Annotated in this window: 57 protein-coding genes, 1 tRNA gene and 2 pseudogenes (2 of these 60 only partly in view); 29 read left to right on the top strand and 31 right to left on the bottom strand. The window is 49.6% G+C overall.

The annotated features are described in order from the left end of the window. Positions 1-517, bottom strand: the 5' portion of a protein-coding gene (locus tag CLR69_RS14005; protein WP_129713496.1) for a carbohydrate porin. 1,019 nt of this gene lie to the left of the window's left edge; only the first 517 of its 1,536 coding nucleotides appear in the window; the start codon lies at positions 515-517; its stop codon lies off the left edge, out of view. 187 nt (positions 518-704) lie between these two features. Beyond that, positions 705-1,640 (bottom strand): aminoimidazole riboside kinase, encoded by a 936-nt coding sequence (locus CLR69_RS14000; RefSeq protein WP_129713495.1) that lies wholly within the window; start codon positions 1,638-1,640, stop codon positions 705-707. A gap of 470 nt (positions 1,641-2,110) precedes the next feature. Between CLR69_RS14000 and CLR69_RS13995 the strand changes: the two genes are divergently transcribed. Then, a complete protein-coding gene (locus CLR69_RS13995; RefSeq protein ID WP_129713566.1) occupies positions 2,111-2,662 on the top strand; it encodes a bactofilin family protein in 552 nt (183 codons plus the stop codon). Between the two features lie 77 nt (positions 2,663-2,739). Here the strand turns inward: CLR69_RS13995 and CLR69_RS13990 are convergent, their stop codons facing one another. Then, a complete protein-coding gene (locus CLR69_RS13990; protein ID WP_129713494.1) occupies positions 2,740-3,111 on the bottom strand; it encodes a helix-turn-helix domain-containing protein in 372 nt (123 codons plus the stop codon). A gap of 73 nt (positions 3,112-3,184) precedes the next feature. Further along, positions 3,185-3,445 (bottom strand): type II toxin-antitoxin system RelE family toxin, encoded by a 261-nt coding sequence (locus CLR69_RS13985; protein ID WP_129713493.1) that lies wholly within the window; start codon positions 3,443-3,445, stop codon positions 3,185-3,187. 299 nt (positions 3,446-3,744) lie between these two features. Here CLR69_RS13985 and CLR69_RS13980 point away from each other — a divergent pair, with 299 nt between their 5' ends. Next, the gene (locus CLR69_RS13980) at positions 3,745-4,203 is read left to right on the top strand and encodes a hypothetical protein (protein ID WP_129702593.1); all 459 of its coding nucleotides are present in this window, start codon (positions 3,745-3,747) and stop codon (positions 4,201-4,203) included. Here the strand turns inward: CLR69_RS13980 and CLR69_RS23435 are convergent. Further along, a complete protein-coding gene (locus CLR69_RS23435; RefSeq protein ID WP_165346017.1) occupies positions 4,200-4,487 on the bottom strand; it encodes a hypothetical protein in 288 nt (95 codons plus the stop codon). The genes CLR69_RS13980 and CLR69_RS23435 overlap by 4 nt on opposite strands. 301 nt (positions 4,488-4,788) lie before the next feature. On the opposite strand from CLR69_RS23435, the gene CLR69_RS13970 reads away from it, so the two are divergent. Genes CLR69_RS13970 through CLR69_RS13960 form a run of 3 tightly spaced genes read left to right on the top strand, consistent with a single transcriptional unit; the run spans position 4,789 to position 6,421 of the window. Then, positions 4,789-5,244, top strand: coding sequence for a winged helix-turn-helix transcriptional regulator (locus CLR69_RS13970; RefSeq protein WP_129713492.1), 456 nt, complete (start codon positions 4,789-4,791; stop codon positions 5,242-5,244). Then, complete coding sequence (locus CLR69_RS13965) at positions 5,244-5,738, top strand: YhbP family protein (protein ID WP_129713491.1); 495 nt, start codon at positions 5,244-5,246, stop codon at positions 5,736-5,738. Before CLR69_RS13970 ends, CLR69_RS13965 begins: the two co-directional genes overlap by 1 nt. A gap of 29 nt (positions 5,739-5,767) precedes the next feature. After that, positions 5,768-6,421, top strand: coding sequence for a Rossmann-fold NAD(P)-binding domain-containing protein (locus tag CLR69_RS13960; protein WP_129702596.1), 654 nt, complete (start codon positions 5,768-5,770; stop codon positions 6,419-6,421). Between the two features lie 11 nt (positions 6,422-6,432). Here the strand turns inward: CLR69_RS13960 and nrdG are convergent, their stop codons facing one another. The 9 genes from nrdG to pyrB all read right to left on the bottom strand — a co-directional run bounded on the left by nrdG (position 6,433) and on the right by pyrB (position 15,583). Continuing rightward, a complete protein-coding gene (gene nrdG, locus CLR69_RS13955; RefSeq protein WP_129702597.1) occupies positions 6,433-6,897 on the bottom strand; it encodes an anaerobic ribonucleoside-triphosphate reductase-activating protein in 465 nt (154 codons plus the stop codon). A gap of 81 nt (positions 6,898-6,978) precedes the next feature. Continuing rightward, entirely contained in the window at positions 6,979-9,117 is a 2,139-nt protein-coding gene (gene nrdD, locus CLR69_RS13950; protein WP_129702598.1) for an anaerobic ribonucleoside-triphosphate reductase, read from the bottom strand. Positions 9,118-9,519: 402 nt separating this feature from the next. Further along, positions 9,520-10,257, bottom strand: a complete 738-nt coding sequence (locus CLR69_RS13945) for a proteasome-type protease (RefSeq protein WP_129702599.1) — start codon at positions 10,255-10,257, stop codon at positions 9,520-9,522. A 23-nt stretch (positions 10,258-10,280) separates the two neighbouring features. Then, the gene (locus tag CLR69_RS13940; protein WP_129713490.1) at positions 10,281-11,102 is read right to left on the bottom strand and encodes a transglutaminase family protein; all 822 of its coding nucleotides are present in this window, start codon (positions 11,100-11,102) and stop codon (positions 10,281-10,283) included. Beyond that, positions 11,099-12,028, bottom strand: coding sequence for an alpha-E domain-containing protein (locus CLR69_RS13935; protein WP_129702601.1), 930 nt, complete (start codon positions 12,026-12,028; stop codon positions 11,099-11,101). The genes CLR69_RS13940 and CLR69_RS13935 overlap by 4 nt, the downstream gene beginning before the upstream one ends. Next, positions 12,022-13,461: a circularly permuted type 2 ATP-grasp protein gene (locus CLR69_RS13930; RefSeq protein WP_129702602.1), complete on the bottom strand. Its 1,440-nt coding sequence runs from the start codon at positions 13,459-13,461 to the stop codon at positions 12,022-12,024. Before CLR69_RS13930 ends, CLR69_RS13935 begins: the two co-directional genes overlap by 7 nt. 221 nt (positions 13,462-13,682) lie before the next feature. Further along, on the bottom strand, positions 13,683-14,069 hold the full coding sequence (ridA, locus tag CLR69_RS13925) for a 2-iminobutanoate/2-iminopropanoate deaminase (RefSeq protein WP_012773081.1): 387 nt from the start codon (positions 14,067-14,069) through the stop codon (positions 13,683-13,685). Positions 14,070-14,167: 98 nt separating this feature from the next. Then, positions 14,168-14,632, bottom strand: coding sequence for an aspartate carbamoyltransferase regulatory subunit (gene pyrI / locus CLR69_RS13920; protein WP_129702603.1), 465 nt, complete (start codon positions 14,630-14,632; stop codon positions 14,168-14,170). A 15-nt stretch (positions 14,633-14,647) separates the two neighbouring features. After that, positions 14,648-15,583 carry an aspartate carbamoyltransferase gene (gene pyrB, locus CLR69_RS13915; protein WP_129702604.1) on the bottom strand — a complete coding sequence of 312 codons (936 nt, stop codon included), beginning with the start codon at positions 15,581-15,583 and terminating at the stop codon, positions 14,648-14,650. Positions 15,584-16,031: 448 nt separating this feature from the next. Between pyrB and CLR69_RS13910 the strand changes: the two genes are divergently transcribed. Beyond that, complete coding sequence (locus CLR69_RS13910; protein ID WP_129713489.1) at positions 16,032-16,499, top strand: NanQ anomerase/TabA/YiaL family protein; 468 nt, start codon at positions 16,032-16,034, stop codon at positions 16,497-16,499. A 186-nt stretch (positions 16,500-16,685) separates the two neighbouring features. Here the strand turns inward: CLR69_RS13910 and CLR69_RS13905 are convergent, their stop codons facing one another. Next, complete coding sequence (locus tag CLR69_RS13905) at positions 16,686-18,149, bottom strand: MFS transporter (protein ID WP_129713488.1); 1,464 nt, start codon at positions 18,147-18,149, stop codon at positions 16,686-16,688. Between the two features lie 117 nt (positions 18,150-18,266). On the opposite strand from CLR69_RS13905, the gene CLR69_RS13900 reads away from it, so the two are divergent. Continuing rightward, complete coding sequence (locus CLR69_RS13900; RefSeq protein WP_129713487.1) at positions 18,267-19,337, top strand: helix-turn-helix domain-containing protein; 1,071 nt, start codon at positions 18,267-18,269, stop codon at positions 19,335-19,337. A 25-nt stretch (positions 19,338-19,362) separates the two neighbouring features. Here the strand turns inward: CLR69_RS13900 and argF are convergent, their stop codons facing one another. Further along, on the bottom strand, positions 19,363-20,370 hold the full coding sequence (argF, locus tag CLR69_RS13895) for an ornithine carbamoyltransferase (protein WP_129713486.1): 1,008 nt from the start codon (positions 20,368-20,370) through the stop codon (positions 19,363-19,365). 161 nt (positions 20,371-20,531) lie between these two features. On the opposite strand from argF, the gene rraB reads away from it, so the two are divergent. After that, positions 20,532-20,957 (top strand): ribonuclease E inhibitor RraB, encoded by a 426-nt coding sequence (gene rraB / locus CLR69_RS13890; protein WP_129702609.1) that lies wholly within the window; start codon positions 20,532-20,534, stop codon positions 20,955-20,957. Between the two features lie 190 nt (positions 20,958-21,147). Here rraB and CLR69_RS13885 read toward each other — a convergent pair whose 3' ends face one another. Next, entirely contained in the window at positions 21,148-21,651 is a 504-nt protein-coding gene (locus CLR69_RS13885; RefSeq protein WP_129713485.1) for a GNAT family N-acetyltransferase, read from the bottom strand. Positions 21,652-21,946: 295 nt separating this feature from the next. Here CLR69_RS13885 and CLR69_RS13880 point away from each other — a divergent pair, with 295 nt between their 5' ends. From CLR69_RS13880 to CLR69_RS13865, 4 genes are all read left to right on the top strand, one after another. Continuing rightward, positions 21,947-23,128: a YjgN family protein gene (locus CLR69_RS13880; RefSeq protein ID WP_129713484.1), complete on the top strand. Its 1,182-nt coding sequence runs from the start codon at positions 21,947-21,949 to the stop codon at positions 23,126-23,128. 16 nt (positions 23,129-23,144) lie between these two features. Further along, positions 23,145-24,182, top strand: coding sequence for a M48 family metallopeptidase (locus CLR69_RS13875; RefSeq protein ID WP_129713483.1), 1,038 nt, complete (start codon positions 23,145-23,147; stop codon positions 24,180-24,182). Between the two features lie 353 nt (positions 24,183-24,535). Further along, a complete protein-coding gene (locus CLR69_RS13870; RefSeq protein WP_129713482.1) occupies positions 24,536-25,609 on the top strand; it encodes an alpha/beta fold hydrolase in 1,074 nt (357 codons plus the stop codon). Positions 25,610-25,883: 274 nt separating this feature from the next. Continuing rightward, the gene (locus CLR69_RS13865; protein WP_129702614.1) at positions 25,884-27,503 is read left to right on the top strand and encodes a methyl-accepting chemotaxis protein; all 1,620 of its coding nucleotides are present in this window, start codon (positions 25,884-25,886) and stop codon (positions 27,501-27,503) included. A gap of 77 nt (positions 27,504-27,580) precedes the next feature. Here CLR69_RS13865 and CLR69_RS13860 read toward each other — a convergent pair whose 3' ends face one another. The 4 genes from CLR69_RS13860 to pepA form a co-directional block, all read right to left on the bottom strand. Next, positions 27,581-28,141, bottom strand: a complete 561-nt coding sequence (locus tag CLR69_RS13860; protein WP_129713481.1) for an RNA 2'-phosphotransferase — start codon at positions 28,139-28,141, stop codon at positions 27,581-27,583. Between the two features lie 105 nt (positions 28,142-28,246). Further along, positions 28,247-31,102: a valine--tRNA ligase gene (locus tag CLR69_RS13855; RefSeq protein ID WP_129713480.1), complete on the bottom strand. Its 2,856-nt coding sequence runs from the start codon at positions 31,100-31,102 to the stop codon at positions 28,247-28,249. A gap of 12 nt (positions 31,103-31,114) precedes the next feature. Beyond that, positions 31,115-31,564, bottom strand: coding sequence for a DNA polymerase III subunit chi (locus tag CLR69_RS13850; protein WP_005973664.1), 450 nt, complete (start codon positions 31,562-31,564; stop codon positions 31,115-31,117). A gap of 127 nt (positions 31,565-31,691) precedes the next feature. Further along, positions 31,692-33,203: a leucyl aminopeptidase gene (gene pepA / locus CLR69_RS13845; protein ID WP_005973662.1), complete on the bottom strand. Its 1,512-nt coding sequence runs from the start codon at positions 33,201-33,203 to the stop codon at positions 31,692-31,694. A gap of 282 nt (positions 33,204-33,485) precedes the next feature. Between pepA and lptF the strand changes: the two genes are divergently transcribed. The 5 genes from lptF (at position 33,486) to CLR69_RS13820 (ending at position 38,768) form a co-directional block, all read left to right on the top strand. Then, positions 33,486-34,601 carry an LPS export ABC transporter permease LptF gene (gene lptF, locus CLR69_RS13840; protein WP_129713479.1) on the top strand — a complete coding sequence of 372 codons (1,116 nt, stop codon included), beginning with the start codon at positions 33,486-33,488 and terminating at the stop codon, positions 34,599-34,601. After that, positions 34,601-35,677 (top strand): LPS export ABC transporter permease LptG, encoded by a 1,077-nt coding sequence (gene lptG / locus CLR69_RS13835; protein WP_129702619.1) that lies wholly within the window; start codon positions 34,601-34,603, stop codon positions 35,675-35,677. The genes lptF and lptG overlap by 1 nt, the downstream gene beginning before the upstream one ends. Positions 35,678-35,893: 216 nt before the next feature. After that, positions 35,894-35,978: transfer RNA gene (locus CLR69_RS13830), tRNA-Leu, on the top strand. Positions 35,979-36,198: 220 nt separating this feature from the next. Further along, positions 36,199-37,452: a tyrosine-type recombinase/integrase gene (locus CLR69_RS13825; RefSeq protein WP_129713478.1), complete on the top strand. Its 1,254-nt coding sequence runs from the start codon at positions 36,199-36,201 to the stop codon at positions 37,450-37,452. 83 nt (positions 37,453-37,535) lie between these two features. After that, positions 37,536-38,768 carry a hypothetical protein gene (locus CLR69_RS13820; RefSeq protein ID WP_129713477.1) on the top strand — a complete coding sequence of 411 codons (1,233 nt, stop codon included), beginning with the start codon at positions 37,536-37,538 and terminating at the stop codon, positions 38,766-38,768. A gap of 208 nt (positions 38,769-38,976) precedes the next feature. Here the strand turns inward: CLR69_RS13820 and CLR69_RS13810 are convergent, their stop codons facing one another. The 8 genes and pseudogenes from CLR69_RS13810 to CLR69_RS13780 all read right to left on the bottom strand — a co-directional run bounded on the left by CLR69_RS13810 (position 38,977) and on the right by CLR69_RS13780 (position 44,298). Further along, on the bottom strand, positions 38,977-39,261 hold the full coding sequence (locus CLR69_RS13810) for a helix-turn-helix domain-containing protein (protein ID WP_005971242.1): 285 nt from the start codon (positions 39,259-39,261) through the stop codon (positions 38,977-38,979). Further along, entirely contained in the window at positions 39,251-39,571 is a 321-nt protein-coding gene (locus CLR69_RS13805) for a type II toxin-antitoxin system RelE/ParE family toxin (protein WP_005971241.1), read from the bottom strand. The genes CLR69_RS13810 and CLR69_RS13805 overlap by 11 nt, the downstream gene beginning before the upstream one ends. A 285-nt stretch (positions 39,572-39,856) precedes the next feature. Continuing rightward, a complete protein-coding gene (locus CLR69_RS23200) occupies positions 39,857-40,945 on the bottom strand; it encodes a helicase RepA family protein (protein WP_242451642.1) in 1,089 nt (362 codons plus the stop codon). Between the two features lie 63 nt (positions 40,946-41,008). Further along, positions 41,009-41,893: pseudogene (locus CLR69_RS23195) on the bottom strand (primase-helicase zinc-binding domain-containing protein); the annotation flags it as partial. Further along, positions 41,886-42,422 (bottom strand): ash family protein, encoded by a 537-nt coding sequence (locus CLR69_RS13795; RefSeq protein WP_129713475.1) that lies wholly within the window; start codon positions 42,420-42,422, stop codon positions 41,886-41,888. The gene CLR69_RS13795 and the pseudogene CLR69_RS23195, both read right to left, overlap by 8 nt. Beyond that, positions 42,419-42,619, bottom strand: a complete 201-nt coding sequence (locus CLR69_RS13790) for a helix-turn-helix transcriptional regulator (protein WP_129713474.1) — start codon at positions 42,617-42,619, stop codon at positions 42,419-42,421. The genes CLR69_RS13795 and CLR69_RS13790 overlap by 4 nt, the downstream gene beginning before the upstream one ends. A gap of 2 nt (positions 42,620-42,621) precedes the next feature. After that, positions 42,622-43,500 carry an integrase domain-containing protein gene (locus tag CLR69_RS13785; protein ID WP_129713473.1) on the bottom strand — a complete coding sequence of 293 codons (879 nt, stop codon included), beginning with the start codon at positions 43,498-43,500 and terminating at the stop codon, positions 42,622-42,624. 546 nt (positions 43,501-44,046) lie between these two features. Continuing rightward, positions 44,047-44,298 carry a hypothetical protein gene (locus CLR69_RS13780; protein ID WP_129713472.1) on the bottom strand — a complete coding sequence of 84 codons (252 nt, stop codon included), beginning with the start codon at positions 44,296-44,298 and terminating at the stop codon, positions 44,047-44,049. Between the two features lie 215 nt (positions 44,299-44,513). Here CLR69_RS13780 and CLR69_RS13775 point away from each other — a divergent pair, with 215 nt between their 5' ends. The 12 genes and pseudogenes from CLR69_RS13775 (at position 44,514) to CLR69_RS13720 (ending at position 54,978) form a co-directional block, all read left to right on the top strand. Next, positions 44,514-44,873, top strand: coding sequence for a type II toxin-antitoxin system RelE/ParE family toxin (locus CLR69_RS13775; RefSeq protein WP_039547931.1), 360 nt, complete (start codon positions 44,514-44,516; stop codon positions 44,871-44,873). Next, on the top strand, positions 44,857-45,180 hold the full coding sequence (locus CLR69_RS13770) for a helix-turn-helix domain-containing protein (protein WP_039510456.1): 324 nt from the start codon (positions 44,857-44,859) through the stop codon (positions 45,178-45,180). The genes CLR69_RS13775 and CLR69_RS13770 overlap by 17 nt, the downstream gene beginning before the upstream one ends. A 368-nt stretch (positions 45,181-45,548) precedes the next feature. Next, complete coding sequence (locus CLR69_RS13765) at positions 45,549-48,734, top strand: HD domain-containing protein (RefSeq protein WP_129713471.1); 3,186 nt, start codon at positions 45,549-45,551, stop codon at positions 48,732-48,734. A 1-nt stretch (position 48,735) separates the two neighbouring features. Beyond that, positions 48,736-49,239, top strand: a complete 504-nt coding sequence (locus CLR69_RS13760; RefSeq protein ID WP_129713470.1) for an SLATT domain-containing protein — start codon at positions 48,736-48,738, stop codon at positions 49,237-49,239. Positions 49,240-49,847: 608 nt separating this feature from the next. Then, positions 49,848-49,943, top strand: a pseudogene (locus CLR69_RS13755) (DUF4942 domain-containing protein); the annotation flags it as partial. A gap of 109 nt (positions 49,944-50,052) precedes the next feature. Further along, on the top strand, positions 50,053-50,301 hold the full coding sequence (locus CLR69_RS13750; RefSeq protein ID WP_129713469.1) for a CopG family ribbon-helix-helix protein: 249 nt from the start codon (positions 50,053-50,055) through the stop codon (positions 50,299-50,301). A gap of 3 nt (positions 50,302-50,304) precedes the next feature. Then, on the top strand, positions 50,305-50,580 hold the full coding sequence (locus CLR69_RS13745) for a type II toxin-antitoxin system RelE/ParE family toxin (protein WP_129713468.1): 276 nt from the start codon (positions 50,305-50,307) through the stop codon (positions 50,578-50,580). Between the two features lie 47 nt (positions 50,581-50,627). Further along, on the top strand, positions 50,628-51,140 hold the full coding sequence (locus CLR69_RS13740) for a P-loop nucleotide/nucleoside kinase family protein (RefSeq protein WP_129713467.1): 513 nt from the start codon (positions 50,628-50,630) through the stop codon (positions 51,138-51,140). 339 nt (positions 51,141-51,479) lie between these two features. Then, entirely contained in the window at positions 51,480-51,857 is a 378-nt protein-coding gene (locus tag CLR69_RS13735) for a phospholipase D-like domain-containing protein (protein WP_242451608.1), read from the top strand. 142 nt (positions 51,858-51,999) lie between these two features. After that, positions 52,000-52,428: a GNAT family N-acetyltransferase gene (locus CLR69_RS13730; protein ID WP_129713465.1), complete on the top strand. Its 429-nt coding sequence runs from the start codon at positions 52,000-52,002 to the stop codon at positions 52,426-52,428. Between the two features lie 90 nt (positions 52,429-52,518). After that, positions 52,519-53,640 carry a ribosomal protein uL16 3-hydroxylase gene (locus tag CLR69_RS13725; protein WP_129713464.1) on the top strand — a complete coding sequence of 374 codons (1,122 nt, stop codon included), beginning with the start codon at positions 52,519-52,521 and terminating at the stop codon, positions 53,638-53,640. A gap of 177 nt (positions 53,641-53,817) precedes the next feature. Continuing rightward, on the top strand, positions 53,818-54,978 hold the full coding sequence (locus tag CLR69_RS13720) for a lipase family protein (RefSeq protein WP_129713463.1): 1,161 nt from the start codon (positions 53,818-53,820) through the stop codon (positions 54,976-54,978). Positions 54,979-55,055: 77 nt separating this feature from the next. Here the strand turns inward: CLR69_RS13720 and CLR69_RS13715 are convergent, their stop codons facing one another. Continuing rightward, on the bottom strand, positions 55,056-56,249 hold the full coding sequence (locus CLR69_RS13715; RefSeq protein ID WP_129713462.1) for an ABC transporter permease: 1,194 nt from the start codon (positions 56,247-56,249) through the stop codon (positions 55,056-55,058). Beyond that, positions 56,243-56,878, bottom strand: the 3' portion of a protein-coding gene (locus tag CLR69_RS13710; RefSeq protein WP_129713461.1) for an ABC transporter permease. The gene runs 483 nt beyond the window's last position; 636 of the gene's 1,119 nt are visible here — the last part of the coding sequence; the start codon falls outside the window, past its right edge; its stop codon occupies positions 56,243-56,245. Before CLR69_RS13710 ends, CLR69_RS13715 begins: the two co-directional genes overlap by 7 nt.

The following is a 56,878-nucleotide window of genomic DNA, read 5'->3' as shown; positions in this document are numbered from 1 at the left end:
CGTTATAGCTGCGCTGACCGTCCGCCATCATCACCTTGAAGCGGGTGGTTGCGCCGTTATCCAGCTTCTGTTTGTGTTCCAGTTTGATCTCGACGTAGGTGTCGTCTTCATTACCTAGGCGGCCAATATGTCCACCCGTCTGGCCGGCAGGGGACATGCCCGGCCCGATATCGGTTTTGGAACTGGTAGCGGAATCATTGATCGACAGGCCGGAACGCGCGTAGCCGTGGAATTCAAATCCATCTGCGAAGGATTTCTGCTTGGCCAGTGCTGTCGTACGCTGCTCCACCTGCTGGGTCTTTTGTTCGGTTTGGGTGGTGCGAGTTGCGAGCTGCTGGGTTTGCTTTTCAGCGGCATTAGCTCTGGCCTCGGCGGCTTGAGCACGGGCTTCAGCCTGTTGCAAACGCTGTTCTAGTGCATTCAGGCGGTCTTCAATACTGTCGGTGTTGGCAGCGGAAACGTAAAACGGGGAGGAAAGTAATAATCCTATCGTCACAGCAAGGTGGCTTGGTTTCATTTTTTCGTTCTCGTCGTGAAGGAGATTTATTGTTTTTGGATTTTTCATGTTTAGCTAAAATGCTAAACCGGTTTTTCATGAGGAAAATAAAAGCCAGCAGAAGGGTTAGCAAGAAATTTCACTCGCCCGATTCTGTAACTGTGATCCTGACTACAAAACCGGGCGGTAACTGCATGAAACGAAGGGGCTAGGGTTTGGCTGCGGGGAGGGTGTGCAATTGCTGCGCGTAGGGGAGTGCCGTCATCGCGCCTTTTGCCGTGGTCGCCAGTGCGCCGCACTGCTGCGCCTGCTCGATAATCGGGTCCCAGCTTAGTGGCTGTGACAGATCGTCATATTCCGCCAGGCCGTGTAGCAAACCGGCAACGAAGGCGTCCCCTGCACCGGTGGTATCGACAGGCGTCACCGACGGCGCACTAAAGTGTCGTAGCTGATGGCGATCGTGCAGCCAGACGCCTTCGCTGCCCAGCGTCACCAGCAATAGCCGAGTGGGGTAGCGCTGCATGAACTGTTGGATCCCTTCTTCAACGTCCAGTGTTGGGCAAAGAAAGGTCAGTTCTTCGCGCGATAGTTTCACCACATCGGCCAGCATCAGCGCTTGTGTCAGGCAGTCGCGCAGTTCCTGCTCGCTTTGCCAGAGGTCGTCACGGATATTGGGGTCGAAGCAAACTCGCCCCAGTGCGGCTTTAATCTGCCGCATTGCCTCAAAGGCAGTACTGCGCGACGGTTCCTGTGACAGCGCGATGGAGCAGAGGTGCAGCCACTCTCTCCGGTTGAATGTTGGCAGGTCGTCAGGCTGTAAAAACAGGTCAGCGCTTGGGCGCACCATAAACGTGAAGGTGCGCTCTCCTGTTTCATCAAGGCTCACGACGACGGTTGACGTGCGATGGTGCCTGTCGTGCGCCATGTAATGGGTATCGACATTTTCCCGTTCCAGCACCGTTTTTAGAAAATGGCCAAAAACATCGTCACCGACGCGACCGACAAAGGCGCTGTCTCCTCCCAGTCTGGCAATGCCAACCGCGACATTGGCTGGCGCACCGCCGGGGCATTTCAGATAGCGTTCTGTATCTTCCGGGATGAGGTCGACAACCGCGTCGCCCATGACCCAAATTCTGTTTGCCATAAAGTTACTCTTATCAACGATAGTCAGACTGTTTGCTAAAATAGAAGAATCGGTTTTGCTAAGCAACACTCTTCACCGCAGAGATGAACCCACATCAAGAAAACGCACATTTCCACGCTGTGTTGGCGAAAATTTATGCGATAGTCATCACGTGCTACGGTCATCAGACTAAATAAAAGGACTTACCATCCGATAGTTATGAGGCATGACCAGAATTAATCTGGCATCAAGCTGCAAAAAAGGACGAATGGAGAAGGATATGCGTTACCCCACCTCTTGCTGGGTTTATCCCGGTGCGTAATTACAACCTGCTTTGGGGAATATGGGCGATATGGGCTTTGTTGGTTGTCGTCTGGCTTGTTGATATTTATAGCGAATTTCCCCTTCGATATTACGGTCAGGGAGTGGCTGCCATGCTGGCTGCAAGTGCCGTGATTGCATTTTTCTATACTGTTAAAAGGAATAACATGATGTTTTCATTTGATAAAAATAAAAAAGACGTAAAAGAGCCGCAAGAGCGCAGTGAAATAAACACCTCTCCCGCCATCAGCCCATCGAACGAGTTGATTAATTCAGTGACCCCTGTTCGTGTAAAAAAGGACACTTTCATTTCTCAGGGGGCGCGTATGACGGGGTCTCTGTCGGTTGATGGCAACATCACCGTGGAAGGTCAGGTAGAAGGTGATGTGCAGTGTGATAACACGATTAAAGTGGAACACACTGGTCAGGTAAACGGCGAAATGAAATCGCAGCAGATTGTCATCAATGGTCGTGTTGAAGGACGCGTAGTCGCCAGCGTCGTGGCGATTCTGGCGCAAGGAAAAGTGTTCGGTGATATTTTCACTGATGAACTCTCCATCGAAAAAGGTGGCATCTTCACTGGCCAATCCCATCCGTTGACCCCACCGACGCAGAGCCAGGAAAAACTGACCTACGTGGAAAAGAAAAAAGAGAAGGCCAGTAAAGCCACCACAGAGCAAGAGAACGTCGTCGCATTGGCGAGTAATGCGCCGACGGTGTAAGACTCGTTCTTAATCATCTGAATGACAATTTATTGTTCCCCGCGCTAGCGGGGATAAAAAACTGAGGATTGAGGTGACTAAAGGATTAGCTGTTCTGGTTCGCAGTTGTACAGCTTAGCCAGCTTTTCTCGTGTGCGTTTTTGTGGCCTTGAGTCTGGAGATTCAAGCTGAGAGACGGCTGCTTGCGTCATGCCAAGCGCGCTTGCAACCTCTTGCTGAGAGAAACCTCTGAAAATTCGCCATGCTGCCTGTAAGCTGATTTCTTGATCAATGTGAATGCTAACCACTTCATGAGGGATAGAGACGTCGTCATCTTTGCTCTGAGCGTAGGGAATACTCTCATAAAGGGCTGGATCGTCAGCGTTTTCAATAAGTTTCTGATATAACTCATACGGAACAACAGCATATTCAGGTTTACCGCTTTTATCCCGAATCACTTGTATGCTCATAGTGTATTGCTCCAACATTTTCTTTCGATAGGTGAAAATCAGTTGTGGTGTAAAGAAGGATGCGCTTTCCTTCTCAGTATGTCGTCGTTGTCCTTCGCTTGACTTCAAGTATCTCGCACACTTGTGGTACCTCGTTGATTAGCTCAAAGATAATGCGGTAATCTCCAACCCGTAGCCGATATTGCTTACCAGACGATTCGAGTTTTTTCAGATCCAGATTCACATCTGGAAATGTACTCAGCTCGCCCACTTTTTCTTTGATTCGTTTTCGATACCTGGTGTCAATGGTGCCGAGTTGTTTTAATGCCCGTTTTGACCAACTAACCTTAATCATGAATCCCTCAAGCGACAGTCTTCCTTGATATAAGTTAATTATAAGACAATTTAAATATTATTCTCTTTTTTCTTATTTTTTGTTTATGGCTCTGCTGCGTCTTCAGAGATAAACCTCCAGAGCTGAGCACCTGGCCGTCTTTGCCTGCGAGTTCCCCGCACAGGATCAAATCCCCCTTCTGGCTGGCGGGATGCTAGATTGCGTGTCAGTATTAAAGAACGCCATTTTTGCACTCACCGTAATGGTGTCGTGCTATGCCAATAATTTTTGTCTTCCATACGTTACCGTAAGGAGGTGATATGAAAGTTGAAGCCGCAGAGACGTCCGTCTTTGCCAGCCAGCAGGTGATGGCTAAGCGTTCTACAGAGCATGCCGAGAAAACGGCGCTGTCTGAACAGCTTCAGTCTTATCAGGCGGGCAGCGGGGCTGTGCCTGTTGGTCAGACGACGCGGTATGATTTCACCCGTATTAGCCCTGCTGAATTATATGAAACGGTCGGTAGTCTGGTGAGCAGCGGACAACTGGGGCGGGAAGAAGGCTCTGCGTTGCTGGGTTTCATTTCGTCGCCGCGAGCTGAAGGTGGGAGCATTCCGCCTTCCAACGTATTCCAGCCGATTAATGTTTTCGACACTATTCAGCAGGGTGTTGCGGGTGCATCATCCCGTAGCGAAGTGCAGAATACCGAAAGTCTGCAACGTGCAGCAGAAGCGCTAAACCGCTTTCAGGGGCAGGTATCTAGTATTAGCGTTTACGTCTAGCGTATTGGTACGCTATGGCCTGATGACGTCATCCTTCCTCTTTCTCCTGTCCCCGCATTTTGCGGGGACAGTTGTTCCATATCTCGCTTATCCACATCGGTCAGCCATATCCGTTCGGTCATGGTTTCTTCGTTATTAAGAATGGCTGCCAGCCTGCCATATCGGCGATGAAACCGGACAGTACGCGAGCCAATAAAATCCCAATCGTCACGCTGCCAACGGCGGCGATACGGATATGAAAATCTATCGATAATGCCTTCAGCCATGCTGTGCGTAATAAACATTGGCGATGCTGAGAGTGCTGGCACAGTCCAACAGCAAAACACTAACGCACGCGGTAATGCTCTGTGCTGGTGGTGCAGTGCTGTACAGCGTGCTGTAAAGATTATATTCAGTGACGGATGACGTGGTATGAATAGGACTATTTTTCATAGTATTGGCTTTCATTACTCAGTTTGGTTTCAAAGTAAAATCAGTTAAGGTGTGGACAATCTGGTTTTACTCTGCAACCAAAAATACACGGTCAGTTTTTCAGCTTGTGGATAAGGCAGGTAGGATGAACAGGAAAAAGGGGAGGGAATATTCATGGTGAAGCGCAAAAGTCTGAAAGAGGATGTGTGTCCCGTCGCCCGTGCATTGGATGTGGTTGGCGATCGCTGGACATTAATGATTATCCGCGATGCATTCGACAATCGCCGTCGTTTCAGCGATTTTCAGCGCAGTTTGGGTGTTGCCAAAAATATTCTTACCGACCGTTTGCGCACTCTGGTTGACGAGGGCATTTTTTCCATTCGGCCCGTTTCCGAAAGCTCGGCCTATCAGGAATATGTTCTGACGCCAAAAGGTGAGCAGCTATTCCCACTCGTTGTGGCGCTACGCCAGTGGGGCGAGCAGCAGCTGTTCGCGGAAGGGGAACCTCACTCCCTGCTATTGGATAAGCACACCAGCAAGCCTCTGCAAGCCATGCTGCCACATTCTGCGCAGGGCCAACGCTTGGTCGGGCAAGATACGTTCGTTCAGAAAGTAGATGAGGTGCAGTGATGCAGAAAGAATTGAGAGAAACAGGCAGCGATCTTGAGGCAATCTCCCGCTATCTAAAGAAGTTGCACGTACTGACATTATGCGTAGGTGAAAATTCGGAATTATGGTGTGCGAGTTGCTTCTATACTTATGACGATCAACAAATAGCCTTCTATCTAATGACGGAGTTGCAGACGCGGCACGGTGAAATCATGGCAAGGTTGCCACAGGTAGCCGGTACGGTCAGCGGCCAACCGAAGAGCGTGATGTTGATTAAAGGCGTGCAGTTTCGGGCGCAGGCGGTGCAGTTAGAGGGGGATGCGGCGCAAGAGGCCAGAACGCGTTACAACACGCGTTTTCCTATCGCGCGGGCATCGCAAGCACCGATCTGGCGGCTCGATCTGACAGAAGTCAAAATGACGGACAACGCGCTGGGCTTTGGTAAGAAACGCTACTGGCAGCGCGAAGAACAGACGGGCCAGAAAGAACAACATAAGCATGAAAAGATGGGATAGTAAAAGGCGCAGAGCAAGGGGGGAAGCCGATGAGCCGGGTACTGTTACTAGGTGCAACAGGGTTAGTGGGACACGAATTGTTAGAACTGCTGAAAGCCAATAATCGGGTAGAGACGATCTATGCGCCGACCCGTAAACCGTTGGCGCATTCGGACAAAGTGGTCAATCCACACGATCCCGATCTGTCTGCTGCGCTTGCGCAATTGACCGATCCTGTTGATATTGCATTTTGTTGTCTGGGTTCGACGCTTAAGACGGCAGGCAGCAAGCAGGCTTTCCGCTATGTGGATTACACGCTGGTCGTGGAAGGATCAAAAGTGGCGTTAGCGCTGGGCGCGACGCATCTTCTGGTCGTCAGTTCACTGAGCGCGAATGCCACATCGCCTTTCTTCTACTCGCGAGTGAAGGGAGAAACGGAAAAATCGCTGCGTCAGCAAGGCTGGCAGCATCTGACATTGGCACAGCCGTCGATGCTGCTGGGGGAACGAGAAGACAGTCGCACATTGGAGAGCTTGGCCGCGCCGTTGTTCCGCCTGTTCCCTGCGAAGTGGCGGGCGATTGAGGGGAAAACCGTGGCGCAGGCGTTGTTGAATCAGGCGTTCTCGCCGGAGCCAAAAGCGCGGGTTACGGTACTGGAATCCGATCAATTACGTTCGCTAGGGAAGTGGCAACCGCTTCAGTAGCCTCTTATCGATCAACGCAGGCGGTGGACAACCTGATTGCTGCTGCCGCGCCAAATCAGTGCAGGATCTTTCAGATCTTGCACAAATTTTCCATCGACTAACACGTTGATGAGATCGACCACCCGCTGTTGTTCCGGCGTCAGTTCCGCCAACACGTAACCTGTCCAGACCCAAATATCTTTGCCGGGGCATTCCGCACGTATGCGTTCGACCAGCCGCAGGATGTCAGGCACATTCTGTGGGTGAAGCGGATCGCCACCAGATAGCGAAATTCCCTGTCGAGGGATGAGCGTATCCTGAAGATCGGTGATGATCCGATCTTCTTGTTGCTGTGTAAACGGTTGACCGGAGTTCAGTCGCCAGGTGCTTTTGTTGTAGCACCCGACACACTCATGCACGCAGCCTGCGACAAACAGCGTGCAGCGGGTGCCGGGGCCGTTGACGACATCGACCGGATAATACTGATGGTAATTCATACGGTAGAGCCCATGTTGTGAAGCGGGCGTGTGCTAACGGTGCCGCGAAAGGTGGGCCGCTTTGCTGCGGCCCAGAAGGGATCACCCCAGTTGACCGTTACCCAGATGCTTAATCCGGCGTTTAACCTCTTCTTGCTTACCCGCATTGAACGGACGTGCATCCGGGCTACCTAGGTAGCCGCACACGCGGCGCGTGACGGAAACGCGTGCCGAATCGTGGTTACCACATTTCGGGCAGGTGAAGCCTTTACTGGTGCACTCGAATTCACCAGTAAAACCACACTCATAGCATTCGTCGATTGGCGTGTTGGTGCCGTAGTAAGGCACACGGCTGTAGCTATAATCCCATACGTCTTCCAGCGCTTTGAGGTTGTGTTGCAGGTTCGGGTATTCGCCGTAGCAAATGAACCCACCGTTAGCCAGCGGCGGATAGGGCAGTTCGAAGTCGATTTTCTGGTAAGGGTTCACCTTCTTCTCCACATCAAGGTGGAAGCTGTTGGTGTAATAGCCTTTGTCCGTCACGCCCTGTACGACGCCAAATTCAGCGGTATCCAGACGGCAGAAACGGTCACACAGGTTTTCGCTCGGCGTGCTGTAAAGGCTGAACCCGTAACCCGTTTCGTCTTTCCACTGTTCGGTAGCGGCTTTCAGACGGGCAATGATAGCCACGGCTTTGGCACGTAGCGTTTCGTCATCAAACACGTGTGTTTGGCTACCGAAGAGAGCATTGATAGTTTCATGCAGGCCGATATAGCCCAGCGAAATTGAGGCGCGTCCGTTCTTGAAGATGTCCGCGATGCTGTCGTCCGCATTTAAGCGCACGCCACAGGCACCTTCCATATACAAGATTGGCGCGACGCGGGCTTTCACGTTTTCCAGCCGCGCGATACGGGTTATCAGCGCTTTCTTCGACAAGGTCAGGCGTTGATCGAGCAGCGTCCAGAAGCGGTCTTCATTGCCCTCGGCTTCCAGCGCAATACGCGGCAGGTTCAGACTGATGACGCCCAGATTATTGCGACCATCGTGAATCTGTTGGCCGTCTTCTTCATAAACACCGAGGAAGCTGCGGCAGCCCATAGGGGTTTTGAATGAACCGGTAACGTTGACGACCTGGTCGTAGTTCAGAATATCGGGATACATGCGTTTGCTGGCGCACTCCAGTGCAAGCTGCTTGATATCGTAATTCGCATCGCCTGCTTTATGGTTCAGACCGTCGCGGATAGCGAAGACCAGTTTCGGGAATACCGCCGTTTTATGGTTTTTACCCAGCCCGGCAATGCGGTTGCGCAGGATGGATTCCTGAATCAGACGGGATTCCCAACTGGTGCCAAGCCCGAAGCCAAAGGTGACGAACGGCGTCTGACCGTTGGCGGTGTGTAGCGTGTTGACTTCATATTCCAATGACTGAAAGGCGTCGTAGCACTCTTTTTCGGTGCGCGTCAGGGCATAGTTTTCCGCATCTGGAATCTGCCACTCCTCCGCCACGGCCTTATGCTTGGCGTGGCTGGCGGTGACAAATGGGGCTAGAATTTCATCAATACGGTTAATCGTGGTGCCGCCATAAATGTGGCTGGCGACCTGCGCGATAATCTGCGCGGTGACGGCGGTAGCGGTTGAGATCGACTTTGGTGGCTCAATTTCCGCATTGCCCATTTTGAAGCCGTTAGTCAGCATGCCGTTCAGGTCGATGAGCATGCAGTTGAACATTGGGAAAAAGGGTGAGTAATCGAGGTCGTGATAGTGAATCTCACCACGCTCGTGTGCCAGCACCACATCGCGAGGCAGGATGTACTGTTTGGCGTAATGTTTGGCGACAATACCAGCCAGCAGGTCACGCTGGGTGGGAATCACTTTACTGTCTTTGTTGGCGTTCTCGTTTAGCAACGCCATGTTACTCTGCTCGACCAGACCGCGAATTTCCTGATTCAGCCGACCGTGGCGTTCACGCGCGATGTCTCGGTCATGTCGGTACTCGATGTAGGTACGCGCCAGCTGCTTATAATTGCCGGACATCAGCAGATTTTCGACCGCGTCCTGAATATCGCGGATATCTACGCGCGATTTATCCTGCATTTGTTGAGCGACCGCACAGGCCACAGTTGCGCAGTAGTCTGCATCATTGACACCGGCTGCATGCGCCGCGCGTTCGACCGCCTCTTTGATACGAATCTCATCAAAAGGCACCTGGCAACCGTCCCGTTTAATCACTACTGGTTTCACGTTTTCTTCCTCTAGAAAGGTTATCCACAGGCAAAAGCCCTAACCGACAAGGGTTACAGAGGGCTGTGGATGATACTGTGGATAAACACTATATGTAGGTCGTGTTTATAGGATAGGCACTATATATTGAAATTGCGTAGGAGTGTTTGCGCTTTTATCGCTGCAAAATTGATGTAGAGCAAAGAAATTCTTACCTAGTAGATAAATCGAACTTGAACAAAATTCAATCAGATTGGGGGTGAGGTCCATGAAGGCTTACGGTGCGTGGTCTGGCGGCTTATCGGGAGTTTTTTTATGGGCTGCGAGAGTTAATGTACAGAAATATCTGAAATGCCAGATGGCGTTTTTCGGCATTCGTAGTAAAGCGTGAGGGTGACTACAGAATGCCGATGAGGAGATGAGTTACGCTTGGCTATCAGGGAAGGGGGGAAGCTGGCGGAAGATATTCACTAGCCCCTCCGACCAGGCTTTACGGATCGTGGTGAAATAGGCGTTGTTTTCGGTAACGCGCTGCTGCTCACCGCTGTCAAAACTACCGGTGCGATAAATCATCACGTCCAGCGGCAGACCAACCGACAGGTTGCTGCGCAGAGTGGAGTCGATAGAAATCAGCGCACAGCACATGGCTTGCTCCAACGGAGTATCCATCGTCAACACACGATCGATGATCGGCTTACCGTACTTACTCTCGCCAATCTGGAAATAGGGAGTGTCCGGCGTGGCTTCAATGAAGTTGCCTTCAGGATAAATATGGAACAGCCGATGTGTTTCACCGCCAATCTGGCCGCCTAGCAGCAGGTTGCAGCCGAAATTGGTATTACTGCCGCTCTGCTGCGCGCTGCTATCGCGGTGAATCACTTCCCGCACGGTTTCCCCGAGTAGCATCGCAGCGTCATACATGGAGTTAACCTGCATGAGATTTGGCGTATGCTGTGCGTCAATGCGGGCGCTGAGTAGGCTAATGATGCTTTGTGTTGTCGCCAGGTTGCCCGCGCATTGGATCACTAACACACGTTCATCGTCATGCTGAAAAACATAGAGTTTTTTGAACGTTGCAATATGATCGACGCCCGCGTTAGTGCGGGAATCGGAAGCAAAAACCAGGCCGTCAGACAGACACATGGCGACACAGTACGTCATAAAGCACCTTTTCGTTAAAAATTTTACTGTTGCTGCTGCACCTGCTGTTGCCGTTCAAACAAGCGGACTTCAGCTTCTGAAAACATCTCTTCACATCCGCCTCCCAGCCGCGTACCGCGTACTGGGCAGGCATCCATATAATCCATTCCCACGGCTAGCCACAGATGCTGATGGAGCTGCCGGGTGCTGTTGGTAATATCGAATCCCTGCCAGTATCCGTTTAGCCACACTTCCGCCCAGGCGTGCATGGCGACATGGTGGGTGTCCTGACTGTATACGTAGCCGCTGACATAGCGTGCTGGAATATTCAGGCTGCGGCAGCAGGCCAGGAAAACATGGGTATGATCCTGACAAACGCCTTTCTGCATGGCAAACGCCGCTGCTGCGGTATCCTGCACCTGCGTCGCGCCGGGAGTATACGGCATTTTCAGCCGTAATTCCGCCATCAGCGTATTCAGGCTTTCTTCCGCTGCATCCGAGCGATAATAACGTTGTGCAAATGCTCGAATTTCGCCATCGGCTTCTGTCAGCGGCGTCGTGCGTAAAAAAACCAGTGGCGACAGACCATCCTGCGTTTCGAACGCTTCTCTTTCGCCGTCGTCGCCGATATCAACCACGCCTTGCGCATGAATCGTGATGTCGTGATGCGGATGGTCGAGTGTCAGCACATGCAACACATTACCATACGCATCGGTGGTTTGAACCGCTGAGGCGGGCAGCGTCAGTTTCCATTCCTGAATTCTCTGATGTGCGGAGTTTTGCGGCGTCAGGCGCAGGTACTGGGTGCTAAATTTTACTTCTTCATCATAACGGTAGTGAGTGAGGTGGTTGATGGTGAGTTTCATAGCGCCTCCAGATAGGTATGACGAATGCTGTCTGCCAGTTCGTTGATTTTAATTATGAAAGTATTGAGATAGGTGGGTAGATCTTGCTCCAGAATGTCGTCCAGCGTGCTGAAGCGTAGCTCGACGTGTAGCAGGTGGGCGAGCCGATGCGGGACTTTGGCACGTTGGCTGCCGATGGCCTCTAGCTGAAGGACCAGATCGCCGACGCAGGCGTGCAGCGAACGCGGTACGTCCTCGCGTAAAACCAGCAGCTCGGTGACGGTTTCCGGGCTAATTGGTTGGCGATAGATGCTGTGGTAGGCCTCGCGCGCGCTGACGGCACGCAGCAGGGTATCCAGACGATAGTATTCGCGAACGGGGTCAGGGTCGCTATTGAGCTGTTGGTGTTTAACATTCAGTAACTGTGCGGTCGCATAGGCGCGTTCAATCAACGTGCCCACACGGATGAAGCACTGAGCATCATTGCGCAGCAGCGTGCCAAACATCGCGCCGCGAAACAGGTGGGAACGCTCTTTCACCCAGTCAAAGAACGCATCAATCCCGATGTTATCTACACCCTGATGTCGCAGATTCCGAATGTCGATGCGGGTGGCGTTAATACACTCCCAGACCTCGGAGGAAAGACTGCCGCGCACGGCGTGTGCATTATTCCAGGCCATTTCGATACAGTTGTAGATGCTGCTTGGGTTCTGGCTGTCCAGCGCAAAGAAATTCAGCAGATTGTTCATAGAAAAGTGGGGGTAGCGCTGCTGAAATAGCTCGTGAGTAGCAGTCAGATTCAGGGGCAGAGCCAGATCGCGCTGCTGCTGGCTGTGGCGCGGCATCATCGAGAGTTTGTAGGTGACATCCAGCACGCGGGCGAGGCTCTCGGCCCGTTCCAGATAGCGAGCCATCCAATACAGTTCACTGGCAGTACGACTTAGCATGATTCGTCCTCCTCCATGACCCAGGTGTCTTTGGTACCGCCGCCCTGTGAAGAGTTGACGACCAGAGAACCTTCCGTGAGTGCGACGCGCGTCAGGCCGCCGGGAACCAGTCGGATTTCCTCACCGGACAAGGCGAAAGGGCGCAGATCGATATGTCGGGGAGCCAAACCATCGTCGATAAACGTTGGGCAGGTGGACAGCGCTAACGTTTCCTGACCGATATAGTTGTGCGGATGGGCAAGTAAACGCTGGCGGAACGTTTCGATCTCCTGACGCGTTGCCCGCGGACCGACCAGCATACCGTAGCCGCCTGCTCCGTGAACTTCCTTCACCACCATGCTATCCAGATGATCGAGCACATAGCGCAGGTCCTTGGGGTTACGACACTGCCAGGTTGGAATGTTGTGAAGGATTGGTTCTTCAGACAGGTAGAAACGGATCATTTCCGGCACATAGGGATAGATGGATTTATCGTCGGCGACACCGGTACCGACAGCATTCGCCAGTACGACGCCGCCAGCACGATACACGGACAACAAACCAGGCACGCCGAGCATGGAATCCGCGCGAAATGCTAGCGGATCGAGGAAGGCGTCGTCCACGCGACGATAAATCACATCGACCTGACACGGACCTTCTGTGGTGCGCATATAGACTGCGCCTTCTTTCACGAACAAGTCTGCGCTTTCTACCAGTTCAACGCCCATTTGCTGCGCCAGAAAGCTGTGTTCAAAGTAGGCGCTGTTGAAACGGCCCGGCGTCATCACGACCACGGTAGGGTCGTCAACCTGCGTGCTTTCACGCAGGGTCTGTAGCAGATAGCTGGGATAACGTTCAACGGGCGCGATATGCTGGCTGGCAAATAAATCCGGGTAGAGCCGCATCATCATTTTGCGGTTTTCCAGCATGTAGGAAACGCCGGATGGGGTACGCAGGTTGTCTTCCAGCACGTAATAATGGCCGTCGCTGTTGCGCACCATATCGATCCCAGTGATGTGGGCGTAAATATTGTTATGCAGATTCACCCCTTGCATACAGGGTTGATACTGCTCATTCGCCAACACCTGCTCACTGGGGATAATACCGGCCTTGAGTATGTGCTGCTGATGGTAAATATCGTAGAGAAAGGCGTTCAGCGCCTGTACCCGCTGACGGATACCACGATCGAGCAATTGCCATTCGTGGGCAGGAATAATGCGCGGTACGCTGTCGAAGGGAATTAAGCGCTCGGTACCGCCTTCCTCGCCATAAACGTTAAACGTAATACCCACGCGGTGAAACAGCAGTTCTGCCTGTTCCTTCTTCTGTTTAATGGCCTGCTGGTCGGTTTGTTGGAGCCATTGCCAATAGGAATTGTAGTGTTGACGTTGTTGGCCTTGCGACGAGAGCATCTCGTCGTAATAAGGCGCAGATGGAAGTTTCATTTTTATCATTGTCATCCCCAGGCATCACGCTTAATAGCGATAATAGGACAATGCATAAAATGCGCCATTTTCGAAAAAGTGTGGTGCAGTCAGGATAGTGCCCGGTTTTTTCCTCTAATTGGTGCGTAGCAAGGCCGGTTTGCACTGAGGAGGGAAAATAAAGGCGCTGAAAATCAGCAAGACGCAGCCACAATGGTGCGTCTTGAGAAGGGGATGATCAATGATGGTGCTTAGCGACGAACGGCGATCGCTTCGATTTCGATCTTCACATCTTTCGGCAGGCGTGCGACTTCAACACAAGAGCGAGCTGGGAACGGTGCGTCGTGTTCGTTGAAGAACGCTTCATACGCGGTATTCACGAGAGTGAAGTCGTGCAGGTCTTTCACGAATACGGTCGTTTTCACGATATCGGAAACTTTCAGGCCAGCGGCTTCGACAATCGCCTGAACATTTTCCAGTGACTGGCGCGTCTGGGCGGTGATGTTGTCAGCGACCAGACCGCTTTTCGGGTTCACCGGAATCTGGCCGGACGTGATGATCATGCTGCCAAGGTCGACGCCCTGAACATAAGGGCCGATGGCGGCAGGGGCGTGCTCAGTGCTGATAGTGCGTGACATGGTATCTCCTTGATGGGGGCGTAAAAGGAACGCGGACGCAGCCATTATTCAAAAAAGCCCCGCGACAGGCAATGTCGATTACGGGGCAAGGCAGAAAACTAGCGATCTTGCAGTACAGCCTGACGCTCGAACTCTTTCTCACAGTACTTACACTTCAGGTGAACGTCTCCCTCGCGCTGCTTAACGCTGAATGATGACGAAACCGGCTCGCTGCGGCTGATACAGTTACTATTCGGGCAGGTGAGCACGCCAGTAATGTGGTCAGGCAGCGTTGGTACCAGCTTGCGTACCACGTCATAGTCATCAATCTGATTCACGGTAGCTTGAGGGGCGTAAATCGCCAACTGATTCGCTTGCTGTTCTGTTAGGAACACGTTTTCGATCTTGATCAGATCTTTGCGCCCAAGGTGGTTGGATGGCAAGTTCAGGCCGATGGTGATGCGCTGGTCTGTTGCAGTCAGTTTAAACAGCGTCAGCAGCTTAAAACCTACCTGTGCGGGGATGTGGTCGATCACCGTGCCACGTTTGATCGCTTCAACCTGTAATTTATTATCGTGTGTCATGATGGTTTCTTCCTCTTACAGAACCAGTTCGCGATTCAGGACCAGCGCCAGCAGCGCCTGACGGGCGTATATGCCGTTACCCGCCTGTTGGAAATAATAGGCGTAGGGCGTGGCATCCACATCAATGGTGATCTCATCTACGCGCGGCAGTGGGTGAAGCACTTTCAAATTCGGGCGAGCGTTGTCCAGGTCGGCAGCACGTAGGACAAATTGGGATTTGATGTTGATGTATTCGGACGGATCCAGACGCTCTTTCTGAACGCGCGTCATGTACAGAATATCCAGCTCGCCGACGACTTCATCGATGCTGTTGTGCAGGCTGTAAGCAATATTTTTCTCTTTCAGCATGCTCAGAATGTAGTCCGGCATGGCCAGCGCGTCTGGAGCGATGAAGTAGAAACGGTTTCCTTCGAACTTCGCCAGCGCCTGCGTGAGTGAATGTACGGTGCGGCCATATTTCAAATCACCGACCATCGCGATATTGATGTTGTTCAGCCGGCCCTGCGTTTCCTGAATGGTGAACAGATCGAGCAGCGTTTGCGTCGGGTGCTGGTTTGCACCGTCGCCGGCGTTCAGTACCGGGATACCGCCGGAAAACTCGGTCGCAAGGCGGGACGCGCCTTCTTGCGGATGACGCATCACGATGGCATCAACATATTGGCTGATAACGGAGATGGTGTCGGCAAGCGTTTCGCCCTTTTTCCCCAGCGAGGTGTTGTTGCTGTCGGCGAAACCGACGACGGAAGCGCCGAGACGATGCATCGCGGTTTCAAAGGATAAACGCGTCCGTGTGGAGGCCTCGAAGAAGCAGCTGGCAATCACTTTGTGTTTTAACAGCTCAGGCTGGGGTTTGGCTTTCAGGCTGGCAGCTACGCTCAGCGCCAGTTCCAAATCTTCCCGACTGAGATCGTTAATCGAAATAATATGTTTTTGATAGAGCGGATTGACCATGTTGTCTTTCTCCTAACGAGTAAACAGGAAATGTTGTATCTGGCGGCCCGGACGGTGGGCAAAAAAAAGCCCCTCATTGAGGGGCTTTCTTAATTGATCGATTGAGCAACGGAAAGGAAAACGCTAGCTGGCTGCCGGATGGCAGTTGTGGTTGAGAACCAACATAAGCAGCGGATTTTTTGGTGTAACGGTACATGACCCCTCCCGGCAAACTGTCGGGAATTATACGCGCCGACTAGGCTATTTCAAGCAGAAAACGTGGTTTTTTACGCATCGCAATCGGTTGCGGAGCGAATGCTATGTGCATGATGACTGTAGACGGGGGAAGACCAGTTGAGAAGAGTGATGATCAGTTCACTGTTTCAGATTAACACGCTGGCGGGTGTCACATTTGGAGAGTATAAGGATTGTAAAACAGGGTTTCATTTTTTCTATCAACGAGGTTTTTATGATTACTGGCAATGTCCACCACCTTAATCTGGTTCCTTATCTGCCCGCCAAACTGCGTGAAGCGATTGAATACGTGAAGCAAAACATCACGGCAGATACGCCGTTGGGTAAGCATGATATCGATGGCAATAACGTATTCGTGCTGATCTCCAACGACAGCACGGACCTGCTGGAAAAACGTCGTGCCGAATATCACGCCAAATATCTGGATATTCAAATTGTGTTGTCTGGTGTAGAAGGGATGACGTTCAGCAACCTGCCTGCGGGCAAGCCAGATACTGATTGGCTGGCGGATAAAGATATTGCCTTCCTGCCTGCGGGTGAACAGGAAAAGCTGTTTGTGATGCAGGAAGGTGATTTTGTCGTCTTCTTCCCAGGAGAAGTGCACAAACCGCTGTGTACCGTTGGCGAACCGGCACACGTGCGCAAAGCTGTGGTGAAAATCGACGCGTCGCTGGTGGGATAAACCGCCGGGAAGAGGATAAGGCCAGTAGGGCTGAACCGATCTGATTGCATGGCAACGGATGGTTTACCGCTACGGTATGTACTTCTAAAAACTGCGTCTTTTGATTCATCAGGGCGCAGTTTTTATTTTATCTTTACAATGATTTCTTGTGCCAAACGGGATGTGGCATTGGCTAGCGTTGCCACATTATTCTTCGCGCTTCACCCTGACGGCGAATTTGAAATTGAACAAGAAGTGGCTCATTAGCGCCAGCACCCAAACACCTCCCGCACCGTATAACAGAATACTGCCGAATCCTTCTGTCAGCGCTCTCGATACCACCTCAGTGGCAAGTGCCGAGACTTCTCCACCTCCGGCAATGCGCTCTGCGAGTGCATCGATACCCTCCGACATGACACCCTTCAAGCTCGCCGCCACGCCCGCGACCAGTAAATTTCCCATCAATGCGATGTTTATCGACAGCGTAATCAACCGCGCGCTGATATCAATACCAGATGCCATTCCTGCCCGATCGCCCGAGACTGAGCCTGTCGTTGTGTTGGTCACTGGCGTGTTGATTAGCCCAAGTGCAGTACCTGCCAACAGCGCCCCCGGAAGTAGACTCAGATGGTTTGCGGCGGCGAATTTCATCAGCATAAAACCGGCACCAATGGTAAATAGCCCTATCGGAATGACGCGTGCAGCGCCAAAACGAACCACCAGTTTCTCGCCGAGAGGCGGCATTAGCAGAGTCGGTAAGGTATAAGCCAGCAACGCGAGTCCGGTGGCCAGGCTGCTGTATCCTAGCCCGATCTGATAATAGACGGGGAGGTAAATCATCAGCGGCCAGAAGCTGAAATTCATGCCAATCGAGCCCATGAGTGCCCCGGAAAAGGAGCGAATACGAAATACAGAAAAATCAAACATGGGATACGGATGGCGTTTCTCCACCCAGATAAATAACGCTGTGCTAAGTACTGTGAGCAGCAGGATAAGACGTGCGACAAGGCTGTCCCACCCCAGACTGCCACCCTGTGTGATGAGGTAAGTTGCGCCCATAACCGCGCTCGATAGCGTAACAATGCCGCCGAGGTCGAGTTTTTTAACCGCACTATCACGGGATTCCACCACATTTTTCCATGCCAGAATCAGCGTCAGCAAGGCGATAAAACCGTGTACCAGAAACACCCACTGCCAGCTTAGCCAGGCAACCAACACACCGCCGATCATCGGCCCGAACCCCAGCCCAAATCCAAACGTAATACCCCATGCCGCAAAAGCACGGCTGCGTGATGCTCCTTGTGGAAATTGGAACGAGAGAATGGCAATCAGACAGGTCAGCATAGCTCCACCGCTCAATCCCTGAAGGAAGCGCCCGACGATCAGCCACTGCGGGCTTTCCGCTAGCCCACACATGACCGAGGTTAACCCGAACGCGATGATGCTGATGATAAAGACACGTTTACGGCCGTAGCGATCCGCCAGTGTGCCAGTCGCCATCAGCACCGTCGTACAGGCTAGCGTGTAGGCATTCATGATCCACTGTAATTCCCTGAAACTGGCGTGCATCTCTTTTTCCAGCATGGGTAAAATGACCGGTACGCTGGAAATCTCCAGCCCTGACATGAGTGCAGCCAGACAGACCGCCATCAGTGCCAACATGTTCTTCATACTCAATTCCTGCAAAACGTTAAGAGATGGCTAGCATGGAAGATTGATGTCGTGGTGGAAATGCACTCTGATGCCATGTATCGTCAAGATCGTGCCAAAATCAGCGGTAATTCTGTTATGAACATAGCCCCCCTATCTTTACCTCCTGACCGTTCCTCTGCTCCGATAAACCGACGGTTGGTACTGTTGGCATATGAATGCCTGTGTACATTTGAATTTGGAACTGCGGTCGAAGCATTCGGACGTACCGATGAGGTATTGGGTGAACCGCTGTATGACCTGTGTGTGGCGTCAGTGGAAGACGGCCCTTTTGGTGCGCAAGGCGGTGTGCGGCTCGTGGTTGATGGCGGCCTGGAATTACTCGAGGGGGCGGGAACTATCGTCATTCCTGGCTGGCGTAGCGTTCACGACACGGCATCAGAACGGCTCATTACCGTGCTGCAAAAGGCGCACCGCAACGGTTCGCGTATTGTGTCGATTTGTGCAGGGAGTTTTGTTCTCGGCGCAGCGGGTTTATTGGATGGTAAACGTGCTACTGCTCATTGGAACAGCACTGACATTCTGGCGCAGAGATTTCCTAACGTGCAGGTCGAGCACGGCATGATCTACGTTGATGAAGGTAGCGTGATTACGTCTGCGGGGGGCGCCGCGGGTGTTGATCTGTGTCTGCATTTGATCCGGCGTGATTACGGAATTGATGTCGCCAATCGTACTGCTCGCCGGATGGTCACGCCGCCACTGCGTGAAGGCAATCAAGCGCAGCTTATCCAACAACCTGTCCCGTTACGTCAGGCGAAAACGCTCGCTCCGCTGCTCGACGATTTGCGCAGTCATCTAAAAATGCCGTTGGTGATTGAGCAACTTGCTGCGCAGGTTGGCATGAGTCGCCGCACGTTCTTGCGCCGTTTTCACGATGCTACGGGTACAACGCCGGGCGAATGGATGCTGAGTGTGCGGCTGGAAAAGGCCTGTGCGCTGCTGGAAAACGAAAGGCTGAGTATCGATCGTGTGGCAGAACAAGCGGGTTTTGGCTCGCCTGAAACGCTGCGACATCATTTTCGACAACGGCTTAACACGACGCCGACGCGCTGGCGCAAAGCGTTTAGAGAGCGAATGAGCATACCTGGAGAGCGGGACATAAGGGAAAGACAAAATAACTCCCCGGACATGCACCGAGGAGTTGAGTAAAAGCACGAAGGGTCGGCCGTGCGTATTAATCCTGTACCAGCGTGGCGACCATCACCGCTTTGATGGTGTGCATACGGTTTTCCGCCTGATCGAACACGATGCTATGCGCGGATTCAAAGACCTCGTCCGTGACTTCCATTCCGCCATGCAGGCCATACTGTTCCGCCATTTGCTGACCCATCGTTGTCTGGTCATCATGGAACGCAGGCAGGCAGTGCAGAAACTTCACCTGTGGGTTGCCCGTTGCGGCGATCATCGCCATATTCACCTGATACGGTTTCAGCAGCGCGATACGCTCCTGCCAGGTTTCTTTCGGTTCTCCCATGGAAACCCAGACGTCGGTATAGATGAAATCTGCGTCCGCAACACCTGAGGCGATGTCTTCCGTCAGCGTAATGCTGCCACCCGTTTGCTTTGCCGCTGCCTGACACTCAGCTACCAGCCCGGCGTCCGGCCAGCAGGCTTTTGGCGCAACAAGACGTAAATCCAGCCCGGTCAGCGCTGCCGCTTCCAGCATGGTATTACCCATGTTGTTACGCGCATCGCCGACGTAGACGAGCGTCATCTCTGACAGTGTTTTACCCGGTAAATGCTCCTGCATCGTCAGCAAATCTGCCAGCAGCTGCGTGGGGTGGAATTCGTTTGTCAGCCCGTTCCAAACCGGAACGCCTGCATATTGCGCCAGCGTTTCAACAATTTGCTGACCGTAGCCGCGATATTGAATGCCGTCGTACATTCTTCCCAGTACGCGTGCGGTATCTTTGATGGATTCTTTATGACCGATTTGGCTACCGCTTGGGCCGAGATAGGTCACTTGCGCGCCCTGATCGTATGCAGCAACTTCGAAAGAGCAGCGAGTACGAGTCGAATCTTTTTCGAAGATGAGTGCGATGTTTTTACCTTGCAGGCGGCGGGCTTCTGTTCCGTTTTTTTTATCGGCTTTGAGTTTCGTTGACAGGGCTAAAAGATTGGCAATTTCTGCGGGTGTAAAATCCATTAACCTTAAAAAGTGACGCTTATAGAACGGTTGCATGATGTACTTCTCCATGTGGCTCAACATCATCGGTTGAATTAAAATTCACTTTATCCGTGTAATTATTCAAATTCAAGTGGTGATATCAAACTTTATGGTGGAGCAAGCAGCAGGGCTGTGGGACAATAAGTAATATTACGTCGATTAATGAGGACTGAGGCATGGCAAACCGCGAATTACTGGAAGAGCAACGGGAAGAGACACGCCTGATCATTGAAGAACTGCTGGATGATGGCAGCGATCCTGACGCGCTCTATACCATTGAACACCATTTCTCTGCTGAGAAGTTTGAAGTGTTGGAAAAACTCGCTGTAGAAGCCTTCAAGCTGGGCTATGAAGTGACGGATGCAGAAGAACTGGAAGTGGAAGATGGTGTGTTGCTGATGTGTTGCGATGCTATCAGTGAAGTTGCGCTGAAAGCTGAACTGATCGACACACAGGTAGAACAACTGCTGGCACTGGCAGAACGCCACGGTGTGAATTATGACGGTTGGGGTACCTACTTCGAAGACCCAGATGGTGAAGGCGAAGAAGAAGGGGATGATGAAGATTTTTATGATGAAGATGATGACGGCAAACGTCATTAATCCCCGTCATACTTCAAGTTGCATGTACATTGGCGATACTCGGCTCACTTCTGAGCCTCGCCCTGGCAGGGTTGTCACTGCGTCGCCACCTGCCTGCAACTCGAATTATTTAGGCGATAGCGTGTGAATTCCCCAAAGAACACGCTTCACTGAATGCCGCAGGATATTCCTGCGGCTTTTTTATTTGCTGTTACAGCGTTTTCAGCATCGTTACTTCACAATCGGTGTGGCCCGTGTTGCCCATTGAGTGGGGAATAGGATCGAAGCCCAGAGATTCATACAGCCGAATCGCGCTGGTCAGGTGGCCGGTTGTTTCCAGATAGCAGCGGCGAAAGCCGTGCTCGCGTGCAAAATCAAGCGCCCGTATCGCTAACTGACGTGCCAGCCCTTTGCCCCGCACGATGGGTAGGAAATACATTTTCTGTAATTCACACACATCTTCTTCCCCCGCGACCAGTGGGGCAATGCCGCCACCGCCAACCACGCGGCCTTCATATTCAACAATCCAATAAGCGCTTTTCGGCTGGTTATACAGGGCAAACAGCGTATCCAGATTAGGATCGGAAACGGTGTAGCCTTTGTCGGCTGTCAAACCAAATTCGGCAGAAACCTGACGGATGACCTGAGCGATAGCGGCATCGTCCTGCGCGGTGATTGGGCGTACCTGAAGATTGGCGGAGGTCGCGGTTGTCATAATACGTACTCTTGTTCTTACGGTTTACGAGGGTAATGATCCTGGCCGATTGTAATACCATTTCAGACCACATTGATGCAACGTCTATACCTGTCAGAATCAACGTTACTTAGGTGTTGGCTTCCTCGGAGACTTTTCTATTCCTTGTAATTTACAAGTATATGAACTTGTTTAATTACTGTTAACTTTTATTGTTGTCATTAACAGGACATGTTTAAATAAGCCGCTTTTTGTATGCCAATAACGTGTCAGATAATGCGTTTATAAGGCTTATTTCTTTTAGGATGAAAGGTTTATGACAATCAATACTTCAGAAAATAGCACGCAGCATCGCGTGCAGTTTCATGGTAAGGCTGGGGAATATTTTGCAATTTGGCTGGTGAATGCGTTATTAACGGTCATCACACTGGGTATTTATTCTGCCTGGGCTACCGTGCGCCGCCGCCGTTATTTCTACGGTAACACGGAAATTAATGGCGACCGGTTTGATTACCACGCGCAGCCCATTCAGATCCTTAAAGGACGTTTGCTGGTTATCGCCGGTATTATTCTGTTTTATATCTTAATGGCGATGTCACCAACGCTGGGAACGATTCTTGCGTTGGCATTTGCGGCACTTATTCCGGTTATTGTGATCCGCAGCTGGCGCTATGACGCTATTATGTCCAGCTATCGCGGTATCCGTTTTAACTACCATTGTCAGACGGGCCGTGCATATTGGGTATTACTGTTTTGCCCCATCCTGTTGCTGCTGGCTTTTTATATTGCTCTGGTTGTTGTGGTAATGATTGGTATGCAGAGCAATAGCCCAATTCTGATTGGATTCATTGCGCTAGCCATTGCTATTCCGGGGTTTGCTGCGGTGAATGGCATCATGAAGATGATGCAGTTGGATTTCTATGTGAATAATATGTTCTTCGGCAAAACTGCGTTTAAAGCGGAATTGACGAAAGCGGCATTTATTAAATTCGCCTTGGTTAGCCTGCTGATTTTTGTTCCTTTCCTGATCGCATCGCTGTCGTTCATGAGCTCGTTCTTTTTCACGCTGTTTCAAACCATTATGATGGGTGGCGGCAATGAAGATCTCATACTGATGATGCTGCTGAGCAATGCCTTTAATTTTATTATGATGATTATTGTGGCGCTGTTGGGCGTGCTGGTTTCCAGCAGCTATCTGGTCGTCGCGCAGCGTAATTATCTGTTTAGCCAGACTTCACTGAATGGCGATGTGAAATTGCACTCTTCCATGCAAACGCTGTCTTACATGGGGCTGCTGATAACCAATAGCCTGATCACTATTTTCTCTTTGGGTTGGGCTGCGCCGGTGGCAGAGATTCGTCATGCACGCTATCTCGCGAATGCAACCGCGGTTGAAGGCGATCTGGCACTGCTGCACGTTCAGGCACACCAAGACGCGGCAAACAGCGCACTGGCCGAAGAAGCTGTGCAGGCGCTCGATTTAGGTGTTGGCCTGTAAGTTATAAGGCAGGAATATGAATATTGAGGGGCATTATCAATACCCCGGATTGGCGGCCCGTGTGGCCGCTTCTCTTCATTTAGCGGATAACGGTTCGATGATGGTGTTGAACACCGGGTCATCGAACACGACCTTTGCATTGGAGCAGGTTACTGTTTCCGATGCGCTGGGCTCCATTCCTCTGACATTGACGTTTCCTGATGGTGGCCGCTTTGTGCCTGCCGATGATCCCGCCTTTCGCGCGTGGTATTCCGCACGACGCCGACCGGGATTTGTCCATCGTTTGGAACGCCATAAGCGTGGCGTTATTCTCACGCTATTTGCCACCGTATTAATCGTTATCAACTACGTTTATGTGGTACTGCCCTGGGCGAGTTCCACACTGGCGCTACGCATTCCTACCGCTATCGAACAGCAGTTGGGACAACATACGCTGACGCTGTTACGACACAGTGATTTTAAGCCTTCCGAATTGCCGATTGAACGTCAACAGGCGATGCAAACGCTGTTTCAACAGGTTATGCCCGCTGACATGCGGGAAGACAAAACGCCGCTGCGTCTGGAGATGATGGCTGCACCTATTGGGCCGAATGCTTTCATGCTGGCGGATGGCACACTGATTATCAGTGACGATTTGGTGAAGCTGGCGAAAAATGACAACGAGCTGGCCGCGGTGATGCTGCATGAAATGGGTCACCACGCCTATCGCCACCCAATGCGTATGGTAGTGCGTTCATCGCTGGTATCGCTGACGTTCATGTGGATGACGGGAGATGTCAGTGGAATCGGAGATACTGTGTTGCAGTCTGCCGCCTTTATCAACGAAATGCAGTTTTCCCGTGATATGGAGAGGGAAGCCGACGCATGGGCAATAGCAGAAATGCAGCAGCAGGGGCGTTCACTTCAGTCAATGCAGACGATGTATCAGGCCTTGATCGCTAAAGACCGTAGTCAGGATGAAATTGATTCGCTGGATTTACCGGACTGGTTGAGTACGCACCCAGATATGGATGAGCGTCTCAAAACGATTGAAAGAGAGATGAATAAGCAATAATCCTCAATTCTTGATTCTCAACGTCGACTTAATTCCCTGTCCTGTGTCGATCGTGTGCGGTATCACCGCGCACGATACCCTTTCTGTTAGATATTTTGAGCGAAAAAAACGCGTTTTGCTGTTTTTATGCACGCCTATCTCTAATTAAGGATATGAGCAATGTGGTGAGGCTCTTGGGTAGGAATTTGTTAAATAGCATACTATTAAAAACTTCTTGTAGAATCTCTCGCGATAAATAAAAAATTCAGAGAATAATCTCTTTTTATTATTAGTCCGCTTATGTTCATTGGGATTTTTCCTAATAGACATTAAAATCGCGGCTTCACGACTTCATGATTGCCGAAGAGTTATTTATGATTAACCGAATTCTATCAGGGGTGGTGGGCGCATTTCTGTTAATGCTGTCACCATTAACGCATGCGCAGGCCAATTTCCCTGAGCCCAAAGAAGGCGACTGGATTGCGCCAGAATTTACCTTCAACAGTGGCGAGAAATTAAAAGATCTGCGAATTCACTATTACACGATCGGTGATAAAACCAAGCCAGCTGTCTTATTGCTACATGGAACAAACCAGCCGATTAAAGCGCTGTTAGCAAATGGTTTTGGCGGAGAACTCTTCGGGCCGGGGCAGGCACTGGATAGCAGCAAATATTTTATCATCATGCCGGAGAGCATTGGTTCTGGGAAATCGTCCAAACCGTCAGACGGCTTACGGATGAAATTCCCACAGTACGATTATAACGATATGGTGCAGGCACAATATCGCTTGGTTAAAGAAGGGCTGGGCATTAACCACCTGAATCTGGTCATGGGATATTCCATGGGCGGCATGCAAACCTGGCTCTGGGGTGAAAAATACCCGGACATGATGGATGCACTGGTGCCAATGGCGTCGCTGCCGAATGAACTGTCTGGACGTAACTGGATGATGCGCCGCATCTTGATTGAATCAATCAAGAACGATCCGGTGTGGAATAACGGTGATTATACGCAGCAGCCGCCAACGCTAAAAACAGCCAACATTATGTTTAGCATTGCTACTACTGGCGGTACGTTAGCGTATCAGAGTAAAGCACCGACGCGTGCTCAGGCGGACAAACTGGTAGAAGATCGTCTCGCGGCTCCTTCAACCAGCGATGCCAATGATTTTATTTATCTCTGGGGCTCGTCTGCAAATTATAACGCGGCGCCGGATCTGAATAAAATTAAGGCTCCCGTTTTGGTGATCAACTCTGCGGATGATGAACGAAATCCTGTTGAAACCGGCATTCTGGATACTGAACTTAAGAAAATTAAGCAGGCGACATTGTTTCTTATTCCCGCCAGTAAAGATACCAGCGGGCATGGCACGATGATGTCGGCGAAGTTTTATAAAGATGAGCTGCAACGTTTCTTAGACAAAAACCAGCATCAGAATAAAAAATAAAATTTAATGACCGACAGAAAGTCAATTTTCTGTCGGTCATTATCTTCTATATACGTTTTTTATTTTATTACGATTCATGCCTCAAATAATTCGAGTGGCGTAGCCAACGCACATGCAGCTTGAAGTATTACGGGTATATAACGGATTTATTTCAGGCTGTAGAAATGAACACGTCTGAAAGTTGAAATATAACGACCATTACGTAAATAACTGAACGGCTCCGCTGTAGAACTGGCGATCGTACTTTCTTATTTTCAGACCACAGGGATAATTTATGTTTCGTAAGATAAAGATCCGTACTGCACTCAGCATGATGGTGTTCTCGTTAGCGGCGTTACTGCTGTTTGTCGGCGTTTTGGGGCTAATTGCCGTTCAGTCAGGGAATAAATCATTTGCTCGCGTCGATATGGAAGTACTGCCAGGGCTGGTGGCGCTGAATGACAGCTCCGAACTGCTGTTGCGTGGTCGGTTAGATTTACGTCTGTACGAATCATTAATGGGGAAAGGGGATGTCGAGGCCGCTAAAGTCGCACTGGGACGTGCCAGAGGCAAGGTCGATGGTGCCAGCGAGAAATGGCAGGAATACCTGAAATATCCACAGTCTGAAGAGGAAAAAGTGATTTCTTCCGACATGGCCGAGAAGCGTAATACGCTGATGCAAGAGTTTATCGATCCGGCATTTGCAGCGCTTAACGCTGGGAATTTGGATGAATACCGCCAGCGTGCAGGAAAATCGACAGTGCTGTATGCCGCGTTTGATAAATCTTCTAAAGCGCTGGTTGCCTTCAAGCTGAAGAGCATTGATGAAGCCTACGCGGATTCGAATGGGCGTGTGGAACTCATGGAAACCATCCTGTACGCCGCGATTGCCTGTGCGTTGTTGCTGGCTGCCCTGGCTTGGTCTGTGATGACTAACCTTATCGTAAAACCCTTGAATCAGGCTATTTCCGTCTTTGATCGCATCGCGGAAGGTGACCTACGCGCGCAGATTGATAGCAGTGGGAAAAATGAAATTGCTCAGTTGTTCGCTGCGGTTCAGCGCATGCGTGATGGGCTGGAAAATATGGTGCGTGTGGTGCGTAACGGAACTGATGCGATCAGCATCGGTGTCGAGGAAATCGCATCCGGCAATATCGATCTCTCCAGCCGTACCGAACAGCAAGCGGCCTCGTTGGATGAAACCGCTTCAAGCATGGAACAGATCATGTCGACGGTGAAAAATAACGAAGACAACACACGTAAGGCTAATCAGTTGGCGCAGAAGGCTTCTGACTCAGCATCTCGCGGCGGGAATGTTGTCTCCGAAGTGGTTGATACCATGCGTTCTATTAAGATGAGTTCTGCCAAGATCTCCGACATTGTTGGAGTGATCGACGGCATTGCCTTCCAGACGAACCTGCTGGCGCTGAATGCTGCGGTGGAATCTGCGCGTGCGGGCCAATACGGTAAAGGCTTTGCGGTCGTTGCCTCCGAAGTACGGATGCTGGCTGCGCGCAGTGCGACGGCAGCAAAAGAGATCGGCACCATGATTGATGATTCTCTCGGCCGTATTGAAAAGGGTGCGGGGCTGGTTGAAGTCGCTGGTAACACCATGGACGAAGTGCTGATGGATGTGAAAAAAGTGGTCGATATCATGGATGAGATCACGCTGGCTTCCAGCGAACAGAGTCGCGGTATTTCGCAGATTAATATCGCCATCAATCAGATGGATGGTGTGACTCAGCAGAATGCGTCACTGGTATCAGAAGTGGCGACTTCAGCGAATGCGCTTCAGGAACAGGTTATCAACCTGCAACAGTCCGTTTCCCGTTTCCAGATCGCAAGAGAAAATATGGAAATGGGCAACGTGCTGCCCGGTTTGCGTCAGAATATTGCACTGGCCGATTCCCGCTAATCATTAATTGATCTCCAGCGCCTGTTTTCGCCGAGGCTATTTGGGCAGCGAAGACAGGCGACTCATGCACGCATTCATCAATGAATACATGACGTAAAATCGATAAACGGCACGGGAACCGCTAGCGTTAGCCAGACGCCGTTATCCGCCTGATAAAAAATAATCCCCTGTTGATGCATGTCCCGCGCTTTTATTTTTAATACCACGGGCTTGCCATGCCGTTGCCCAACGCTTATCGCTGTTGCTGGATCGGCAGATAAGTGCACGTACTGACGTGAACCGGAAAGCAAACCCTGCTGGTTTATCGAGTCGACAAAACGAGTTGCTGTGCCGTGGTAAAGAAATGCGGGCGGAACTTTAGGCTCGTAACACATATCGACCTGCGATGACGAGTGCCCCTGCGCAGCGCGGATCGACAAACCATCCGGCGAAATAGAAAAACGCTTTTTATCACTGTTATCAACGACAGACTGAATCACTTCTCTGGTAAGAAGGCGTCCCTCTTTTGCCGCGCCGCTGATCAGTTCAGCCATACTTGCCCAGCCGTCGCTGCTCAGCGTTAATCCAATGGCTTCGGGCTTGTGACGTAAGACGTAGCTAAGAAACTTGCTGACCTCAGCATGATTCGTGTTGTCCACTGTGTTACTCCCTCCATGTATTGTGTGAAGCGAATAAAATAAAAAGCCCCGTTTTGCAACGAGGCTTTTGTACTGATCATACTCTTGCTAGAGAATCGGTTAGCGTTACAGCGCCGCGATGACTGCTTGCTGCTCCAGCAGTTTGGTTTTCGCTACAGCGTAGCCGTCCATCTTCTCACGCTCTTTGGCAACGACCGCTTCCGGTGCTCGTGCCACAAAGCCTTCGTTAGACAGCTTGCTCGCGATGCGCTCAATCTCTGCTTCGAGTTTTGCCACTTCTTTCGCCAGACGATCCAGCTCTGCTGCTTTGTCGATCAGGCCTGCCATTGGGATCAACAGCTCGGCGCCATCGATAAGCTTAGTGACGGAAACCGGGCCTTTATCACCCGCTGGCAGCAGCGTAATGCTTTCCAGACGCGCCAGCGTTTGAATAAAGCTACGGTTCTCTTCCACACGACGCTGTGATTCAGCAGTGGCATCACGCAGCAAGACGTCCAGCGGTTTGCCCGGTGCGATGTTCATTTCCGCACGGATGTTACGCACAGCGATGATGGCCTGCTTGATCCACTCCAGATCGTTCAGTGCCAGCGTATCTTCCTGCGCGGCATCGAATTCAGGGAATGGCTGCAACATGATCGTGTCGGCGCTAATGCCTTTCAGCGCTTTAACGCGTAGCCAGATGGTTTCGGTAATGAACGGAATAATCGGATGTGCCAGACGCAGCAACGCTTCTAGTACGGTAACCAGCGTGTGGCGCGTACCGCGTAGCTCCGCTTCTGAACCACCGTTCATCACGGGTTTCGTCAGCTCCAGATACCAGTCGCAGAACTGGTTCCAGGTGAACTCGTACAGAATGTTGGCCGCAATATCAAAGCGATAACCGTCCAGTGCATCGCGGTAGGCTTTCACCGTACGGTTGAATTCCGCCAGAATCCAACGGTCAGCCAGCGACAGCACTTTTTCACCTGCACCAAAACCGCAATCCTGATCTTCGGTGTTCATCAGCACAAAGCGGCTAGCGTTCCACAGCTTGTTACAGAAGTTGCGGTAACCCTCCAGACGCTTCATATCCCAGTTGATGTCGCGACCCGTTGAGGCTAGCGCCGCCAGCGTGAAGCGTAGGGCATCTGTACCGTGGGGCTCGATGCCGTTCGGGAATTGCTTCTCGGTGCGCTTGCGGATTTTTTCTGCCAGTTGCGGCTGCATCATGTTGCCGGTACGTTTCTCCAGCAATGCCTCCAGCGAGATGCCGTCTACCATATCCAGCGGGTCGATCACGTTCCCTTTGGATTTGGACATCTTCTGACCTTCTTCATCACGGATCAGGCCAGTCATGTAGACGGTGTGGAATGGCACCTGCGGTTTGCCGTCTTCATCTTTGATGAAGTGCATGGTTAGCATGATCATGCGGGCAATCCAGAAGAAGATGATGTCGAAGCCGCTCACCATCACACTGCTTGGGTGGAACGCTTTCAGATCGGGTGTTTGTTCTGGCCAACCTAACGTAGAGAACGTCCACAGGCCGGATGAGAACCAGGTGTCCAGCACGTCCTCGTCCTGATTCAGAACGACATCATCAGCGAGGTTGTTTTCACTGCGTACTTCCGCTTCGGTACGACCGACGTAGACGTTGCCATTGGCATCGTACCAGGCTGGGATGCGGTGACCCCACCATAGCTGACGGGAGATACACCAGTCCTGGATGTCACGCATCCAACTGAAGTACATGTTTTCATACTGTTTTGGCACGAACTGGATGCGGCCATCTTCCACAGCTTCCACCGCAGGTTTAGCCAGCACGGCAGCACGCACGTACCACTGATCGGTCAGCATAGGTTCAATGACGACGCCACCACGGTCGCCGTAAGGAACGGTCAGATCGTGCGCTTTGATCTCTTCCAGCAGGCCGAGTTCATCGAATGCGGCGACGAGCGCTTTACGCGCGGCAAAACGCTCCAGACCCTGGAAGGCTTCTGGGATTTCGCTGCTGTAAGCTGTGCTGGCTTCGCCATTGGTATCAAAAATTTCAGCACTCTGGCGGATATCACCATCGAACGTCAGAATGTTTACCATCGTTAACTGGTGGCGTTTACCGACTTCGTAGTCGTTGAAGTCGTGGGCTGGCGTGATCTTCACGCAGCCGGTGCCTTTTTCCATGTCGGCATGTTCGTCACCAACGATTGGAATACGACGGCCAATCAGCGGCAGGATCACGTCCTTGCCGATCAGATCTTTATAACGCGGATCTTCCGGGTTAACGGCAACGCCAGTATCACCCAGCATGGTTTCCGGGCGGGTAGTGGCAACGACTAGATAGTCTTTCCCTTCGGCGGTTTTGACGCCATCAGCCAGCGGATAACGCAGGTGCCACATGGACCCTTTTACTTCACGGTTTTCTACTTCCAGATCTGAAATTGCGGTGCGCAGTTTCGGATCCCAGTTCACCAGACGTTTGCCGCGGTAAATCAGGTCTTCTTTATACAAACGGACGAAAACTTCTTTCACCGCGTTGGACAGGCCTTCATCCATGGTGAAGCGCTCGCGCTCCCAGTCAACGGAGTTGCCCAGACGACGCATCTGATTGGTGATGTTGCCACCGGATTCGCCTTTCCACTGCCAGATTTTGTCGATAAACGCCTCGCGGCCATAATCGTGGCGAGTTTTACCTTCTTCTGCGGCGATCTTACGCTCAACCACCATCTGCGTGGCGATACCGGCGTGGTCGGTGCCCGCCTGCCACAGGGTATTTTTGCCCTGCATACGCTGATAGCGGATCAACGTATCCATAATGGTTTGCTGGAAAGCATGACCCATATGCAAGCTGCCAGTAACGTTGGGCGGCGGGATCATGATGCTGAAGCTTTCTTTACTCGTGTCGCCGTGCGGCTTGAAGTAGCCTTGCTTTTCCCAGTGTTCGTAGAGCGGCTGCTCGATATCTTGCGGGTTATATTTCGTTTCCATTGTGCTCAAAATTCAGTGAGTTGGCGGCGTAGCCGTGGTCAATTGGAAGCCGACGCTGCGATAGGTTTTATAGCGGTCGCGCGCCAACTGTTTCAGGGATTCTTCGTAAGGGACAAAGTCTATCACTTCATGGAAAGCGGTGGCAAAATCTGCGAACTGCGGCAATAGGCTGATTAGCAGGTCGCGTGGTGCATTACCACGCCGCTGTGGCCATGCCAGTTCGACTGGCGCGCCGTGACGCGGCCCTTCGCCTGCCAGATTATGCGGGACGAACGCATTGGGATCGCGCTGCCATAATGCTTCGTCCAGCCTAATGGCCTGCTGCTCGTCTTCGCAGGCAATCAGCACGCGCTTTCCTGCTCGCCAACGTTCTGCCGCCAGATCGCATGCCAGTGCCTCATGGGCGCTGAGCTCACCGCTTTTGCTGTCGTGTTCGAGAAGATAGAACGTTGCGTTTTTCATTGTTTACACTATTGATTGCTAAGAGCCAGAAAGTGATAAGGGCCGGAAGTCCGGCCCATAAGACGACAATTGCTTGATAAGGATAAGGCAATCGCTGGCTTTGGTCATCGCCGTTGACGCAAAAGCCTTATTCTACGTCGTTCTGTCCAGCGCGGTTAAGCAGGAACTGTGATAGTAGTGCGACTGGGCGGCCTGTTGCACCTTTGGCTTTGCCCGAACGCCAGGCGGTACCTGCGATATCCAGATGCGCCCAGCTGTATTTACGCGTAAAGCGCGACAGGAAGCAGCCTGCGGTAATTGCACCGCCTGGACGACCACCAATATTCGCCATATCGGCAAAATTGGACTCCAGCTGTTCCTGGAATTCGTCGGTTAGTGGTAGACGCCATGCGCGGTCGCCAGACTGCTCGGACGCGCTCAACAGCTCGTGCGCCAGTGGATTGTGATTCGCCATCAGCCCGGTGATATGGTGCCCCAACGCAATCACACAAGCGCCAGTCAGCGTCGCGACGTCAATCACTACGTCTGGTTCATAGCGCTCAACATAGGTCAGCGTATCACACAAGACCAAACGACCTTCCGCATCGGTGTTCAGCACTTCTACCGTTTGGCCGGACATCGTGGTCAGCACATCACCTGGACGGTATGCGCGTCCGTCGACCATATTTTCACAACCTGCCAGCACGCCGACGATATTTAACGGCAACGCCAGTTCGGCTGCCATACGCATCACACCGTAGACCGTAGCCGCACCGCACATGTCGTATTTCATTTCGTCCATGCTGTCGGCAGGTTTGATGGAGATGCCGCCGGAATCGAACGTCAGTCCTTTGCCCACCAGTACAATCGGGCGGGTTTCCGGGTTCGGATCGCCTTTATATTCGATCACGGACATCAGCGATTCATTCTGTGAACCCTGTCCAACGGCCAGATAGGCATTCATGCCTAGCTCTTTCATCTGCTGTTCGCCAATCACACGCGTAATAATGTTCTGGCTATAGGTGTCAGCCAACTGACGCGCTTGAGAGGCCAGATAGGCCGCATTACAGATATTTGGCGGCATGTTGCCGAGATCTTTTGCGGCTTTGATGCCTGCCGCAATCGCCAGACCGTGTTGGATGGCGCGTTCACCGCTGGTCAACTCGCGGCGCGTTGGTACGTTGAAGACCATTTTGCGCAGTGGACGGCGCAGTTCGACCTTGTTGCTCTTCAACTGATCGAAGGTATACAGCGTCTCTTTCGCAGTTTCGACGGCCTGACGTACCTTCCAGTACGTGTTACGACCTTTCACGTGCAGCTCAGTCAGAAAGCAGACCGCTTCCATCGAACCCGTTTCGTTCAGAGCATTAATCGTTTTCTGAATCACCTGCTTGTACTGGCGTTCATCTAGCTCACGCTCTTTACCGCAGCCAATCAGCAGAATGCGCTCGGAAAGAATGTTAGGTACATGGTGCAAGAGCAGTGATTGCCCCACTTTGCCTTCTAATTCACCACGGCGAAGCAACGCGCTGATATAGCCGTCGCTGATTTTATCGAGTTGTTCGGCAATAGGGGACAGACGACGCGGTTCAAACACGCCGACGACAATGCAGGCACTGCGTTGTTTTTCCGGACTACCGCTTTTTACGCTGAACTCCATGTACTCTCCTGAATCTTAAAGACAAAGGCGGGGGCAACGGCTAGAATGTGACACTCCGTAATACTTTCCCGCCGTTGCGTTAACATAACCTGTGTTAATCTTAACGACGTAACGAGCCTGTTTTGGTGACTATAAGCAGGTTCTGATACAACAGTTCAAACGCAGTGTGTTGTAATACCGTTTTAGCTATGAGGGCTGCCAAAAATGAGTATAAATGGCGCGTTAGCGAAGAAACTATCGATTTTCCTGCAAAAAGACAAGTTTTCACAGGCGTAATTAAGCGTGATCATCATTCGATATCTGGTACGGGAAACCTTTAAGAGCCAACTGGCGATCCTTTTCATTCTGTTACTGATTTTCTTTTGCCAGAAATTAGTACGGATACTGGGCGCCGCTGTTGATGGTGAAATCCCGACAAATTTGGTTATCTCCCTGTTGGGATTAGGTGTGCCAGAGATGGTGCAGCTCATCCTGCCATTAAGTCTGTTTCTTGGCGTATTGATGACGTTTGGTCGCCTCTATTCAGAAAGCGAGATCACCGTCATGCACGCCTGTGGGCTGGGCAAACGCGTCTTGCTGAAAGCCGCGCTGGTCTTGGCTGTGTTCACTGCTATCATCGCAACCATTAACGTCATGTGGCTCAGTCCGTGGTCGTCCCGACATCAGGAAGAAGTACTGGCGGAGGCGAAGGCAAACCCCGGTATGGCGGCTCTGGTAGAGGGGCAGTTCCAGTCTGCACAGGGCGGAAACTCGGTGCTGTTTGTCGGTAATGTCAAAGGATCGGAGTTTCAGCACGTCTTTCTGGCACAGTTACGCCCCAGCGGTAACGCCCGGCCTTCCGTCGTTGTGGCCGATCGCGGTCATATCACGCAAAATGAAGACGGTGCTCAGGTCGTGACCTTGGATAACGGATCGCGTTACGAAGGCACAGCATTGTTGCGAGACTTCCGTATTACTAATTTCACCAACTATCAGGCCGTGATTGGTCACCAGGCCGTGACGCTAAATAATAGTGACGTGCAGCAAATGGATATGCGAACCCTCTGGGGTTCTGATGCGCACGATGCGCGCGCAGAGTTACACTGGCGGCTAACGCTGATTATTTCGGTGATGATCATGGCGTTGATGGTGGTGCCGCTGAGTGTGGTGAACCCACGTCAGGGCAGGGTGCTGAGCATGCTGCCTGCGATGCTGCTGTATCTGATTTTCTTCCTGCTGCAAAGTTCGCTGCGTTCTAACGCCAGTAAAGGCAAAATCGATCCGATGGTGTGGGTCTGGTTGACCAACCTGATGTACTTCGGTATCGCGGTCATGCTTAACCTATGGGATACCGTGCCGATGCGCAAAATGCGCGCCCGCTTGAAGCCTGGTACGCTTAAAACACAAGGAGCGGTCTGATGTTTGGTGTATTAGACCGCTATATCGGTAAAACGATTTTTACCACTATCATGACGACGCTGTTCATGCTGGTGTCGCTCTCTGGCATCATCAAGTTTGTCGACCAGTTGCGTAAAGTCGGGCAGGGTGAATATTCTGCGCTGGGCGCGGGGCTCTACACGCTGCTCAGCGTACCTAAAGATATTGAGATTTTCTTTCCGATGGCGGCGCTACTCGGGGCGTTGCTTGGGCTGGGCCAGCTTGCGACCCGCAGTGAACTGGTAGTGATGCAGGCTTCTGGTTTTACCCGTTTACAGATTGCGACTGCCGTGATGAAAACGGCGATCCCGCTGGTGTTGCTGACAATGGCGATTGGCGAGTGGGTTTCTCCGCAAGGGGAGCAGATGGCCCGTAACTATCGTTCTCAGATGATCTCCGGCGGATCGATGATCTCGACGCAGGGCGGACTGTGGGCAAAAGACGGCAATGACTTTATCTATATCGAACGGGTAGCGGGCGATAAAGAGCTGTCTGGCGTCAACATCTACCACTTCGACGATCAGAACAAGCTGCTATCCGTACGCTATGCGGCCTCCGCCGAGTTTGAGGATGACAGAAATGTCTGGAGACTCTCGCAGGTTGATGAATCCGATTTGAGCGATGGCAAACAGATTGGTGGTAGCCAGACGCTCAGCGGCGAATGGAAAACCAACCTGACGCCGGACAAGCTGGGCGTGGTAGCGCTGGAGCCTGACGCGTTATCAATCCGTGGGCTACATAATTACGCCAAATACCTGAAGCAAAGCGGACAGGAATCGAATCGCTACCAGCTGAATATGTGGAGCAAAATCTTTGCGCCAGTCTCGGTGGCGGTCATGATGCTCATGGCGGTCTCGTTCATTTTCGGCCCGTTGCGCAGTGTATCGGCGGGGTCACGCATCGTGATAGGTATCAGCTTCGGTTTCCTATTCTATCTGCTGAATGAGATTTTCCGTCCGCTCAGCCTGGTTTACGGCATCCCACCTATCCTGGGCGCTATCTTGCCTAGCTCGGTGTTCTTGTTCATCAGTGTGGCACTCCTGCTGAAACGCCGATAGAACTCAACGAGTCTTAAAAAGCGCCGGATGGAGTAATCCTCGGCGCTTTTTTGTTGTTCGTGACAACGTTCATATCACACAACATTGAATGCAAAATGGCCGTAACGCGTTGCTAAAGATGATTTTTTCAGCACTTAACCGATCACTGAGTGGATTAACGTTGCGCGTGGGCCGTCAAACGGTATAATGCACCCGTTTTCCGCATACTACTTCTGTGCCGAAGTGGCGAAATCGGTAGACGCAGTTGATTCAAAATCAACCGTAGAAATACGTGCCGGTTCGAGTCCGGCCTTCGGCACCATAGTATGAAAATCAAGTCACCTCAGGGTGGCTTTTTTTATGTCCAAAATCGTCCAGTAATGTCCATATCTATCTGTAAAATAAAGATTTTAATTTCATTTCCATCTCCGCTATTTTGTCTGTTTTCTCCACAGTGGTCTTTCTTCGTCCATTGACATCCAGATGATTTGGGGGTCAAGATGAGGGTCAATTCACTTCGATTATGAGTTGACCCCCAAATTATGGCGCTGACCGACGTTGTTGCCCGTACCGCCAAGCCCCGCGAGAAAGCCTATAAGCTCGCGGACGCGCATGGCCTGTATCTTTTGGTGAGTCCTAACGGCTCTAAGCGCTGGTATCTCAAATATCGCTTTGAAGGTAAGGAAAGCCGGATTGCATTCGGTGCCTATCCGCTGATCTCGCTGGCGAAGGCCAGAGAGAAGCGTGATGAGATACGATTGCTGCTGTTGGAGGGTATCCACCCAACGGAAAAGCGTGAAGAAGAGAAAGAGCAGGCGCAAGAGGCGTTGAATACTTTTGCGAAGGTCGCGCAGGACTGGCACCGGAACATTAGCCAAAACCGCTGGTCAGAAACACACGCCGGACGGGTATGGCGCGATATGGAACGAAATCTCCTGCCTGCTATCGGGCATCGTCATATTGCTGACCTGAAAACTAAAGACCTTCTGGAGCCGCTGAAAGTCGTCGAACAGAACGGTCATCTTGATTTGGCGTCACGGCTGCGCCAGCGCGTCACCGATATTATGCGCTACGCGGTGCAAAACGATCTGATAGAGCGCAACCCCGCGCAAGACCTCTCCGGGGCGATAGCCGCACCAAAAGCCACCCATCGACCAGCGTTGAAGCTGAACAAGCTGCAGGATTTTCTGGCACGGATAGAACGCCACAAAGGGCGGGCGTTAACCAGACTGGCGTTAAAACTCACGCTGTGCGTTTTTATCCGTTCCAGCGAGCTACGTTTTGCCCGCTGGCCGGAAATCGATTTTAAACGCGCTATGTGGACGATACCGGCTGAACGTGAAGCCATCCCTGGTGTGAAGCACTCACAGCGCGGTGCAAAGATGCGCTCTGAACATCTGGTGCCATTATCCCGACAGGCTTTAGCGCTGCTGGAAGAGATTAAGGCTATCAGCGGCGCTCATGAACTGATCTTCCCCGGCGATCGTCGGCCAACCAAACCGATGAGTGAAAACACCGTCAACAACGCATTACGAACCATGGGCTATGACACTACTACAGAGATTTGCGGGCATGGGTTTCGCACCATGGCCTGTAGCGCACTGGTAGAATCCGGTCAGTGGTCACGGGATGCGGTAGAGCGCCAGATGAGTCATCAGGAACGCAACGGCGTCCGTGCTGCCTATATCCACAAAGCGGAACATCTGGATGAACGCAGGCTGATGCTGCAATGGTGGGCGGATTATCTGGATGCCAATCGGGATGAGTATGTGGTGCCGTATGAGTTCAAGAAGTGATGTATTGATATACTCCATTATTATGGTATTTAATCATTTCATTGATTTTAAATAGATTGTTAGCCTTGTTCAGAGAGATATATATGGAAGGAATCAAAGAGAGCGAGTTAACCTCTTTTTTTAATAATGCTAAAAAATGTTTTCTTTATGCACTGAAAGTTTCACCAATATGCATCCTACTCTCCATAATTGTTGTTTGGGGATATTTAGGGCATTTTTCACGTCTTGACCTATTGATTGGTACTATTGATAATAAAACAACACTTCTTTCAATATTTGGCTCATTTATATTCATTTCTGTATTAATGTCATTTGTATTTGTACTTCCAAGTTTTAATCTAATGCTTTTTTCATCTTTTGTTAATGAAAGCTATATTGCTAATACAAAAAAGATGCCATATATTACTTTGATAATGATAATATCTATGTTGGTTTCTATTTTGATATTATCATCGGATGGTTTTTATGAATTTTCTAAAAAGTATGTATACATAGGGAAAATTTTATTATATATAGATGAACCATTTCGTTCTTTACTCATATCTTTTATTGTTTCTACAATTTTTACTGTGTTTCCATTTAAAGTAAAAAACACTCACGCCTATCGCGATAGCGGATTTAAAAAGTTTATTAAAATAACTGGCTCTATTATTGCCACCTTGTTTATATGCTTTTTAGCCTCAATATCAATAAGTTTGTCTATTTCTTTGCTTTTGATGAATATGGATGGGCATACTTTTTATGGGTTTGTTTATGCTTTCTTTTTTTTATCGTTTTACTCAGTGTTATCATTATTTCCAGCAATGATCTTTTATTCAAGAAATTTTTCGTTTAATAATAATGGGGTTTTTAATTTTGAAGTGGCAAAAGAAACGATTTTTTCTGTGTTAGCCTCATTATTTTTGGTTTTTTTCTTTTGGCCTAATGGCTTTTTATTTATTAGCTCGAATACATTAAGTACAATCGGAGTGTTAGATAAAAGAACTCATTATTACCATGTTACATCTGATAAGTACTATAAAGAATTATTTCCTAATTCAATATGGGATACGAAATCTTTAAAAGATAGAAATGATTTCTTCATTAAGGCTGTTAATATGTTCTCGCTTGATGGGAAAAATCTAATTTGCCCTGAATATGTAGAGAGTCTGAGAAGAAAAACATTGATTTCAAGTTTCGATCATTTCCCTCCAAAGCAAGATAAAAACCTTACTGAAAATTTTAAATCTATGGCAAAAGGTTGTGTAGTTCTTAGTAGTGACGAATTTAAACAGTGGGATACTATTATGAATGCGGAAGGAAAATTTAAAATTTGAGACATATTATCCACCACGCCAGCCCCTTTTTTGGGAGGGGCTGGCGCTCATTTTTCTTATGTGGATGATTTTCCAGCTACTCATCATACCTAAGTATCATTTCCGCCAGATCGTTTTCCACCTTATAGAAGTAGCAAGCCGGAACCTGTAGTACTGATGCTAACCGGCAAACCAGTGCAAAATCCGGCTTATAAATACCGCGCGAATCTTAACCCAGTGACAGCTTAAGCTGCATACCGCAAGCAGCAGCATACCGTTGTAAGGTTGAGATACTCGCACTGGAAACATTTCTCTCAAGGCGGCTCACCGCAGGTTGGCTTACACCCATGCGAGCGGCAATTTCTGTACTTGTCAGACCTGACTTGGACTTCATTTCGATCAGAACAGCGCGAAGCGCTTCTTCTTGAGTTTCGTCCTCATACGCTTTTTTAACTTCAGGATTAGAAAGCGCTTTCGCTTTAACTTCAGAGAAGTTGATACCTTTAACTGCCATCTTTCAATTCCTCCCATCTTGACTTTGCCAGCGCTATTTCAGCTTTCGGGGTCTTAGGGGTTTTCTTTACGAATGTCCTTAAAATATAGATCTTACGTCCTTTTGCGTAAGCAAAAAACGTTCTGCTTATGTCTTTTCTACCAACCCGTAGCTCAAATAACCCACCTTCGATGATGTCCGTATCTGGATATCTTAGCTCGGGCCCTTTAGCTTCAAGTTTTTCAAGCCCTTTAAGCGCTTTTGCCTGCATAACAGGTTCGAGGTCATAAATTTCGCTTGCAGCTTCGGGGTGAAAAATCAATTCATACATGTCAGTCCCCTTATTAACGGGGAATATAACTCATAAGTTATAATAACTCAAATGTTATATTTAGCGTGTATCGGCAGAGTAAAACATTAGCAAACCATCCCCCACTTTTCCCCCACTGACTCAGGGATCACGGCTTCCCCCACCTTATTTTCACCACTCTGTTAAAAATTTTTATTTATTATTGAGTTAAGTCATTCCCCCACTTCGCACCTATATATGCGTGGGAAGTGGGGGAAAATGCCGGATAGAAGGACTTCTTATCCGTTCGCCCCCACTTTCCCCCGTTTAATCCCCCACCTTATTCCGTTGCGATAGCGGCGTAATCCGCTCCCCCTCAAAGGCGATCAGGCCATCCTTTTCCAGCTTGTCCAGCCAGCGGGTGAACTTCTTGTTCACATCAAAGCCCATTGCCCGCATGTCATCCCGCACTAATGAACGGGTACAGCCTTCACCGTTGGCCGTGCGTGAGCGAATAGTCTGCCAGAGGGCAAAATGGTTTTCCGTCAGCCGTGGAATACCGGCTAAATCGGGATCGCTGGCAGCCTCATCTTCTCTGACTTCACGGCCTTCATCGTTCAGCACCAGTGAGGTGATCTGGTCGCCATCATCGTCCACGTACAGATCGACGCTATTCAGATCATAGGCGCGACGCGGCGGCTCTTCCGCATCCTTCATCTTGGTGCAACTGAGGATCAACGCGCCGCCTTCACCTTCACGCCTGACGTTAAATTCCACGTCCAGCGCAGCACGGAAGGCGCTGGAGCCGCGAGCCCCTTTGTCCTGATCTTTACCGGAATGATGGATAATCAGCACCGTGGCCTGTGTTGCCGCTTTAATCGCGTCACATCCCTGAATGAATGCGCCCATGTCTTTAGCCGCATTCTCATCCGAACCGCCAAAACAGCGGGCGAGCGTATCCAGAATAATCAGACGAACCGGCATACCGGAGGTGACGTTCACATCGCGGGCGGCACGTATCACCTGTTGTACGCTCTCCGGGCTGGCCGGAAAAATCGGGCAATCGACGCGATAAAGCGCATCAATCGGGCTACCGCCGTTAAGCGCCTGCTCCCATGCCCGGATACGGCGGGGAACGCCGATCCCACCTTCGCCGACGACATAAATCACCGCACCCTGTGTCACTGGCTTGCCTGCCCACGGTTTGCCAGTGGCGATGTGGCATCCCCACGATACCGCCAGAAACGACTTATACGAGCCGCTGGCACCGTAAGCACTGGCGACGGACGAACTCGGCAGATAGCCTTTAATCAGGTAGTCCTGCCGCGTATCAAAACCGTCAGAGCCTTTGCGCAGGGGTAATGCGGTGTTGAATGCCGGTATAGCGGAATCGGTGCGGACTAAAGGTGTATACATCGTGTCGGGCTGATAGCGTTGTTTGTTGAACGCGGATTTGGTGGCCTCAAGCCCATATTGCTGACGGTAATCATCCCAGTCACAGAGCATTGTGGTGGGCGGTAACGACACCCAGCCGTCCACCGCGAGCGCGGCTTTTTCAGCCTGTTCTTTACCGATATTGGTTGAACCATCAGCATGCAGGTCATGATCGCCCGCCAGAATAATAGTGGCATCGGGATACCAGCCACGCAGCGCTTGGGCGACGTTTATCAGGTTATTGGCCGACACCGCCGCAACCACCGCCGCCGTAGTGATCTGGCTGATGGTCAGGCCGGTGGCGTACCCTTCAGTGATCACGATGGTGTCCGGCTCTTTCGGGTAATGCACGGCGATGAAAGCGCCTTTCAATTGTGAACCGGGCAGCAGGCGTTTTTCTCCGTTGTCGTTGATCAACTGTGCGCCGATCAGTTCACCGGAAACGCGATGCAATTTCAGCAGCAGGCTTCCCTCATCAAACAACACGCCGCCGATGCGCATTTTTTGCTGTGCGGTCAGGCGGGCATGGACGATAGAGAACCCTTTGGCTTTCAGGTAAGCGCTTTCGCCGTTCCTTGAATGGGTCAGCATCTGCTTGATTTTATCGGCCAGCGGCGGGCGCTCAGCAGCTTTTTCCCTGGCTGGCGCAGTTGAGGCAGGGAGCGTCAGCGCGGCCACCTGTTTTGCGGCATCTGACAGGTCGCAGTTTTTCACCCGTGCGACCAGATCAAGGCCATCGCCATGACCGCATTGACTGCAAAACCACGTTCCCCGTCCTTCTTTGTCATCAAAGCGGAAGCGATCTTTGCCACCGCAGGCAGGACAAGCACCATGTTTACCGCCAGAAGGCACCGGAATAGCCAGCGCGGACAGAATGGCACGCCAGCGGTGGCGAGACTGTGCGGTAATGTCTGAAACGAATTTACTCATCGTCAGCCACCTCCGCTTGCAACGCGTCATTCAACTGGTTCAGACGCTCCCACAGGATAAAGATCAGCAGCTCTTTCGCGAGCGCGTTGTCGAGTTCAATGATGGCGTAGGCCAGCGCCCGACAGTGATCGACGAGTTCTTCTAACGTCAGGGGAGTGGTGTCATACATGATGTACCCCCGCAGAAAAAAAGAAAGATTGCGGGTAAAGAAAGGGAAGGATCGTAGCCATAAGGCAGCCTCCGTGGTAAGCAGGGTATCACTACCACCTGAGACGCCAACCTCGATGGTGGTAGCCCAGACGGGGTTGGCGTAACCGGTTACCACGTAGCCCGGCGCTCCTTGCGGAGCCCCCGCCTGAGCCACCATTGACAGGTATGCGCAGGCATCGCCTAATAAAAGACACGTAATAAATCCGTGTCTTTTAGGCAACGTGGTAAGTGTCGGAACGCCAATTCCGGCTGCGGATTTTGCCGCAGCGTCAGCAGTATATCGTAAATTGCCTGCCAGAAAAAAATAACAATGCATCATGGTTTGACCTCCCCGCGCTGGCTGATACGTGCCGCGATCCAGTCATTCACCTCACTTTCCACCCACGCTACCGAGCGGGCGCCGATTTTGACCGTCTGAGGAAATTCCCCCTGCTTCATCAACAGGTAAATCCATGATTTCTTAAGGCCAGTCTTTTTCATCACACCCGATAAGCGAATCAACGTGTTATCTTTCATGTTCAATCCTCCTTCCTGGTGTAAACCCGCTCGACATAGCGCCCCCGACCATCGCCGTGGCCGAGATCCATAGAGGTTAATGCCCTAGCTTCACTGCGGGAAAAGCCCTGTGACAGGTAATAACGCATGGCATCCTGCGCCCATGCGTAGCGCAGGCTGTGCGGGGAATAGTGGCCGGTCAGCCCTAAGCGGGTGGTCTGTGTACGCCAGAAGTTCATGGCGGTTTTCAGGTCGGGTTTATCGATCAACCTGCCGTTACGCGCTTCGGCCACCTTTAGCGCTTCGTTTACTGCCCGTTGAATCGCTTCGCGATCGATAATCCGGGTTTCGCGTGGCCTGCCGCCTTTGGTGCCAAATACCACGGTCAGCGTTTGTTGGTGACGCTCAAGCTGCTTTTCCCACGTTTTCAGCGAACTGGCGCATTGCACCGCTTCCTGAGAACGCAGCCCCAGCAATCGGGCAAGCTGAAGTGCGCAGGCCAGTCCTTTATCATGCTGTTGCGCCGCAAGCAGAACGGCCTGATAGCGTTCGTCCGGGATAGCGAATTTTGTCCCGGCACGGCTTGCCCCGCTCAGCCCCAGCGCGTTATTGGTCAGGCGATCAGAAACGGCGAGCTTTTCCCGTCCTCCCTGCTTAAACACCGTGCGCAGCGCTGCCATTTCGTTGTGTAGGGTACGAAGGGCAATCCGCTGTGACAGGCGTTCGGCGACATAACTTTCGATATGTCTGGCCTTGAGATACTGAACGTCATGCACCTGAATATTCAGCGCCAGCAGGTGACGGCACAGCCTGTCCATGATGCGAATACGATCATGAACCGTCTTGTAGCTCCCGCCAGCCTGTTTCGCCAGCGTGGTCATTTCACGACTTAATTTACTCATGCAACTTACCTCTCATAATTCAACTGGATGCTTTTCTCTGGCGCATGGGAAAGGGCAGAAACAATCGCGATTGACCTGCCTTGAACGATACCTGTGCGCCAGAGCGGACAGCCGTTGAGGTCTTGGGAGGTGTCGGTGATGCACTCGGTGCGGCCGCCTGCGGTTGCAGGATTTCCTCTCAGGCCGTTAGGCCTGCCTCGGTATCGGTTCAATCTCCTGTAAAAAAAGCGATCAGTCCGGCACAAACGGGTGTGTCAGATTCATGACGCTGTGGGTGAGGTGCATGTCTCAGGGGCTGATAGGGTCTTCGGCTGCGGCGTCACTTTCATCCGTTGACACGGAAAAAGTGACGCCAGTGCAGACGTTGCAGGCAGGCGCGTAGCAGATGCCTGACGGCATAGCAACGCGCAGCCAGCACGTTCACACGCGCAGACGCAAATCATTGAGACGAGTAAAATCGAAATCGCGTGATAACGCGAACTTACGAGGATAAGCGCTGTTTAAGCCGCCTATGAAGTGAAATCACCACAACGATAAACGTTGCAGCTACGGCCAGTCTCCTACGGTATGGAAGCCGCTCTCTGGCTGGGTATAGTAAGCCCACGGCAATGTTGGGCTTGAAGTAAAGTAGTCAAAACGGACCTTCATCACCACGCTCGCAACGGCGTTCAAACTACCTGGTGATATCTGCTTCCAAAGGCTGGCAGATTTACCACACACAACTGAGCGTGTTCTTCCTTGCAGGCTACGGAAGTGTTTGTGGTCGCCCGAAGGCGTCAGTCTCAGACCACGCTCCATTCCTTATGACTTTGGCAATGTGACCGCCCGAAGGCGTTTCTCACAGGTCACTCGTATCATCCCGATACTGGAAACATTGGTGGCTGTCATCGACAGCAGGTTTTCACGGTCAAAAATACGACAGAGTTTTGCAAGTTTCAAGCACTTTAACTCAGCCAGAAAAGAGAGTAATCTAGCACTTAGTGCTATAGTTAAGGTTACAGGATGTCAGCCTGATGCGTGTATTCAAAACCAAATGGTTCACTAAGGCGGCTAAATCCCACGCCATCAAGGATAGCGAGTTATGTGAAGCTATTGAGGCAGTGATGCAAGGGAAAGCCGACGATCTCGGCGGCGGCGTTTATAAGAAACGGCTGAACCAGAATCGCGATCGCGCGATCATACTGGCGAAAGGTGGACAGCACTGGTTTTACACGTTCCTGTATGCCAAGCAGGATATGGCGAATATCGATAATCGCGAACTGGCCGGATTCCGCGAGTTGGCGAAGCACTACGCAACCCTTGCCGATGAAAAGATTACGGCACTGATTAAGAGTAAAGAACTGGTGGAGATTTGCCATGACCGCAAAAAGTAAATTCAAGAGTCCTGCATTTGAGGCTATCCATAGCGCGGCTTCTGGATTATTCAGCGTCGATGCTATCCCACAGGAAACGATGCGCAACTTTGACAAGGCGTGCCTCAACAGCGTGGATGATCTTCAACCCCTTGAGATTAAGGCACTGCGTGAGAAGCTAAACGTCAGCCAGCCTGTTTTCGCCCGCTACCTTAACACCAGTGTTTCAACAGTACAGAAATGGGAAAGCGGCGTAAAACGCCCTAGTGGATTGTCGCTGAAACTGCTTACCGTGGTGCAGAAGCATGGTTTGAAGGTGCTAGTTTGATTGCATGGTATTAATTTGTCTTGAGACGAATATTTTAGAGGTGGATATTTCACATATACCGGTAGATAACTTATTCCATAAATACCATCAATATACTTAATTATCTTTTTAATTATTCCGTATATGTTTTTTTACCACATTTTAGACGTAACTAATCTGTTGCATTTTGATTGACTAAAATTTAAGTTCTATTTCACTATCATTAAAAATAAATATTTTATAAATCCTTGTGGAAAAAATATTTTTGTGTATATTAAATAACTATAGCGAAAATGGTTTGTTATTAGACTAATGGATTTTATAAATCAGTTTTTTGCTGTTTTATACTGGAAGAGTAATCACATAAATCATTAATTGGGTTTTAGAGTATGAGAAATATAAAAATAACAAAATTTTACATGGATAAACTCTCTAATACAGAAGAGCTATTACTTGTTCAGCAATACCTTTCTACTTTTGATGAATGGTATTATTTAAATGACTGTGTTTTTTTTCGAGAATATACAGATCATGGTGTGAGTCATATAAATGAAGTTTTGTCGACGGTAGAGAAATTGTTAACGAAGGAAAGTAAAGATAACTTCTCATCGGCAGATTGTGCTTTGTTAATTTGTAGTACATTGCTTCATGATTTTGCAATGCACCTACAGGAAGAAAGCTTTGTTAAATTAGTGGATTCTAAATCTTCACCTGTTGGTTCTGATGATTTTGGTGATAAAAGTTGGAATTGTTTATGGAAAGAATATGTTTCCGAAATTCATAGATTACCTGAAAATGAAAGAATGAATCTTTTTGGTTTATTGGATCCAATCTCCCCCCCTGATTTAGGTGACATCGAAAATTGGAAAGCCTCTCAATATCGCTATATCGGTGAATTCATTCGTAGATACCATCCTAGATTAGCGTATGAGATAACTCGAAATGGAATACCAGGAGCTAAAGGAAAATTGCCAATTGACCAAATAAGGGAGGATGATCCTAATTATCGGTTATCTATGCTTTCAGGAGTTATAGCTCGTAGTCATGGCATGAAACTGCGTGACACATTTCATATCTTAGAACGAGATTACCATCTAAGAGTTTTTGAACCAAATAGCCATCCTATTTATGTTATGGTCCTTCTAAGGATCGCTGATTATGTGCAACTTCAGAGCTCCCGAGCTCCGGGGCGTTTACTCAAAATTAAGAGACTTAAGAGCCCTTTAAGTCAATCGGAATGGGGATTACATGATGCAATTCAAGGGGTATCTTTTGACGCAGAGCCAGACCCTGAAGTGTTAAGGATACAAGTAGATCCAAGAAAGTCTGATATAGTATCATATTTAAAAACCAAAAGATTATTAGCCAATATTCAATATGAGTTAGATAGCTCTTGGGCCGTACTCGGTGAAGTGTATGGACGTTTTCCTAACGAAAACTGGGGAATGACAATTCGAAGGATTCGTAGTAATACTGAAAACCAAAATAGTTTTGGTCGTGCCGCTGGATTTATTCCTGAAGAAGTTAAATTTACCTCTGCAAACACTGAGCTTACTAAGTTACTTATTAAACCATTATATGGAGACTATCCAGAGATTGCAGTCCGAGAATTGATACAGAATGCTATTGATGCATGCAGAGAACGAGCATTCTTTGAGAATGTTAGGGATGAGAATGACCTTGATAAGTACTATGTCAAAGTTGAGTTAATTAATAACTCTGATGGTACTAGCACTCTCCGGGTATCAGATACTGGGATTGGCATGACACTGGACGTATTAAAAAATTACTTTCTCAAAGCGGGTTCTTCTTTTAGGACTTCACTTGCTTGGAAGAAGCAATTTGCAAATGATAGATCTAAATCAGAAGTTCTAAGAACTGGACGTTTTGGCGTTGGTGCGCTTGCTGCTTTCCTTATAGCTGATGATCCTAGTGAAATTCACTTGACAGTTCATTCTCGTCATGTCAATGCTAAACCTGCAGAGGCAGTCAGCTTTGATACCACTTTATCTGATGCACCTATATCAGTTTATTTTAAAGAAAAATCTGAAATAGGTACTTCAATCTCTGTTACGACAGCATCCCCTCCGTTCTTCATGCGTACGAAGGAAAGTGAAGAAAAAGAAGGTGAGTCATGGGATTGGTATTGCCTTGATTGGCCGAGGGTGGAGCGAAGTCTATCTACTGGTAAAGTATTACCACAAAAGTATAGAATCCCTTCAAAATCTGTAGAAAAACAGAGTAATAATTTCCGGCCAAACTTTATTGAAGTTAAAGGGTTTGATAGTGTCTGCTGGTATTTCGGAGAAGGCCACCAAGTTGTTTGCAACGGAATAAGAGTGATTAAAAAGGAAAAATATCGAAATAGTCTACCAAATTTATTTGAAGCCAAAACAATACTAGGTCCTCAAATTTTGAATTTCCCAAATATATCTGTTATGGACAAAGATGGTATTTTTCCGTTGACGTTAGATCGCTTGAGATTAGATTTTGATCAAATACCTTTTATGAGAGAGTTAAGAGAGGATGTCCTTTTTTCTTTTGTTTCTGGCTTAGCTGTATCAGCCCCAAATGCTATTAGCGAAAACTCATTTAATCTGGCAGAAGAAAATTTAGGTTTAATTCTAAAAAAATTTGAGGGGATGGATAGAACTTCTATTGCTTGGGTGATCCTAAATGGTAGGATATCGCCTTTTTCTAATCGATCTATAAATCAATTAAAAGGCAAACGTATTATCGAACTTTACTCAACTGAGGACTTGGGTTTTGTAAAGTCACCTGAGGAATGTGCACTTATTTTAACTAAAAAAAGTATCTTTGGAAGTATAAGAAATGTTACTAACTCAAGCAAATATCTATATTTCCTATCAGATAGTCATGCAAGAGAAAGACTTGATCGTTTAGTTGGCACAGTTCAACGTGGAGTAGAGTTTGAGAAATATCACTATGATGATCATATGATTTCTATTTCAGAGGTTAATAAAATCAGAAAAGAATTTCATGAATATATCCAGAGAGTCATGAAAATTACCAACTATAATAAAGCATATTTTGATATGACGCTTCAAATTTTCGATAAATCAAGTATTGTTTCTAAAGATGAATATAATTCTAATATACGTCTGATACTTCGTAATATTTACGAAAATTTTGGTCGGCATCAATCTTTAGGTGAGTTATTTTCTAGTTTTGAGAAAAAGTTACGGTACTCTTATTTAGATGACAGAGATGGTCGAATAATGCTGGATGTTGTTACTGCAATAACGGATGCAGTTCCAAGATTGAAAGAAATTAAGAGTAAAGATTTTCTTCCCATTGATTGCCCTGTTTATTGGGATGAAATTGAAAAAAATCTGAACCAGAATAATGAAGATTGGTTTATGGGTAGCTGGATATTGAAAGATGATGTGAATTTAGATGCTGGGTTTATCGGAGATGCTTGGTATTCACTATTTGGTAGAGATTTTATTCCTCTATCCAGTGCTGAACGAGATCATTTTTTTGATACAATAAATTCTAGTCCTGCAACAAAAAAACACTTGAGTAGATGGCTAAGGGAATTAAGGGTAAATTAATATGAATAAATTGAGTAGCATTGAAGATAATATTAATCATTTTCGTTTAAGAGCGCATCGTAAAGCAAGAGCGCATTATCTCTTTTCTAAATCCCTTTCAAATAGGCATGTTTGGTTTGGTATTTCAATTATTTTTATAACAACACTTATCGGAAGCGGTGTGGTTTTGGATATCTCAAAATCTTCAAGCCACTTTACACCTCAGTTATTAGGTTTCTTGTCACTTGTAGCTGCTATCCTTTCGTCGTTTCAAACATTTTTTGGTTTTGAAAGTCAATCTGTTAAACATAAGTCCACTGCTAGTCAATACAATGTATTGTACCGAAAGATGAGTTTATTGCATACTAAGTATCTGTCTGGGGAATATAACAATCAATTGATAATGATAGAGGTTGAATCTATCCAAAAGGATTGGGCTGAAATAGAACTAAAGGCTTTAGATGTACCAGATAGATTATATGATAAAGCTAAGAAAGAACAAGTTTCAGATGATGAAGGAGTTTAGTTTCATCTGAAAACATTTAAGGAATTTCATTTTAGTTAGCTCGTGAGATTTTTTTTCATAGAAATTATTAAATCTTTAGATTACACAAAGCAACGATAGCTAGAGCTATCGTTGCTTTGTGTCTTGCAATGTTAATTGTCTATTGTAATTATTAGTATATTTCGTTAGAAACGAGAAGTTATCTTTTTATCATCAGGGTGATCACCTTCCACTATAAATATTTCTCATGCCGACCTAACATCTGCCGTAAAAATTGAAAATAGCGTTGTATCAAACGAATTGGGGTCAACTTAGTGGTCAATACTAAAAATTGCGGAATTATATTTATTTGAAATCATATAAATATAGTCATTTTCGAGTCCGGCCTTCGCACCATTAGTATGAAAATTAAGTCACCTCAGGGTGGCTTTTTTTTATGCCTAAAATCCAGTATTTATCCCCCTTTCCCGCTATATATTAACTCTCTCAGGGTCAACCGATTTCAACGTACATCTACCAACAGTTGTTGGTACAGATGATGGTATTTCCGGTTCGATAATGCATATACCAACAGGGAGGGCCTAAACATGGCGCTTACAGTATCGCTTTGGCGGCAAACAGAAGATGCTGGCACCGGGCATCTCACCTTTAAACGCCCTGACTTGATCGATCAGATGAACGACATTATCGCCAAACACTATCCGGGGATGTTGGCGGCGAGGTGAGCGCATGATGTAGTAGGGATGCTGATGTGGTACCTGTCACAGGTAGTGACGCTAATAGAATCATGCTATTTTAATAAGTGTTATTAACTTTTATTAAAAGGTGATGCTCATGGGACAACCCGCGAAACATACGATCAGTGCTCAGATACCCGCTGAGCTTGCGGCTGCGGTTGAAAGCCTGGCTATTGAATTGGATAGATCCAAAAGCTGGGTGATTAAAGAAGCGCTGACCGCAATGATTGAAGAGAGAGAGCGGCGGCATCAGCGGATTTTGAAAGGTCTTGCTGATGTCGATGCGGGAAGAGTAGTAAGCCATGCAGATGTGATCGACTTCGCCAACAAACTGAAACAGTCATAATCAATGGAAATACGTTGGACGCAAAAGGCACAGGATGGCTTGGAACGTATTTATGGGTTTGCCAGCCGGTACAGTCGGCCTCATGCTGACGAGGTGTTAGATCGCTTGATCATCGGAACCACGGGGCTTTCTGACCATCCGAGAATCGGCGTATCTCAGACAAGATATGAACCACGCGAGGTGAGAAAGATTTTGTTTGATGATTATGAAGTTCACTATGAGATTCAGCACGATACTATCTATATCGTCGATCTTTGGCATACACGAGAAGATCGCTGAATTTCATTGTTATATCTAGGCCTGCTTGTAGTCATATAAGGACGCTCATGTTAATCATTTTTGGTGGGTTACCGGGAACTGGGAAATCAACTATTGCTCGTTTATTGGCAACCAGACTGAATGCGGTCTGGCTGCGTATCGACTCTATCGAACAATCACTGATTCGGTCAGAAAAAATCACAATGTCTGATATGGGGCCTGCCGGATATCTGGTCGCGTATGCTATCGCTGCGGACAATCTTAAGTTAGGAAACAACGTCATTGCCGATTCGGTAAATCCTCTCGCCATTACTCGGCAGGCATGGCGAGATGTGGCTTCAGAAAGTGCAGCACCTGCGTTGGAAATTGAAATTACCTGTTCCGATAAAGCGCAGCATAAGGAGAGGGTTGAACATCGCAGCGCAGATATTGCTGGGCATGTACTGCCCGACTGGCAGAAAGTCGTCACTCGCCAATATGAAGCTTGGTTATCCACTGATATCACCCTAGATACTTCAGTGTTAACGCCAGAACAAGCCGTAGAGGTTATTCTTCAGCATATTGAATCACGCAGATTCTGACTCTCAGGCTATGGTGTACTTTGTGCGAGTCAGGCCTTGCAGTAGTATGAAATTAAATCACCTTAGGGTGGCTTTTTTTATGTCCGTAATCGTCCGGTAACTTTAATATCTATCTGTAAAATAAAATTTTAATTTACTCTCTGCTGTTTTGTCTGTTTTGTCTGTTTTGTCTGTTTTGTCCACAGTGGTCTTTCTTCGTCCATTGACATCCAGAGGATTAGGGGGCGGATATAAATTCACCGTTTGTCAGATTTGCTATCCTTCTTATCTGGGAGATCGCTTCCCTCATCTCTGCCGTAAAAAGTCATGGTTGTTTCCCCCTGGATATCACTGAAACGGATGGAGCAGACCGGTTTTCTGAGTTCAATGGCTGAGGCTCGTCAGCGCGGTGTTGATATTCTTGTCGTGACCGATCGGGACTTTAATACTGAACATCATGATTGTGATGTTGAGAATGAAAAGAAAATCAAATTGTCTAAAACGCTTGCGCATCTTCAATCAAGCGGTATTAAGACCAGATTGGTGAATCGCGTGCACAGCAAAATTGTTATTGGCGATGATAATTTGTTGTGTGTAGGTTCTTTTAACTGGTTTAGTGCATCTCGGGATAATTGGAATGTTCGCTATGATACGTCTCTGGTTTATCGGGGAAAGAATCTTACACCGGAAATCGAGACTATAAAGAGTTGCCTACAGCAACGTTTGATTCAGTCTTAACGTTTTCTCTCTGGATGTCTAAACCGAAAAAATACGGTTTAGACATCTTATTCGTTGAGGCTAATTTTTGTGGTGAATAAAAAATAATATTTATTATATTCATATTGTTAAATTTTATAATTTCTATTCTTCTGGAGGACTCGTGGAATTAATCGTGACGCACGACATTACCGATAACGATCGGGATGCGCTTTTTGCTGGCCTTAGAAGCTACAACCGTCAATTTATTAGCCCTGCATCTTTTGGGCAATTGGGTATTTTTCACCGAAATAGCGCCGGAGTGATGACGGGCGGGCTGATTGCAATGCGTAAAGGGTTGTGGCTGTGTATTGATTATTTGTGGGTAGGAGAAGAATCCAGAGGCCTGAAGCTCGGCAGCGCTTTAGTGAGAGAAGCGGAACAGGAAGCGATTCGTCTTGGGTGCCGCCATGCGCTTGTGGATACGTTTAGTTTTCAGGCACTTCCCTTCTATGAAAAGCAAGGTTATCAGCTACAAATGTCTTTACCTGATTTTCCTGAGGAAGGCATGTTAAGGCATTATCTAATAAAGAAAAACATGCAGGCTGCATGATAGTTATCCGCTCATTGACCAATGACAAGGTAGGCCAGACATTACCCTCTTTATAATCACGCCCGTCTCTCTTCTCACTGGTGTGAACGCATGGCTTACCAACTTAATCTTAATTGGCCCGAATTCTTAGAAAAATACTGGCAAAAACAACCTGTTGTATTGAAGAATGCTTTTCCGAATTTTGTCGATCCGATTACGCCAGATGAGTTGGCTGGTCTGGCGATGGAGGCGGAGGTCGATAGCCGTTTAGTCAGCTATAAAAATGGTCAGTGGCAGGCCAGCAACGGGCCGTTTGAGCATTTTGATAATCTGGGTGAAACCGGTTGGTCACTGCTGGCTCAGGCGGTGAATCACTGGCATGCGCCGTCTGCTGAACTCGTGCGCCCGTTCCGCGTGTTGCCAGACTGGCGTTTAGATGACCTGATGATCTCCTTTTCCGTACCGGGCGGCGGTGTTGGCCCACATATCGATCAGTACGATGTCTTCATCATTCAGGGGATGGGCAGCCGCCGTTGGCGCGTGGGCGATAAATTGCCGATGCGTCAGTTCTGCCCGCATCCTGCTCTGCTACATGTTGATCCGTTCCCGCCTATCATTGATGAAGATCTTGAACCGGGCGACATTCTCTATATCCCGCCAGGTTTCCCGCACGATGGTTTTACGCATGAAACCGCGCTCAACTATTCCGTGGGGTTCCGTGGTCCGAATGGTAGAGACTTAATCAGCAGCTTTGCTGACTACGTGCTGGAAAACGATCTCGGCGGTGAACATTATAGTGACCCTGATTTGACCTGTCGGGAGCATCCAGGGCGGGTTGAAGACTATGAATTTGACCGTCTGCGCGAGATGATGATCGATGTGATTAATCAGCCGGAAGCGCTGAAACAGTGGTTTGGTCGCTTTGTGACGACGCCACGCCACGAGTTGGATATCGCTCCGGCGGAGCCGCCTTACGAGCAGGACGAGATTGTGGGCGCACTGATGGACGGCGACGTGTTGACGCGTCTGAGTGGGCTGCGGATGCTGCAAGTTGGTGGTAGCTACTTCATCAACAACGAACGGCTTGATACTGTCGATCCGAAAGCGGCAGATGCGTTGTGTCGTTACACCGTTATCGGTAAAAAAGAGCTGGGTGAGGCGCTGGAGAATCCGGCTTTTGTGGCTGAATTAACCGGGCTGGTTAATCAGGGTTACTGGTTCTTCGACGAATAATATCCTTCTCCGTTGCGGCCTCCGAGAGCATCATTGCATGATGTGGCTTGAGGCCGCGTCTTAGTCGATGAATGTTTTGCTATTGCTAGCAATTGGTTATTTATTGAATTAATTGGTAATGGAGAGTTGAGCTATCTTCTAGGGGCGTGTGAAATTCAATCACCCTGGAGAGATGCCATGTTCTATTTTCCTCAGATACTGCGAAAACTCCTGACGTTATTTTTCATTATATCCATTGGTATGACCCCTCTGTTTTCTACGGCGGAAACGACGTCTCCTGGCTCGTTGATAGGAAAAACGACGCTAGATGCGAAAAATGGCTTACGGGAGGCGGCGGAGCAGTACCTGATCCGGTATCGCTCTCTGAGCGGTGTGGATGGGAAAAGTCCGCGTGAAGACACTGGTGTCGTTTTCATCCCGAAAGGCGAAACGCCAAAAGGGGGCTGGCCCGTCGTGGTATGGGCGCATGGGACGGTAGGCGTGCAGACAACCTGTGCACCTTCTCTTAACCCGCGTTCAGCGCGTGATGCGCAGTATCTAAATACGTGGCTGTCGCTGGGTTTTGCCATTGTGGCCCCGGACTATGCGGGGCTTGGATCTTCGGGGTTGCACCACTATCTCAATGCGCGAGCAGAAGCCTGGAGCGTGTTGGACGGCGTGAAAGCCGCACTTGGCGCATTCCCGCTACGCAATCAGTTGACCATGGTGGGGCAATCGCAAGGGGCACATGCGGCCTTTGCCAGTGTGGGCTATCAGCCTGAGTATGCGCCGGATCTGCATATTGTCTCAACCGTGTTGACCGGTATCCCTTATTTTGATGACAAGACCTCTGCGGCGGCGCTTTTTGCTGGTGGCGGTGGGGTGAAAGAGGGAGGCGATCCGAAAATTCCCTATGCGATGTATATTTATCTGTCCGCCGCCGATACAAAACAAGGGCTGAACATTGATGATTATTTCACGCCGAAAGCCGCTGCGGATGTGTCCGCTGCGCGTGAAATGTGTATCGATGCGTTAACGAAAAAGGTCATGGATGATGGCCTGAATGCGGGCAATAGTCTGAAGCCTGCCACACAAGGATTGCTGGACAGCCAAACCGCAAGTTTGCGTTATAACACCCTGAAAATTGCTCATCCGGTATTTATTGGTACAGGGACGAAGGATATTGATGTACCCGCTATCATGCAGCGCGTATTCGCTCGTGATGTGGCTAAAGCCGGAACGCGGGTTGATGTGCATGAATATAAGGGGATGGACCATGATGAAACCGTTAACGTTTCACTGCGTGATTCTGTCCCTTTCGTACTGAAAAATTTGCACGCTGACACGATAAAGCACTAAGCGACGTTTTTGCGCCAACGTCCCGGCGCAACCGTCGGGACGTTATTCTTTCTGATATCGGCAATGCTTTCTGTGTATCAATAATGTTCCAGCCATCGACGTGCGGCCCGATCTTCCCGTCGGTATTGCCGCTGCCGGTACCCGAGCATGCCCCACGCCAGCAGTCCGTACAGCGCGGCCAGCATCCACAAATGCCACCAAAATTCGCCGATCTGGGCAAAATCAGCGCCCATTTGGTTAAGCCGCAATATTCCCTGAATCGTGAATACCGCGGGAATCCACTGTGCAAGCCAGTTCAGAGGGGCAGGGATCATTTCTACGGGCCAGATGAAGCCAGAAAGAAAGACAATCGGAATGGAAGAGAGTAGCACCGCCTGACTAGGGAGGTCTTTGCGCGTAAAGGCGGCTCCCAGCACCACGCCGAGCCACAGCGTCGAGAGCAGAAAAGGCAGTGTAAACAGCAGCAGTTGGCCCATGCTAGCCTCGCGTGCAATACCGTAGGCATCGAGACAAAAACCGAGCATGTAGAGCAGCGAGAGAAGATAAGCACCGCCAACGACTAACGTACGTGCCAGAAGCAAGCGCCACGGTGCGGCATATTGCCAGTAGCGAACGTCGCCAGATCGCGTGCGTTGATTTTGTCCGGCACCGAGCAGGCCGCATCCCATCAGCAAAATCTGATGCAGTATCAACATGAAAACAGCAGGGACGACGTAATCGACATAGCCCATGGTTGGGTTAAATACTGGCACAGCATTTAGGGACATTGCCTGCCACTGCGAGCTGGCTGCGGGTATCCCTTCCCCCTGGGCAAGCAGGCGTGAGATTTTAACCTCTGCACCGGCAGTTCCCCCGACTGTCGCCAGAGACTGCGCAATTGCGCCGTAGATCAGAAAGTAGCTGGCATCTGCTGAATAACTTACCGTGACGCTTTTTCCCTGCATGATGTCGCGATAAAAATGGCGCGGAATATAGAGAATTCCTTTCGCTTCGCCATGTAAAAGCAGCATTTTTGCTTCATCTAGCGTATTGCGCTGCGCCACTAACCGTACCTCTGGCGTGGCATCCGCCATAAACGCCAGACGTCGCGAAAGCTGGGTTCCATCTTCATCGACCAGCACCACTGGAAGTTCACGCGGCGTTTGCGCGAGGTAAGGGCGCGGATAGAGAAACGAATAGAGCAGGATCCCGCCGAACAGGGTGAGCAAGATGGTCGGATCGCGCAGTAAGGTGCGCAGCTCAAACCGGATGAGAGTGGCGAATGTCAGCATGTTGCCTCCTTGTCACCCGGCCGATAGCGCCACAGCGTGAGCGGTAGCAGCAGCCAGAATAAGGCGAGTGCGGTCAACGCCGGTGCGATCTGAGCGATCCCTGCACCGTAGCTGGTGATGGCAATCGCGATATCGCCATAGTGAGCGACGGGCAGTAACTGCCGCCAGAATGTGGCGAATGTCTCCATTGCCGCTGCCGGAAAGGTGATACCCATGAACGCCAGCCCAGGGGCCATTAATGCCCCGACAATGGAGACCGCGCGTGCTGGGTCGCGAATCAGCGCATAGAAGGCCATGCCCAATGCGATACAGGCACCGGCGGTCACACCGATTGCGATAAATAGCAGCAGCGGTGAACCGTTGAGCGGGTAATCAAGCAGGCTATACAACCCATAGCTCCAGATGCCGCCCCATGCCCAGCCAATCAGCCAGTGCGTCAGGAATTTATAACCGATGGCGGCAGTATGGTTCTCTGGTAGCCAGAGGGATCCATGGCGATCCTCCCGAGCCAGCGTATTTAAGCCGTACAGCGCGAGCAGCACAGACCAGATCGAGGGAATAATCGCATTCAGCAAAAACTGGGCGTAGTTGGCATTCTGGTTAAACAGTGCGGTAATCTGCCCGCTAAT

Source organism: Pectobacterium zantedeschiae, from assembly GCF_004137795.1.
GTDB lineage: Bacteria > Pseudomonadota > Gammaproteobacteria > Enterobacterales > Enterobacteriaceae > Pectobacterium > Pectobacterium zantedeschiae.
The sequence above is the reverse complement of the archived record's forward strand: the minus strand, read 5'-3'. Positions and strand labels throughout refer to the sequence as shown.

Bases quoted from the DNA above. Each gene is read 5' to 3' on its own strand.
- CLR69_RS14000 (WP_129713495.1), bottom strand. From the start codon at position 1,640: ATGGCAAACAGAATTTGGGTCATGGGCGACGCGGTTGTCGACCTCATC.
- CLR69_RS13995 (WP_129713566.1), top strand. From the start codon at position 2,111: ATGTTTTCATTTGATAAAAATAAAAAAGACGTAAAAGAGCCGCAAGAG.
- CLR69_RS13990 (WP_129713494.1), bottom strand. From the start codon at position 3,111: ATGAGCATACAAGTGATTCGGGATAAAAGCGGTAAACCTGAATATGCT.
- CLR69_RS13985 (WP_129713493.1), bottom strand. From the start codon at position 3,445: ATGATTAAGGTTAGTTGGTCAAAACGGGCATTAAAACAACTCGGCACC.
- CLR69_RS13980 (WP_129702593.1), top strand. From the start codon at position 3,745: ATGAAAGTTGAAGCCGCAGAGACGTCCGTCTTTGCCAGCCAGCAGGTG.
- CLR69_RS23435 (WP_165346017.1), bottom strand. From the start codon at position 4,487: ATGTTTATTACGCACAGCATGGCTGAAGGCATTATCGATAGATTTTCA.
- CLR69_RS13970 (WP_129713492.1), top strand. From the start codon at position 4,789: ATGGTGAAGCGCAAAAGTCTGAAAGAGGATGTGTGTCCCGTCGCCCGT.
- CLR69_RS13965 (WP_129713491.1), top strand. From the start codon at position 5,244: ATGCAGAAAGAATTGAGAGAAACAGGCAGCGATCTTGAGGCAATCTCC.
- CLR69_RS13960 (WP_129702596.1), top strand. From the start codon at position 5,768: ATGAGCCGGGTACTGTTACTAGGTGCAACAGGGTTAGTGGGACACGAA.
- nrdG (WP_129702597.1), bottom strand. From the start codon at position 6,897: ATGAATTACCATCAGTATTATCCGGTCGATGTCGTCAACGGCCCCGGC.
- CLR69_RS13945 (WP_129702599.1), bottom strand. From the start codon at position 10,257: ATGACGTACTGTGTCGCCATGTGTCTGTCTGACGGCCTGGTTTTTGCT.
- CLR69_RS13940 (WP_129713490.1), bottom strand. From the start codon at position 11,102: ATGAAACTCACCATCAACCACCTCACTCACTACCGTTATGATGAAGAA.
- CLR69_RS13935 (WP_129702601.1), bottom strand. From the start codon at position 12,028: ATGCTAAGTCGTACTGCCAGTGAACTGTATTGGATGGCTCGCTATCTG.
- CLR69_RS13930 (WP_129702602.1), bottom strand. From the start codon at position 13,461: ATGATAAAAATGAAACTTCCATCTGCGCCTTATTACGACGAGATGCTC.
- ridA (WP_012773081.1), bottom strand. From the start codon at position 14,069: ATGTCACGCACTATCAGCACTGAGCACGCCCCTGCCGCCATCGGCCCT.
- pyrI (WP_129702603.1), bottom strand. From the start codon at position 14,632: ATGACACACGATAATAAATTACAGGTTGAAGCGATCAAACGTGGCACG.
- pyrB (WP_129702604.1), bottom strand. From the start codon at position 15,583: ATGGTCAATCCGCTCTATCAAAAACATATTATTTCGATTAACGATCTC.
- CLR69_RS13910 (WP_129713489.1), top strand. From the start codon at position 16,032: ATGATTACTGGCAATGTCCACCACCTTAATCTGGTTCCTTATCTGCCC.
- CLR69_RS13905 (WP_129713488.1), bottom strand. From the start codon at position 18,149: ATGAAGAACATGTTGGCACTGATGGCGGTCTGTCTGGCTGCACTCATG.
- CLR69_RS13900 (WP_129713487.1), top strand. From the start codon at position 18,267: ATGAACATAGCCCCCCTATCTTTACCTCCTGACCGTTCCTCTGCTCCG.
- argF (WP_129713486.1), bottom strand. From the start codon at position 20,370: ATGCAACCGTTCTATAAGCGTCACTTTTTAAGGTTAATGGATTTTACA.
- rraB (WP_129702609.1), top strand. From the start codon at position 20,532: ATGGCAAACCGCGAATTACTGGAAGAGCAACGGGAAGAGACACGCCTG.
- CLR69_RS13885 (WP_129713485.1), bottom strand. From the start codon at position 21,651: ATGACAACCGCGACCTCCGCCAATCTTCAGGTACGCCCAATCACCGCG.
- CLR69_RS13880 (WP_129713484.1), top strand. From the start codon at position 21,947: ATGACAATCAATACTTCAGAAAATAGCACGCAGCATCGCGTGCAGTTT.
- CLR69_RS13875 (WP_129713483.1), top strand. From the start codon at position 23,145: ATGAATATTGAGGGGCATTATCAATACCCCGGATTGGCGGCCCGTGTG.
- CLR69_RS13870 (WP_129713482.1), top strand. From the start codon at position 24,536: ATGATTAACCGAATTCTATCAGGGGTGGTGGGCGCATTTCTGTTAATG.
- CLR69_RS13865 (WP_129702614.1), top strand. From the start codon at position 25,884: ATGTTTCGTAAGATAAAGATCCGTACTGCACTCAGCATGATGGTGTTC.
- CLR69_RS13855 (WP_129713480.1), bottom strand. From the start codon at position 31,102: ATGGAAACGAAATATAACCCGCAAGATATCGAGCAGCCGCTCTACGAA.
- CLR69_RS13850 (WP_005973664.1), bottom strand. From the start codon at position 31,564: ATGAAAAACGCAACGTTCTATCTTCTCGAACACGACAGCAAAAGCGGT.
- pepA (WP_005973662.1), bottom strand. From the start codon at position 33,203: ATGGAGTTCAGCGTAAAAAGCGGTAGTCCGGAAAAACAACGCAGTGCC.
- lptG (WP_129702619.1), top strand. From the start codon at position 34,601: ATGTTTGGTGTATTAGACCGCTATATCGGTAAAACGATTTTTACCACT.
- CLR69_RS13825 (WP_129713478.1), top strand. From the start codon at position 36,199: ATGGCGCTGACCGACGTTGTTGCCCGTACCGCCAAGCCCCGCGAGAAA.
- CLR69_RS13820 (WP_129713477.1), top strand. From the start codon at position 37,536: ATGGAAGGAATCAAAGAGAGCGAGTTAACCTCTTTTTTTAATAATGCT.
- CLR69_RS13810 (WP_005971242.1), bottom strand. From the start codon at position 39,261: ATGGCAGTTAAAGGTATCAACTTCTCTGAAGTTAAAGCGAAAGCGCTT.
- CLR69_RS13805 (WP_005971241.1), bottom strand. From the start codon at position 39,571: ATGTATGAATTGATTTTTCACCCCGAAGCTGCAAGCGAAATTTATGAC.
- CLR69_RS23200 (WP_242451642.1), bottom strand. From the start codon at position 40,945: ATGTATACACCTTTAGTCCGCACCGATTCCGCTATACCGGCATTCAAC.
- CLR69_RS13795 (WP_129713475.1), bottom strand. From the start codon at position 42,422: ATGATGCATTGTTATTTTTTTCTGGCAGGCAATTTACGATATACTGCT.
- CLR69_RS13790 (WP_129713474.1), bottom strand. From the start codon at position 42,619: ATGAAAGATAACACGTTGATTCGCTTATCGGGTGTGATGAAAAAGACT.
- CLR69_RS13785 (WP_129713473.1), bottom strand. From the start codon at position 43,500: ATGAGTAAATTAAGTCGTGAAATGACCACGCTGGCGAAACAGGCTGGC.
- CLR69_RS13780 (WP_129713472.1), bottom strand. From the start codon at position 44,298: ATGGAGCGTGGTCTGAGACTGACGCCTTCGGGCGACCACAAACACTTC.
- CLR69_RS13775 (WP_039547931.1), top strand. From the start codon at position 44,514: ATGCGTGTATTCAAAACCAAATGGTTCACTAAGGCGGCTAAATCCCAC.
- CLR69_RS13770 (WP_039510456.1), top strand. From the start codon at position 44,857: ATGACCGCAAAAAGTAAATTCAAGAGTCCTGCATTTGAGGCTATCCAT.
- CLR69_RS13765 (WP_129713471.1), top strand. From the start codon at position 45,549: ATGAGAAATATAAAAATAACAAAATTTTACATGGATAAACTCTCTAAT.
- CLR69_RS13760 (WP_129713470.1), top strand. From the start codon at position 48,736: ATGAATAAATTGAGTAGCATTGAAGATAATATTAATCATTTTCGTTTA.
- CLR69_RS13750 (WP_129713469.1), top strand. From the start codon at position 50,053: ATGGGACAACCCGCGAAACATACGATCAGTGCTCAGATACCCGCTGAG.
- CLR69_RS13745 (WP_129713468.1), top strand. From the start codon at position 50,305: ATGGAAATACGTTGGACGCAAAAGGCACAGGATGGCTTGGAACGTATT.
- CLR69_RS13740 (WP_129713467.1), top strand. From the start codon at position 50,628: ATGTTAATCATTTTTGGTGGGTTACCGGGAACTGGGAAATCAACTATT.
- CLR69_RS13735 (WP_242451608.1), top strand. From the start codon at position 51,480: ATGGAGCAGACCGGTTTTCTGAGTTCAATGGCTGAGGCTCGTCAGCGC.
- CLR69_RS13725 (WP_129713464.1), top strand. From the start codon at position 52,519: ATGGCTTACCAACTTAATCTTAATTGGCCCGAATTCTTAGAAAAATAC.
- CLR69_RS13720 (WP_129713463.1), top strand. From the start codon at position 53,818: ATGTTCTATTTTCCTCAGATACTGCGAAAACTCCTGACGTTATTTTTC.
- CLR69_RS13715 (WP_129713462.1), bottom strand. From the start codon at position 56,249: ATGCTGACATTCGCCACTCTCATCCGGTTTGAGCTGCGCACCTTACTG.